General features: G+C 34.2%; 54 protein-coding genes and 1 tRNA gene. 17 read left to right on the forward strand and 38 right to left on the reverse strand.

The window, feature by feature from the left end:
• Positions 1-25 precede the first annotated feature (25 nt).
• From IJ258_RS08420 to IJ258_RS08435, 4 genes are all read right to left on the reverse strand, one after another.
• Positions 26-1,015, reverse strand: coding sequence for an ATP phosphoribosyltransferase (locus IJ258_RS08420; RefSeq protein ID WP_292805732.1), 990 nt, complete (start codon positions 1,013-1,015; stop codon positions 26-28).
• A gap of 96 nt (positions 1,016-1,111) precedes the next feature.
• The gene (locus IJ258_RS08425; protein ID WP_292805735.1) at positions 1,112-3,160 is read right to left on the reverse strand and encodes a cation-translocating P-type ATPase; all 2,049 of its coding nucleotides are present in this window, start codon (positions 3,158-3,160) and stop codon (positions 1,112-1,114) included.
• Between the two features lie 552 nt (positions 3,161-3,712).
• Positions 3,713-4,840, reverse strand: coding sequence for a TIGR04083 family peptide-modifying radical SAM enzyme (locus IJ258_RS08430; RefSeq protein ID WP_292805738.1), 1,128 nt, complete (start codon positions 4,838-4,840; stop codon positions 3,713-3,715).
• 1 nt (position 4,841) lies between these two features.
• Positions 4,842-5,051 (reverse strand): TIGR04165 family Cys-rich peptide, encoded by a 210-nt coding sequence (locus IJ258_RS08435; RefSeq protein WP_292805741.1) that lies wholly within the window; start codon positions 5,049-5,051, stop codon positions 4,842-4,844.
• Positions 5,052-5,220: 169 nt separating this feature from the next.
• Here IJ258_RS08435 and IJ258_RS08440 point away from each other — a divergent pair, with 169 nt between their 5' ends.
• On the forward strand, positions 5,221-5,403 hold the full coding sequence (locus IJ258_RS08440) for a hypothetical protein (RefSeq protein WP_292805744.1): 183 nt from the start codon (positions 5,221-5,223) through the stop codon (positions 5,401-5,403).
• Here IJ258_RS08440 and IJ258_RS08445 read toward each other — a convergent pair.
• The 7 genes from IJ258_RS08445 to IJ258_RS08475 form a co-directional block, all read right to left on the reverse strand.
• Positions 5,400-6,623: an aldo/keto reductase gene (locus IJ258_RS08445; protein ID WP_292805747.1), complete on the reverse strand. Its 1,224-nt coding sequence runs from the start codon at positions 6,621-6,623 to the stop codon at positions 5,400-5,402. The genes IJ258_RS08440 and IJ258_RS08445 overlap by 4 nt on opposite strands.
• A gap of 1 nt (position 6,624) precedes the next feature.
• Positions 6,625-7,305 (reverse strand): glycosyltransferase family 2 protein, encoded by a 681-nt coding sequence (locus IJ258_RS08450; protein ID WP_292805750.1) that lies wholly within the window; start codon positions 7,303-7,305, stop codon positions 6,625-6,627.
• Between the two features lie 2 nt (positions 7,306-7,307).
• Entirely contained in the window at positions 7,308-8,276 is a 969-nt protein-coding gene (locus tag IJ258_RS08455) for an NAD(P)-dependent oxidoreductase (RefSeq protein WP_292805753.1), read from the reverse strand.
• Position 8,277: 1 nt separating this feature from the next.
• A complete protein-coding gene (galU, locus tag IJ258_RS08460; RefSeq protein ID WP_292805756.1) occupies positions 8,278-9,129 on the reverse strand; it encodes a UTP--glucose-1-phosphate uridylyltransferase GalU in 852 nt (283 codons plus the stop codon).
• Positions 9,130-9,537: 408 nt separating this feature from the next.
• Positions 9,538-10,815 carry a hypothetical protein gene (locus IJ258_RS08465; protein WP_292805759.1) on the reverse strand — a complete coding sequence of 426 codons (1,278 nt, stop codon included), beginning with the start codon at positions 10,813-10,815 and terminating at the stop codon, positions 9,538-9,540.
• 60 nt (positions 10,816-10,875) lie between these two features.
• Positions 10,876-10,962: transfer RNA gene (locus IJ258_RS08470), tRNA-Leu, on the reverse strand.
• Positions 10,963-11,021: 59 nt separating this feature from the next.
• Positions 11,022-11,435, reverse strand: a complete 414-nt coding sequence (locus IJ258_RS08475; RefSeq protein WP_292805762.1) for a DUF371 domain-containing protein — start codon at positions 11,433-11,435, stop codon at positions 11,022-11,024.
• Between the two features lie 49 nt (positions 11,436-11,484).
• On the opposite strand from IJ258_RS08475, the gene IJ258_RS08480 reads away from it, so the two are divergent.
• Positions 11,485-11,913 carry a DUF123 domain-containing protein gene (locus IJ258_RS08480; protein ID WP_292805880.1) on the forward strand — a complete coding sequence of 143 codons (429 nt, stop codon included), beginning with the start codon at positions 11,485-11,487 and terminating at the stop codon, positions 11,911-11,913.
• Here the strand turns inward: IJ258_RS08480 and IJ258_RS08485 are convergent.
• From IJ258_RS08485 to IJ258_RS08550, 14 genes are all read right to left on the reverse strand, one after another.
• A complete protein-coding gene (locus tag IJ258_RS08485; RefSeq protein WP_292805765.1) occupies positions 11,903-12,394 on the reverse strand; it encodes a hypothetical protein in 492 nt (163 codons plus the stop codon). The two genes, IJ258_RS08480 and IJ258_RS08485, sit on opposite strands and share 11 nt — an antisense overlap.
• Positions 12,395-12,407: 13 nt before the next feature.
• Positions 12,408-14,006 (reverse strand): helicase HerA-like domain-containing protein, encoded by a 1,599-nt coding sequence (locus tag IJ258_RS08490; protein WP_292805768.1) that lies wholly within the window; start codon positions 14,004-14,006, stop codon positions 12,408-12,410.
• 7 nt (positions 14,007-14,013) lie between these two features.
• Positions 14,014-16,602, reverse strand: a complete 2,589-nt coding sequence (locus IJ258_RS08495) for a DEAD/DEAH box helicase (protein ID WP_292805771.1) — start codon at positions 16,600-16,602, stop codon at positions 14,014-14,016.
• Between the two features lie 48 nt (positions 16,603-16,650).
• On the reverse strand, positions 16,651-17,469 hold the full coding sequence (locus IJ258_RS08500) for a DUF368 domain-containing protein (protein ID WP_292805883.1): 819 nt from the start codon (positions 17,467-17,469) through the stop codon (positions 16,651-16,653).
• 143 nt (positions 17,470-17,612) lie between these two features.
• Positions 17,613-18,380: an MIP/aquaporin family protein gene (locus tag IJ258_RS08505; protein ID WP_292805773.1), complete on the reverse strand. Its 768-nt coding sequence runs from the start codon at positions 18,378-18,380 to the stop codon at positions 17,613-17,615.
• A gap of 9 nt (positions 18,381-18,389) precedes the next feature.
• A complete protein-coding gene (locus IJ258_RS08510; RefSeq protein ID WP_292805776.1) occupies positions 18,390-19,889 on the reverse strand; it encodes a DUF2193 domain-containing protein in 1,500 nt (499 codons plus the stop codon).
• Positions 19,890-20,086: 197 nt separating this feature from the next.
• Positions 20,087-22,972: an excinuclease ABC subunit UvrA gene (gene uvrA / locus IJ258_RS08515; protein ID WP_292805779.1), complete on the reverse strand. Its 2,886-nt coding sequence runs from the start codon at positions 22,970-22,972 to the stop codon at positions 20,087-20,089.
• Positions 22,973-23,057: 85 nt separating this feature from the next.
• Positions 23,058-23,441 (reverse strand): type II toxin-antitoxin system VapC family toxin, encoded by a 384-nt coding sequence (locus IJ258_RS08520; protein WP_292805782.1) that lies wholly within the window; start codon positions 23,439-23,441, stop codon positions 23,058-23,060.
• Entirely contained in the window at positions 23,441-23,683 is a 243-nt protein-coding gene (locus IJ258_RS08525) for an AbrB/MazE/SpoVT family DNA-binding domain-containing protein (protein WP_292805785.1), read from the reverse strand. Before IJ258_RS08525 ends, IJ258_RS08520 begins: the two co-directional genes overlap by 1 nt.
• Before the next feature lie 322 nt (positions 23,684-24,005).
• Positions 24,006-24,344: a P-II family nitrogen regulator gene (locus tag IJ258_RS08530; RefSeq protein WP_292805788.1), complete on the reverse strand. Its 339-nt coding sequence runs from the start codon at positions 24,342-24,344 to the stop codon at positions 24,006-24,008.
• A 14-nt stretch (positions 24,345-24,358) separates the two neighbouring features.
• Positions 24,359-25,567 carry an ammonium transporter gene (locus tag IJ258_RS08535; RefSeq protein ID WP_394355657.1) on the reverse strand — a complete coding sequence of 403 codons (1,209 nt, stop codon included), beginning with the start codon at positions 25,565-25,567 and terminating at the stop codon, positions 24,359-24,361.
• 100 nt (positions 25,568-25,667) lie between these two features.
• The gene (gene uvrB / locus IJ258_RS08540; RefSeq protein ID WP_292805791.1) at positions 25,668-27,635 is read right to left on the reverse strand and encodes an excinuclease ABC subunit UvrB; all 1,968 of its coding nucleotides are present in this window, start codon (positions 27,633-27,635) and stop codon (positions 25,668-25,670) included.
• A 5-nt stretch (positions 27,636-27,640) separates the two neighbouring features.
• A complete protein-coding gene (locus IJ258_RS08545; RefSeq protein ID WP_292805794.1) occupies positions 27,641-27,931 on the reverse strand; it encodes a hypothetical protein in 291 nt (96 codons plus the stop codon).
• 1 nt (position 27,932) lies between these two features.
• On the reverse strand, positions 27,933-28,847 hold the full coding sequence (locus IJ258_RS08550) for a ribose-phosphate diphosphokinase (protein ID WP_292805797.1): 915 nt from the start codon (positions 28,845-28,847) through the stop codon (positions 27,933-27,935).
• Positions 28,848-28,936: 89 nt separating this feature from the next.
• On the opposite strand from IJ258_RS08550, the gene IJ258_RS08555 reads away from it, so the two are divergent.
• Positions 28,937-29,449 carry a hypothetical protein gene (locus IJ258_RS08555; protein WP_292805800.1) on the forward strand — a complete coding sequence of 171 codons (513 nt, stop codon included), beginning with the start codon at positions 28,937-28,939 and terminating at the stop codon, positions 29,447-29,449.
• Here IJ258_RS08555 and IJ258_RS08560 read toward each other — a convergent pair.
• From IJ258_RS08560 to IJ258_RS08575, 4 genes are all read right to left on the reverse strand, one after another.
• Positions 29,446-29,814 carry a zinc ribbon domain-containing protein gene (locus tag IJ258_RS08560; protein WP_292805803.1) on the reverse strand — a complete coding sequence of 123 codons (369 nt, stop codon included), beginning with the start codon at positions 29,812-29,814 and terminating at the stop codon, positions 29,446-29,448. The genes IJ258_RS08555 and IJ258_RS08560 overlap by 4 nt on opposite strands.
• Before the next feature lie 31 nt (positions 29,815-29,845).
• Positions 29,846-30,355 carry a GNAT family N-acetyltransferase gene (locus tag IJ258_RS08565; RefSeq protein ID WP_292805806.1) on the reverse strand — a complete coding sequence of 170 codons (510 nt, stop codon included), beginning with the start codon at positions 30,353-30,355 and terminating at the stop codon, positions 29,846-29,848.
• A 101-nt stretch (positions 30,356-30,456) separates the two neighbouring features.
• The gene (locus tag IJ258_RS08570) at positions 30,457-30,849 is read right to left on the reverse strand and encodes a hypothetical protein (protein WP_292805809.1); all 393 of its coding nucleotides are present in this window, start codon (positions 30,847-30,849) and stop codon (positions 30,457-30,459) included.
• The gene (locus tag IJ258_RS08575) at positions 30,821-31,324 is read right to left on the reverse strand and encodes a Panacea domain-containing protein (protein WP_292805812.1); all 504 of its coding nucleotides are present in this window, start codon (positions 31,322-31,324) and stop codon (positions 30,821-30,823) included. Before IJ258_RS08575 ends, IJ258_RS08570 begins: the two co-directional genes overlap by 29 nt.
• A gap of 138 nt (positions 31,325-31,462) precedes the next feature.
• On the opposite strand from IJ258_RS08575, the gene IJ258_RS08580 reads away from it, so the two are divergent.
• Both IJ258_RS08580 and IJ258_RS08585 read left to right on the forward strand, forming a co-directional pair.
• Positions 31,463-32,368 (forward strand): ADP-ribosylglycohydrolase family protein, encoded by a 906-nt coding sequence (locus IJ258_RS08580; RefSeq protein ID WP_292805815.1) that lies wholly within the window; start codon positions 31,463-31,465, stop codon positions 32,366-32,368.
• Positions 32,358-32,840 (forward strand): hypothetical protein, encoded by a 483-nt coding sequence (locus IJ258_RS08585; protein ID WP_292805818.1) that lies wholly within the window; start codon positions 32,358-32,360, stop codon positions 32,838-32,840. The genes IJ258_RS08580 and IJ258_RS08585 overlap by 11 nt, the downstream gene beginning before the upstream one ends.
• A 6-nt stretch (positions 32,841-32,846) precedes the next feature.
• Here IJ258_RS08585 and lonB read toward each other — a convergent pair whose 3' ends face one another.
• Complete coding sequence (lonB, locus tag IJ258_RS08590; RefSeq protein WP_292805889.1) at positions 32,847-34,727, reverse strand: ATP-dependent protease LonB; 1,881 nt, start codon at positions 34,725-34,727, stop codon at positions 32,847-32,849.
• A 472-nt stretch (positions 34,728-35,199) separates the two neighbouring features.
• Between lonB and IJ258_RS08595 the strand changes: the two genes are divergently transcribed.
• The 5 genes from IJ258_RS08595 (at position 35,200) to cobQ (ending at position 39,144) form a co-directional block, all read left to right on the forward strand.
• Complete coding sequence (locus tag IJ258_RS08595; protein WP_292805820.1) at positions 35,200-35,541, forward strand: helix-turn-helix transcriptional regulator; 342 nt, start codon at positions 35,200-35,202, stop codon at positions 35,539-35,541.
• 11 nt (positions 35,542-35,552) lie between these two features.
• Entirely contained in the window at positions 35,553-35,930 is a 378-nt protein-coding gene (locus IJ258_RS08600) for a putative zinc-binding protein (protein WP_292805823.1), read from the forward strand.
• Between the two features lie 4 nt (positions 35,931-35,934).
• Positions 35,935-36,330, forward strand: coding sequence for a hypothetical protein (locus IJ258_RS08605; RefSeq protein WP_292805826.1), 396 nt, complete (start codon positions 35,935-35,937; stop codon positions 36,328-36,330).
• Entirely contained in the window at positions 36,331-37,149 is an 819-nt protein-coding gene (locus tag IJ258_RS08610; RefSeq protein WP_292805829.1) for a 4Fe-4S binding protein, read from the forward strand.
• Positions 37,150-37,608: 459 nt separating this feature from the next.
• Positions 37,609-39,144, forward strand: coding sequence for a cobyric acid synthase CobQ (gene cobQ / locus IJ258_RS08615; RefSeq protein WP_292805832.1), 1,536 nt, complete (start codon positions 37,609-37,611; stop codon positions 39,142-39,144).
• Positions 39,145-39,630: 486 nt separating this feature from the next.
• Here cobQ and IJ258_RS08620 read toward each other — a convergent pair whose 3' ends face one another.
• Entirely contained in the window at positions 39,631-40,671 is a 1,041-nt protein-coding gene (locus tag IJ258_RS08620; protein ID WP_292805835.1) for an aldo/keto reductase, read from the reverse strand.
• Complete coding sequence (locus IJ258_RS08625) at positions 40,668-41,408, reverse strand: class I SAM-dependent methyltransferase (RefSeq protein WP_292805839.1); 741 nt, start codon at positions 41,406-41,408, stop codon at positions 40,668-40,670. Before IJ258_RS08625 ends, IJ258_RS08620 begins: the two co-directional genes overlap by 4 nt.
• 75 nt (positions 41,409-41,483) lie before the next feature.
• On the opposite strand from IJ258_RS08625, the gene IJ258_RS08630 reads away from it, so the two are divergent.
• Positions 41,484-41,726 (forward strand): hypothetical protein, encoded by a 243-nt coding sequence (locus IJ258_RS08630; protein ID WP_292805842.1) that lies wholly within the window; start codon positions 41,484-41,486, stop codon positions 41,724-41,726.
• A gap of 244 nt (positions 41,727-41,970) precedes the next feature.
• Here the strand turns inward: IJ258_RS08630 and IJ258_RS08635 are convergent, their stop codons facing one another.
• The 3 genes from IJ258_RS08635 to IJ258_RS08645 are packed head-to-tail and all read right to left on the reverse strand — an operon-like array spanning position 41,971 to position 44,382.
• The gene (locus IJ258_RS08635; RefSeq protein WP_292805845.1) at positions 41,971-42,483 is read right to left on the reverse strand and encodes a nitroreductase family protein; all 513 of its coding nucleotides are present in this window, start codon (positions 42,481-42,483) and stop codon (positions 41,971-41,973) included.
• A gap of 16 nt (positions 42,484-42,499) precedes the next feature.
• Positions 42,500-43,234: a zinc-ribbon domain-containing protein gene (locus IJ258_RS08640; RefSeq protein WP_292805848.1), complete on the reverse strand. Its 735-nt coding sequence runs from the start codon at positions 43,232-43,234 to the stop codon at positions 42,500-42,502.
• Between the two features lie 53 nt (positions 43,235-43,287).
• Positions 43,288-44,382, reverse strand: coding sequence for a hypothetical protein (locus tag IJ258_RS08645; protein ID WP_292805851.1), 1,095 nt, complete (start codon positions 44,380-44,382; stop codon positions 43,288-43,290).
• 460 nt (positions 44,383-44,842) lie between these two features.
• On the opposite strand from IJ258_RS08645, the gene IJ258_RS08650 reads away from it, so the two are divergent.
• From IJ258_RS08650 to IJ258_RS08665, 4 genes are read left to right on the forward strand one after another with little or no spacing between them, the layout of a single operon-like run.
• Positions 44,843-45,310: a DUF2115 family protein gene (locus IJ258_RS08650; RefSeq protein ID WP_292805854.1), complete on the forward strand. Its 468-nt coding sequence runs from the start codon at positions 44,843-44,845 to the stop codon at positions 45,308-45,310.
• 10 nt (positions 45,311-45,320) lie between these two features.
• Positions 45,321-45,872: a DUF2115 family protein gene (locus tag IJ258_RS08655; protein ID WP_292805857.1), complete on the forward strand. Its 552-nt coding sequence runs from the start codon at positions 45,321-45,323 to the stop codon at positions 45,870-45,872.
• A 53-nt stretch (positions 45,873-45,925) separates the two neighbouring features.
• A complete protein-coding gene (locus IJ258_RS08660; protein ID WP_292805860.1) occupies positions 45,926-46,717 on the forward strand; it encodes a nitroreductase family protein in 792 nt (263 codons plus the stop codon).
• A 2-nt stretch (positions 46,718-46,719) separates the two neighbouring features.
• Entirely contained in the window at positions 46,720-47,352 is a 633-nt protein-coding gene (locus IJ258_RS08665; protein WP_292805863.1) for a flavodoxin family protein, read from the forward strand.
• Positions 47,353-47,399: 47 nt separating this feature from the next.
• Here the strand turns inward: IJ258_RS08665 and IJ258_RS08670 are convergent, their stop codons facing one another.
• The 3 genes from IJ258_RS08670 to IJ258_RS08680 all read right to left on the reverse strand — a co-directional run bounded on the left by IJ258_RS08670 (position 47,400) and on the right by IJ258_RS08680 (position 49,326).
• Complete coding sequence (locus tag IJ258_RS08670) at positions 47,400-47,879, reverse strand: bacterioferritin (RefSeq protein WP_292805866.1); 480 nt, start codon at positions 47,877-47,879, stop codon at positions 47,400-47,402.
• A gap of 80 nt (positions 47,880-47,959) precedes the next feature.
• Positions 47,960-48,409 carry a MarR family winged helix-turn-helix transcriptional regulator gene (locus tag IJ258_RS08675; protein WP_292805869.1) on the reverse strand — a complete coding sequence of 150 codons (450 nt, stop codon included), beginning with the start codon at positions 48,407-48,409 and terminating at the stop codon, positions 47,960-47,962.
• 95 nt (positions 48,410-48,504) lie between these two features.
• Positions 48,505-49,326 carry an alpha/beta fold hydrolase gene (locus IJ258_RS08680; RefSeq protein WP_292805872.1) on the reverse strand — a complete coding sequence of 274 codons (822 nt, stop codon included), beginning with the start codon at positions 49,324-49,326 and terminating at the stop codon, positions 48,505-48,507.
• A gap of 1,141 nt (positions 49,327-50,467) precedes the next feature.
• Between IJ258_RS08680 and IJ258_RS08685 the strand changes: the two genes are divergently transcribed.
• Together IJ258_RS08685 and IJ258_RS08690 are read left to right on the forward strand one after the other, a co-directional pair.
• The gene (locus IJ258_RS08685) at positions 50,468-50,845 is read left to right on the forward strand and encodes a helix-turn-helix domain-containing protein (RefSeq protein WP_292805875.1); all 378 of its coding nucleotides are present in this window, start codon (positions 50,468-50,470) and stop codon (positions 50,843-50,845) included.
• Positions 50,846-51,844 carry an NADP-dependent oxidoreductase gene (locus IJ258_RS08690; protein WP_292805878.1) on the forward strand — a complete coding sequence of 333 codons (999 nt, stop codon included), beginning with the start codon at positions 50,846-50,848 and terminating at the stop codon, positions 51,842-51,844. It begins immediately after the preceding gene.
• Positions 51,845-52,176: the final 332 nt, after the last annotated feature.

Below are 52,176 nucleotides of genomic sequence, written 5' to 3' on the forward strand. Positions count from 1 at the left end.
AAAAAAAAGAAAATGAAAGAAATGATTATTCAATTAACTGTTTTAAATCATTTCTAATTATTGAAGTAGCATCAAATCCTTTAATGGCATCAACCATTTCAGGGAATTTTGCCTTAGGAATCAAAACGTTGATTTGTGAGAAATCAGAACCCGGAGTAATTGTAGGCTCATCAGCACATAGCTTATTATCGATTAAGTAATTAGAAACATCATCAATTTTATCGTTAGCGATGTTGAACTTAACGTCGAAGTATTTTTTAGCTGTTATTGCACCAAACAACTGTTCATAAATCATTTTAGCCTTATCCAGTTTCTCACCAGTACAGCTTACACCTGCATAAAGGCCTGCTGAAGAATGTAGAATTGTTTCGATTTCTTTTAATCCTGCTTTTCTTAAGCTACTGCCGGTTTGAGTATTGTCAACAATCAAATCAGCCCCTTTAGCAATATACACTTCTGTAGCACCATCAGAGTTGATAACCTGCACCATTTCATTGTCACCGTCAGTCAGACCTCTGACCTGAACGAAGGGTACGGAATCACCGTAAAGTTCCTGATATACTTCATTTTCCATGATAAACTTTCTAGTTAAATTAGGATATTCAGTGAAACATAAAATTGGAGTTTTTCTATCTTTATTGGCTCTGAATAAATCAGATAAACTGTTATATGGTGAATCATTAGGAACAGCAACAATCAAACGTGTTTGACCATAGTCCAAATCGCCTATTTTGACTGTATTGGTTTCCCTTAAAACTGATTCTTCCTTAATCCAATCTTCTCCAACAATTGCAATATCCACCATTCCACGGTTTAACTCAACTGGTGTGGATTGCGGACGGGTCAAGAATGCAACGATGTCATCATCATTTAAAATATTAATTTCATAAGATTCGTTACCCGGTTCGTAACCTCTTACTTCATAACCTGCATCAACAAACAATTGATGAGTATTTCCTCTATTTACATTATTCAAACTTCCCTTTGGAAGCCCTAAAATTATTTTTCCATTCATACTAATACCTACATTAACATTATTCAAATTAATATTTAATTATTGTGAAAAATTTAAAAAAAATAGTAATAAAAATTTAACAAAAAATAAAAAAAGTTAATTGTGATATGGTTCACAACTTTGTCTTGACAATGCATGTTTGTGGGCATGCATATGTTTTACGCCGTTTTCGGTTTCAATCTCATCAAGGATTTCGACACCTTCGTGAGAATGAGTGTGTTCTCCGTCGTTGTGGAAGTGGTAATGTGAATGTTCCACATTTTCAGTGTCGACCTTTTTGATTGAATCGTCAAAGTGTCTGTCATATAATAAAGCTGCATTTAAAACAACAAGACATGATCCTGCATTGTGAACGATTGCTCCTGTTACAGGATTAAGCAGTCCCAGTACAGAACAGACAATAGCTACAGCATTGATTGTCATTGAAATAGCAATGTTTGCCTTGATTGTGAATAATGTTGAGTTTGACAGTTTTTTGAGGTATGGTATCTTACCGATGTCATCACCTAAAAGTGCAATGTCTGCTGCCTCGATTGCAACATCACTTCCAACAGATCCCATTGCCACACTAACGTCAGCAGTTTTAAGTGCAGGTGCATCATTTACACCATCACCAATCATACAGACCTTCTTGCCTTCGTTTTTGAGTTTTTCAATCCAGTCAAGCTTTTCCTGTGGCAATAGATTACCGTAGACTTTACCTATTCCAACTTGTGATGCAAAGTAATTAGCAGTTTCTGTGTTATCTCCTGTGAGCAGTATAGTTTCAGTATCCAAATCATGTAAACTTTGAATCATGCTTTTGGAATCTTCACGAATCACATCAGATAAACCAATCAAACCGATGACTTCATCATTTAATGCAACGATTATTGAAGCTTTTCCTTCATGTTTCAGTTTGTCCAAGTAACTGTCAACATTTACATCAATATCATTTTCATATAAGAATTTGGAGTTTCCTGCATATACCTGACCATAAGAATTTTTACATGCAACACCTTTTCCAGGATACATCTTAAAGTCTTGTGGTTCTTCAATATCAATTTCAGCTTCAATTGCATTATTGACAATAGCCTTAGCCAATGGATGCTCACTTAATTTTTCACAGGATGCAGTGAGTTTAACCAAATCAAGCTCACTGATATCATCTTTAACGGAGATAACATCAGAAACTTCTAAATTACCGTAAGTTAAAGTTCCGGTCTTATCAAATACCAAAGTATTTAAACCGCCCAAAGTTTCAAGTGCCTCACCGGATTTAATCAATACTCCGTATTTTGTTGCCTGACCTATAGCAGCCATGATTGCAGTTGGAGTAGCCAATATCAATGCACATGGACAGAAAACAACCAAAACAGTAACTCCTCTTTCAATATTTCCTGTAACAAGCCATGCCACAATTGCAATTATCAGTGCAACCGGAACCAGCCAAGTAGCCCATTTATCAGCAATTCTTTGTGTCGGCGCCTGTTTTTCATCAGCTGCCTTTACAAGATCGATTAATTTTTGAAGTGAAGAGTTTTCACCCAAACTGGTTGCCTTAATATCAATTGCACCATACATATTCATGGTTCCACAAAATACTTCATCTCCAACTTCCTTATCAATTGGTAAAGATTCTCCAGTCATGATTGATTGGTCAAGGGAACTTGTACCATTTATTATTTCACCATCCACAGGTACACTTTCACCAGGAAGTATCCTTAATGTATCACCTATTTTTATTGCATCAACAGGTACAATTTCCTCAACACCATTTAAAATTCTTCTTCCTGTTTGAGGAGTTAAATTAATTAGATTTCTTAAACCTTTTTTAGCTCTTTCAACTGTCCAATCCTCAAGAAGTGCTCCCAATGCCATAATCCAAGCAACTTCTCCGGCTGCGAATATTTCGCCAATTAAAAGTGATGCCACCATAGCAATTGCAATGAGCAATGCAGAAGAAATCCATTTTTCACGAATCAGTCTTGTTAAAGCTAAAAGCAACATTGGAATACCACTTATTATCACTGTTCCCCATGCTGGATCCAGATAGGTAGGTACTTTTATTCCAAAAATCATGAAAATAATTGCAATCAACAGAAATATACCTGAAATAATTGTCATTTTTAATCCAAATAAGAAATCTGTTATTTCATCTATCACTTTATACACCTTCTAAGTATTACTTTTTTTCAATTCATTTAAATACCAAGTATTACTTAAAAATTTTTTAAAAGTCTCCCCCAAAAATAGAAACTTTTAAAAAAACTAATGATTCAGTAATTACTCACAGCCAAAAAGTATTACTTTTTTTCAATTCATTTAAATACTAAGTATTACTATTAATTAATTTATACTAAGAAATATATAAAGTTATTACTTTTTTTAAATTCATTTATATAGTAAGTATTACTCAAAAAAATAATTAGATTTTTTCATCAAAAATAGCTAAAACCTTACGGGCATATGCACGGTCTTTCTCCTTTTATTGTTCAGATAACTGAGAATAATCAACCCATAATTCGTTCCACTGATTTAATTTATCTTTTATATTAGAAACAGTCAATAAATCGTGTTCAGATAAATCATCATTAAATTTATCTAAAATATCAAGCAATAAAGATATTTCTTTTGAAACTGATTGGGATCATTTACACCATTGAACATGCTCCAAATCAGACAACATTTCCAAAATATCTTCATCCATATTAATCACTAATGTTTCATGGCCAAATCCATTATACTGAATGGATCACCTTCTTTTTTAGGTGCAGGAGCACCCAATCCAAATGCTGATTTTGCAAATTCCTTATTCATTCTTTTTGAAACTTCATCAAAAATCATTTTATAAGCTGTACATTGAGGATCAACAGCTTTTGGAGTTTGATATGCAACAATCGCATTGTAAGGACATCCTCCTTCACAGTATTTCACATGTCGGCATTTCTTACAATTTTCATCAACATACTGCCTAAATTCCATGAGCTTTGCCCATGCATCAGAAGATTTCAAATCATCAAAACTTGGATTTTGAGAAACATTACCCAAAACATACTCATCCATACCAACAAATCTGTAACATGGATAAATAGAACCATCAAAACCGACAGCCAAAGTTGTTCCTATACAGTCGGCAAATGTGCAAAGAGTTCCTCTTCTTCTCAATGAGCTTTTGCAGATATGGTCCAAATCCATTACTGTGAATTTATCCAAGTCATAAAGATATTTGTCCAACCATTCAACAAGCAATTTGCCATGTTCTTCCTGATCAAGCGCCCAAGGATCTGCATTGTCTCCCCTTAAAGAAGGAAGAGCTGCATGAATCTTCAGATTCATCTTTTCATTTTTAAAGAAATCATACAGTTCATCTGAGAAATCTTTGGAGTAATCAGTTACAGTCAAAACAAAATTGATTATAAGACCCTTATCCTTAGCCAATCGGAATTTGGACATTGTCTTGTCAAAGTAGCCCTCACCTCTCTGGAAATCATTGATTTTTTTAGGTCCGTCAATACTTGTACTTACAACAACATTATATTTTAAAAATAAGTCAATCAGTTCATCTGTTAAAAGCCAAATATTACTTTGAAGTGAGAATCCTTCAAGATTAGGTAATTTTGACAGTTTTTCAAGAGCCTCTTTATAAAAATCATAACCTGCAAGTAACGGTTCCCCACCATGGAAAGTGAAATGAACTTTATCATCTCTAAAATCACTTAACCAGTAAATTAACTGGTCAATTATTTCCAAATCCATCATTTCTTTTTTATTTTCAGAACCCCAACAATATTTGCAATTTGACGGACAGTTTAAAGTAGGGATAATCATTACATGAAATGTCATTTTAACCGTGTATCTTATTTAATTCGTTTAATAATTGTTTTTTCTCATCCGGATCCATATTTTCATTTACAAAGAATATGTAACCGCATTCTTCACATTTTACAGTATCCATTTCAGCATGCGCCCTATGATTGTCTAACATTTTTCTGTGAGCGATTTTATCTTTTGAACCACATTTAGGACATGGAGCAATCAATTCTTCAAATTTCATTTTTTCACCTTAGTTAATATTTCTGTTTTTGAAGTATATAACTGTATAGTTAATAGAAAAGTTTAAATAAGATGTTTCAATGACTGCAATTTTTCAAAGTGACTTCAACAAGCTTTAAATATCATATAAACCATATAATATTAATAAAAAATTATTTAAAGTGATTGAGATGCCATATGACTACTATGAGTACTTTACCAAGCAGAGAAATAACAAAATATTTACAGAAATCTCTGAAAAAATCAGACATAACCTATGGAATGATAGTTTTGATGTTAGATTATCACAAAAATGGTTGAAAATAGAAGACAAAATAAGAATCAAATTGTATCTTAACTTAAGATACAATTAACGATTTAGAATTTTAACAATTTGTTTATAGATTGGAATACCAATATTTTTAGCAATAGGTAATACATACCTCATTGCAGGTATTTCAAACTCTTTTTTTACTTTTTTAAGCTCTGAAACAATATCCAATTTTTGAGGGCATTTTCTTAGGCATTTTCCACAGCCATTGCACAAACCGGCATTGCCCGCTTTTCCCATAATTCCGCCAACATACTGATAATAATCAAAAAAAGAAGGATTCATAAATCCTTTATGATTAAACAGATATTTTTCATTGTATATTTTTAGACATTCAGGAATATTTACTCCCCTAGGACAAGGCATACAATATCCACAGGTTGAACAGTTAATCCTTAAGGCATTTCTCATTACCCTTTTAACCAGTTCTACGGTTTCCAACTCTTCAAAAGTCATTGACATTGGAGATGTTTTATCTGCGATTTCAATATTGTCCTTTATCTGCTCGATCGAATTCATTCCAGAAAATACACAACTCACATTTCGATTGTTTAAAACCCATTGAAGAGCCCATTGTGCAGTAGTTTTATTAGAATCAGCCTTTTTAAATATTTCTTCAGCATCACTAGGCATTTTTCCTGCAAGAATTCCTCCCTTTAAAGGCTCCATTACAAAAACGCCCATGCCCTTTGAAGCTGCATATTCAATTCCATCGGTACGGGCCTGAACGTTTTCATCAAAGTAGTTATACTGAACCATCACAACGTCCCAGTCATAACCATCAATCAAGAGGTCAAACTCCTCTTTAACACCATGATATGAAAAGCCCACATGTTTAATTTTGCCTTCACTTTTAGCCTTATTTAAAAACTCAATCAGTCCTTTTTTGAGTAATCTGTTAACAGTTTTCAAATCCACTGAATGAATAAGATAATAATCAATCGAATCCCTTTGAAGCCTTTTTAACTGTTCATTCAGATAATATTCCATATCTTCATACTTTCTGACATTGATTGAAGGCAGTTTTGTGCAGATTTTAACTTTGTCCTTATACTCCCCCTTTAGGATTTCTCCTAAAAACTTCTCACTATCACCATATAAATAAGCAGTGTCAATAAAGTTAACTCCATTATCAATAGCATAATAGATTTGTTCGGTTGCTTTCTGTCTGTCGATTTTACCGTTCTTTAAAGGCAACCTCATTGCTCCAAAACCCAATGGAGAAACTTCGTCGCCTGTTTTTTTGATTAATCTGTTTTGCATATTATCGTCTTAGTGTTCTGATAATCTTATCTATTACAATTTTCATTAAAACTCCAACACCATGAGTTATAGGTCCTTTAGTTGAGGAATTTTCAACATCATAACGAACTGTGATTGGAACTTCCATTATCTTTAAATCATGTTCAGCCGCATCAGCAAGCATTTCACTTTCTATACCAAAACCAGTATCCCTAAATCTGTAATATTTAATGGTGTTTCCATTGAATGCCCTAAATCCACTTTGAGAATCAGTAACATGAGTGCCGGAAGTGATATTTGTTGCAATATCCAATACTCTTTGACCGACACGCCTGTATGCAGGTGTTTCCTCATCAAAGCCATCCAAATATCTGCTGCCATTCACTAAATCTGCCTGACTTTCTTTGATAGGATTTATCAGTTCAGGTATTTCATCAGGATTGTGCTGACCGTCACCGTCAATTGTTACAACAATATCATATCCTGAAACTTCACTGAAGGCATCCTTAAGTGAAACTCCCTTCCCCAAGTTGGTCGGATGTTTAATTACCCTTGCACCAGATTTTTCGGCAATTATAGAAGTGTTGTCACTGCTTCCATCGTCAATGACAAGAACATCATCAACATATTTTAATGATTTTTCAACAATTTGCCCAATGGCCGCTTCCTCATTTAGTGCAGGAACAATAACAATAGATTTCATATCTATTCTATTCTATAATAATCTTTCATCCATTCAACAGTTCTTTTAATACCTTCTTCAGGTGGAACTTGAGGATCATGTTTTAAATCACGAATAGCTTTTGAAAAGTCAATAGTCTTTACTTTTGTAGTGAATTCTTCAGCAGGAGTGTAGGTAACCAGTGAATCATCAACTCCCACAGCATCCAGAACCATATCGGAATACTGCTTAATGTCCCTTTCCCATTCCTGTTTACTGCCTACATTGTAAACTTCTCCGGGGATGAAATTATCAACAATATTGGCAAAAGTCCTTACGGTATCCTCAACATAATCGATAATCCTTTTGTGACCCATATGAACAGAGTAAGGAAGTCCATGTAAAGCTTTATAAATGAAGATTGGAATGAAACCTTTATATGGTGAGTATGCCTCATGAGGACCGTAACAGTTAACCGGTCTTACACGTACTGTTTCTGTTCCAAACATTGTAGCTGAATTCATGCACATGAGCTCACCTGCCCATTTAGAAATAGCATAGTCATTCATTTGATAAGTTTGAGAAATAGGAATATTTTCCATTACGTCTTCACTCATTATTCCCTCATAGTCGCCATATACTTCTGCAGATGAAAATGAAATCATTCTGAAGTCCAGTTTTTCTTGCAGTCTAATCATGTTTTTAAGACCGATTACATTGGTTTGCCAGAGTTTTTCATAGTATCCTTCACCGTTCCATCTTCCATATTCCGCTGCAAGATGGTAAACATAATCAAATTTATCATTATCATCAAAAATTCTTTCCATTTGACGATAGCTTCTAACATCTCCCCTAACATAATCAGAATAGGAATCTGAATATAAATCGGCTTCCCCCTCATGGTGCAATAAATCCACTGCTAAAACTTCATGGCCTCTGCTTCTAAGCTCATTGCAAAGGTTGGTTCCGATAAATCCGCTTCCGCCAGTGACTAAAATTCTTTGAGTTTCCATATTATGCCTCTTTAATCATTTCTTCCATATACTCGACCAAATCATCTTTATATTCAGGATCTTCCAATGCAAATTCGATAGATGTTTTCAGCCATTCGAATCTGTTTCCTATATCATAGGTTTTTCCCTCAAAGGTCACCCCATAAATTGCATCCAATTTTTGAAGTGCGTCTGTTAGCTGAATTTCACCACCAACACCAGGCTCTGTTTCATCGATTTTATCAAAGATATCAGGTGTCAATACATATCTTCCCATAATGGCTAGATTGGATGGTGCTTGATGAGCCAATGGTTTTTCAACAAGTTTTTCAATATTATAAACATTGCTTTCAACTTCAGTTCCTTTAATAATACCATATCTTTCAACTTTTTCTTTAGGAACCGCTTCAAGGGAAATTGCTGATGAATCATATTTTTCATAAACATCAATCAACTGTTTTGTGCATGGAGTTGGTCCTTTAGTGATTGAATCCCCTAAAAGTACGGCAAACGGTTCTCCTCCGACATGCTTTTTAGCACAGTAAATTGCATCTCCGAGACCTTTCTGTTCTTTTTGTCTCACATAGCAAATGTCGGCCAAATCTGTGATTGCACGAACCTGTTTGAGGCTTTTATATTTGCCGGCATTATGTAGGGTATGTTCAAGTTCAAAGGACTTGTCAAAATGATCTTCAATGGATCTCTTATTTCTACCGGTTACAATCAAAATATCATCTATCCCGGAAGCTACAGCTTCTTCGATAACATATTGAATTGTTGGCTTGTCATAAACTGGCAACATTTCTTTAGGTTGCGCTTTAGTAGCAGGTAAAAATCTTGTTCCAAAACCTGCTGCTGGAATTACGGCTTTCATATCTATCACCTTTAAATTTATGTTATATATAATTATTAGTTTAACTACTTATAAATAGGTTATTAATAAAAAAGAAGTGAATTATAGTTATTTTTTAACTATAATTTTGTTGGAATTTGTTAAACCATTATAAGTTGTTTTGATTATGTATTTTCCAATTTTTAGATTTTTTGGAATTTTAAATGTGGCAATTCCAAGTTTATTTGTTTTAATTTTATATGTTTTTCCTTTAAATTTTACTTTGACTGTTTGTTTTTTGAAGGCTTTTCCATTGGAATTTAAAACTTTAACTTTGAATATTACAGATTTTTTAACTTTTTTAACTAGATTTTTAGTTATTAAAGTTGATTTTATTGTAATTTTATTTTTAACAATAATATTTTGATATTGTGAGAAAATAGTGTATTTTCATGGTTTTTCCTTAATTTTTAAGAAAGCACAACCATTAACATCAGTTATTGCATGATATTCATGATTATTGATGTTAAATGTAACCTCCTGATACTGGGCAATTCTTCCGGAATTATCAAAGACCTGAACTTTAAACCGATTATTTGACTTATAATAAATCTTTAAGTTTTTAGAAATGATTTTCGGACTAATTTCAGGAATAAGCTTTACAAGTACAAATGAGTTGTCCAATGCCAATTCTTCAAATGGAATATCTTTTTTAGTGCTAACATACCAGTAATTAACATTATCAGGTTTTAGATATTGATTTGGATTTGAAATATCATCACCCCAATAGTTAAAATCAGCACATAACTCATTGGAATATCTGCTAATTACCCCTCGGTTATCAGAAGAAATCAAAATTGAATTTTTAACTGTCCCATTATTTCCAGACCATATTATCCCATTGTCGGTTAAGCCTGAATTTTTGAATTTGGATGATGATATCATTCCATTGTCTCCTCTCCATTCCACAGCAGAGCCGACCCATGCACCATTGTCTAAAAATATTGAGTTTAATATTTTACCGTTTAATCCTCTCCAACAAATTGCCCCTCCGCCATCAGGATATCCGACATGATTATTTATAAAAATACATTCAGTTACTGTACCGTTTTCTCCTCTCCATGAAATAGCACCGCCTTCATTTATACGGGCCCCCATAGGCCTTGGGCGAATGACATGAATGATAAGACCATCCTGCGATTCAATAGTTTCTTCATTTTCAAACGGATCGTCTTCAATGTCGCTTCCAGTGTTGTTAGTGAAGTTGCAATTTTTAACCAGGCCATTTGAACCGCTCCAATATATTGCTCCACCACCCACATCGCTTGAATAGTATTTTCCAAATGCATTTCCATTTACAAAATTGATATTTTTCAATACAACATTATCTGCAGTTATATTGAAAATTCTTGATGAATGGTTTGCATCGATAGTATGACCTGCTCCATCGATTGTTATAGATTTTGAAATCACTATCCCATGAATATCCTCATTAACATATTTATAATCATTTTTTAATGTCAATGTTTGATTTTCAGGTGTTTCGTTAATTTGTATAGATAAATCTTTAAAAGAGCATTCCTGTTGAATAGAATCATTATTAAGAATATTTTCGCCATATTCTGTTAAAAAAGTGTCATTCAGTTGTGAGGCACTAACTGAAGATATTAAAATAAAACTTGAAAATAAAATCACAAATAAGATTAAATGATTTCTATGTATAAACATGTTAAAAAGATATGTGAAATATAGTAATATAAACTTAACTTAAAAATAATTTTATATAAATGGTGCGGGGGACGGGACTTGAACCCGCGAAGGGACTGACCCACTAGGCCCTCAACCTAGCGCCTTTGACCGCTCGACCACCCCCGCATAAAAACAAAAGTAGTTATTAAAAAGTATGTTTATTAACTTATATATACTTAACGATTTTAAGATAATTTTATAGTAACTTCCATGATTTTTTCATTTTTTAAATCTTCAATCAAGTTACTGTCAAGATCTTTTGCTGCCTTATCCGCCTTAATCATCAGTGTACGTGAACAGGTATAATCGCTTTTTCTGCAGACAATATCAGTCGGATGAGTCAAGGTCAAATCCTCATGTCCAAAACCTGTGATTTCATCATGGCCATTTTCTGTATTCAAAATTACAGTTACTTTAGTATTTGAATCAGCCAATTTTGATTTAAATTCATCGGAAAAGTCAAGCATGGAATTATCTGCACCAGTTCCTATAATACAATCTGCTGCAGGTCCAATTTCAGCATCCTTGGTAACTTCAAATGTGGATTTGTGAAGTGAAGAGACATTTTCATGACCCTTACATTTAAGTTTGAAAATCATAAATATATTTAGACTGAAAAAATTAATAAAATTTTTGCAAAGTGCTAAAATGAAAGGATGCTACTGTTTAATCATTCATGTTGAAAGGAAAACAAAAATAAAAATAGGCAAGAAACTGGGTGAAATTGAGTTCAAGAAGGGTAATTATGTTTATGTTGGATCAGCCATGAATTCGCTAGAATCTCGGCTGAAACGACATTTAAGCAATGAAAAAAAGATGCACTGGCATGTAGATTACCTTTTGAAAAATGATAATGCAAGAATCGTTAAGATAATATATAATGTTTCTGCCAAAAAAGTAGAATGTAATCTGTCAAAATATCTGGAAGCTCAAGCATCTTATATTAGTGATTTTGGTTGCAGCGACTGTAACTGCAATAGCCATTTATACTACTTTAAAAATAGAAAAAAAGCTATTGAATCCATTAAAAACGCTTATGATTCAATAGCTATGGATTATGAATTCTTTAAAATATAAATCCCTGTTTTTTCTTATGATTATAAGTTATTTCAAAAGAATCTAAAGCCAATCTTTTTAAAAGCTCATTATCTTCTTTGCTGATACCAACTTCATCAGCCCAATCATGTTCAAGATAGCATATTTCAGTCAATACTTCCTGACCACGACCTGTTAAACTGCAATCATAAGGAAGACCGTTTTCAGGTTCCAAATCGATTTTAATTAAACCTTTTGATTCCAATTTTTGATATTTTTTCAAATACAATTCCAAATGTAAATTGAACAGATCTGTCTTTTCAGCCTTTTCGAATTGATTTACACGAATTTTAGCGTGATGTGGTTTGGTATGTTTTTTTACATTTCTTAACAGTTTTATTTCACTGTCATGTAAATGCATACTTAAGTTTTTGCGTATATATGTATTTTTTGATTCTTCTATTATCCCGATTAATGCGGGAGCGTCTTTTTTTGCTATAGCGTCTTTATGTGGATGTGCCATTTAACCACCTTTTTTATTTCATTTGTCCAAAGATACCTCTCATGATTCCTTTGGTGACTTCACGGGCAGCAGTATTCATTGCCTGTGAAGCTGCTTTTTCAACAGCTTTCTGTTGAGCAGATTTTTTTGTCTTCTTACCGCTTGCAGGTTGTTGACCTCCTAAAACAGTGCCTAAAATACCTCCAATAACATCAGCAGCTACATTCTGCTGAGGCTGCGCAGGCTCTTGAGAGACCGGCTCTGTTTTTTGAACTTCAACTTTTGCTTCTTCAATAATTTCCTTATCAACCTGAGGAACTTCACTTTCAACATTAGGATTTGAATCAATCTTTTCAAGCAGCATCTCATATGCTGAAAGACCATCGACTGCATCCCAGTATTTAGGCTTTAATTCTGAAAGATTAATAAGTTCAGTTCTCATTGAATCATCAATAGCTCCAATGTAACTTTGAGGAGGTACAATATCTACCTTTTGAACAACACCTGGCACTCCACCTTCTTCAAGAACTGATACCAGAGCCTGACCTATTCCCAATTCTGATATGACACTTGCAGTATCAAATTCAGGGTTTGGTCTGAAGGTTTCAGCAGCGACTTTAACCGCCTTTTGGTCTTTAGGTGTGTATGCATGAAGTGCATGTTGTACACGATTTCCCAATTGCGCCAATATTTCATCAGGAATATCTGCAGGAGATTGAGATATAAAGTATAGACCTACTCCTTTTGAACGGATTAACCTTACGATTTGTTCTATTTTCTTGCCGAATTCCGGTGACATGTCATCAAACAGTAAGTGTGCTTCATCAAAGAAGAACACAAATTTAGGTTTGTCCATGTCTCCCACTTCAGGCAAGTTCTGATAAAGATTTGATAACATCCAAAGTAAGAATGAAGAGTAAATTTCAGGGGACAGGGATAATTTTTGAGCATCCAATACATTGATGATTCCTTTTCCATTATCATCCACTTTCATGAAATCATCCAAAGACAATGCCGGTTCGCCGAAGAAATCATTTCCCCCCTGATCTTCTAGAGTAATTAAACTTCTTAAAATTGTATTTGCTGATTTTTCAGCAATTGCACCATATTGACTTTCATACTGTGCCTTATTTTCAACCACATGATTAATCATTGACTTTAAGTCTTTCATATCAATTATCAGTAATGATTCCTCATCTGCAACCTTAAATACAATGTTTAAAACACCTTGCTGTGCTTCTGACAGATTCAGGATTTTAGATAGCAATGTCGGACCCATTTCTGATAATGTTATCCTTACAGGAAGTCCTTTCTCACCATATAAATCCCAAAATTCTACAGGATATGCCTGATACTTGAATCCTTTTGAGGCCAAATCATATTTTTCAACATTTGTTTTTATTTTTTCTGTTTCAGAACCAATTTTTGCAAGCCCTGAAATATCACCTTTCATATCAGCTAAAAATACCGGCACGCCCATATCTGAAAATGATTCAGCTAAGATTTTTAATGTAATTGTTTTTCCAGTTCCTGTTGCACCTGCTATTAAACCATGACGGTTAGCCAGTTTAGGCAATAATGACACTTCAGTGCTTTCATTACAACCGATTAGTATTTTGTCTTCAGCAAACATTTTTGACTCATCCATTTTCTATTTTCTTAATTAAGTAATTAGTCTTTTTAACTATATTATTTTTATTATAAGCATGGGCAATTCTTTTAATTGCATCAAGGTTTTTGACAAAGTTATCCAGCCATGAGAAAATGTCTCCCGGATAGACCTGTATTTGATATTTACGGAATAATTTTGTGGAAATGTCCTGAGGATCCTTTCCCTTCAGTCTCTCATGAACTATCACTTCCGAGATTCCCCTCTGCATGCACTGACAGAACGGTCTTTCCTGACACCTGCACTGCATGAAATCACTTTGAAGTGCAATCAATGCATCCTGGAATTTCTTATCCAGCTTGTCAATGGCTTCTCCCGAGGAAATAATATCCAATGTGGATTCTGCAAAAAGCCTTGTTGAAAACTTGATTTTCAGTGCATTGGCAATTTGATTATGAATAACGCTTGAAAGATATGCATTTTCAAACATTTCCAAGTCCAGTGCCATTGCAAGAATTAAAACCTTAAGCTTGTCATACTTGTCCTTTTTCTTATACATCGGAGAATGTCCGACATAATGTTTGAGATAATTTCTGTCATTTAAGGTATTTTTAATGAATTCCGCTTCATCAATTGACAGAAATGACACAGAAGTAGCTCTTCCATATCTGGTAACTTCCAGTTTATTTGCCACCCTGTTAATCAATCCCAAATCTTCCATTTCATCAGCAGCTATTTTAATGCTTATCGGAACATCAATGTTTTTATAAAATTTATTCAATTCATTATTGGACTGAATAGAAGTTGAAGAAATATCCGCCAATATCTGCTCATATGCAGATTCTTCATCATATTCAATATAGACATCTTCGCTGTTGCTTTCTAAAAGTTCCAATGCCATTGCCTCTTCGGATTCTCCGGCAAAATCATTTCCAACTTCAGGTAAAAGATAAACAATACCTCTGTCATGATAAGAAGGTCTTCCTGCACGACCAAGCATCTGTGAAAACTCATTTGGATTAATCCACTTGTTTCCCATAACCAGTGAGTCAAATATTACCTGTGAAGCCGGAAAATCAACACCTGCAGCAAGAGCGGCTGTGGTTACAACACATGAAATCTTACCCTTATCAAAATCCTTTTCAATCTTTTCCTTTTTATAATATGACAATCCTGCATGATATGCCGCAGCTTTAACTCGTTTATTAGTTAAATAATTTGCAATCTGATGAGTTTTACGACGAGAATTAGTAAAGATAATAGTCTGTCCACGATACCCCTTCTTGGATTTTGTATTATATTCCTTTTGAACCAGTTTAAGCATCAAGAATCGTTTTTGGGATTCGTTTCTTACATAAACCAGGTGCCTTTCAAGCGGAACAGGACGCTCATCATATTTGACCAGCTTCATGTTGAACTCAGATGCCAGAAATTCAGGATTTTTAACTGTAGCTGAAAGTCCAATGATTTGAGTTTTAGGATATAAATGCTTAATACGTTTTATCAAACCGTTCAGGCGTGTTCCTCTGTCCTCATCATCAATCATGTGAATTTCATCAATCAATACAACACCCAAATTAGATAATGAAGAGGAATTTCCGTTTCTTAAAAGATAATCGATTCCCTCATAAGTTGCAACAACAATATCTGCATTGGAAACATCACTGTCAGGAAGGTTTAATTCACCTTTTGCTTTTACACGGTTTCTTCCAACCTTAATGGATACCTTCAGTCCCAATTGCGAATATTTCCTTTTGAAATCCCTATACTTTTGATTAGCAAGAGCAACCAAAGGAGTCAGGAAGATAAATTTCTTGCCCTTCAGGGCTTCAGTTATACCTGCAAGTTCTCCAACCAACGTTTTACCTGAACCTGTTGCACTTACAACCAAAAGGTCTTCACCCTTAAGCAAACCCTCCTTGATTGCCAAATATTGAACCGGCAATAATTTGGTGTTTCCTGAGTTTAAAAGAATATTCTTGAATCTCTTTGGAATCTTAAGCCTTTTCATATCAACAGGAGGAATGATATGTCTTGGCTTTCGAGTTCTGTCAAATAATGTCAATTTTTTATTTTTTAAGGCATCAAAATGAGGATCAAGTACTGACAATGTCTTTTCCAGACTTCCAGTTTTTTCTAATGTTCTTTTAAGATTTCTGAAAATCTTTTTGTCAAATCCCTGAAGCTTGATTTCATTTTTTATTGTATCATGAGCACAATCCTTACAGATTAGCTGATTGTTATATTTATAAGAATAATCAGAGTTTACGATGGTGATGTTTCCATCATATGCACAGTAGTCACAGACCTGAGTTCTTCTAACCTTAATATTAAGAGATGTTAAAAATTTTTCCACTTTTTCATCCGGAGTTGCAAGAAAAACAGCCTGTGAGCGCAGAAGCTTAACAACCTCTCCTGGAGGCAACAGCTTTTCATTTAATGTGGAGTTATCCTTGAAATTATAATCAGCTACAAACCTTGAAATTGATAATGAGTCTCCTTCATGTGTAAATTTAATGTTTCCAACAAATTCAGGTTCTCTTTTATGATTTAAGGCACCTTTTGGTGAACCGATTGGATATAGTTTCCACTGTTTTTTAATCTTTTTTAAAACTAGCATTATGTTAATATTATATTTAATTGTTAATAAATATTAAAAAAAATTTGATTACTCTATGTAATCAAATCTGGTTTCAAGAACAATAATCAGTACAAAACCTATTATTGCAACAATTATGCACGGAAGCAAACCTGCGAAATTAAGGCTTACTGAATTGACAATTTCTACAGCAGGAACCTTTAAAGACCCCAGCATCACACCGATGAGAAATGCCATTGTCACTTCCTCATGGTTTTTAAGAAGGTAATTCAATATCTTTGAAAATCCTAAAATACCAATTACCGCACCGACAACGAATACTATAATTTCTGAGAAATGCAATTCATGCAAAGCAGTTAACATGTATTCATATTGTCCTAAAAGCAACAGTAAAAATGATCCTGAGATTCCAGGCAAAATCATTGCACATATTGCTATCATTCCTGAGAGGAACAGTACTATCAAGGAATGGTTTCCTGAAATCGGATTTAAGCTTACAAAGATATAAGTTAATATCAATCCTATTACTGCAAATATAATATGTTTTATGCTGATTTTTTCTATTTTTTTAAAGAGAATCACAGCTGAAGCAAGAATCAATCCCAAGAAAAATGAGAATGTCAATGCAGTGTGAACATCCATACAATAGGTAACTACTTTAGCCAATGTCAGAAATGCCACTCCAATACCTAATATCAATGGTATAAAGAATTTAAAATCGATTTCATCAAGCAATACATTCCAGAACCCCCTTATATCACCATGAATTAATGGCTTTAGGAATCCGAATTTGATATTACTAATCGCTTCGATTAAATGACCATAGATTCCGGTTATTAATGCTATTGTTCCACCAGATACTCCTGGAACAATATCAGCAGACCCCATGAAAAGTCCGCGAATAAATATTAAAAAAGCTTCCTTAATGTTAAAATTCAATTTATCACCTATTCAATAATTGTTATAATATTTGTCTAAATCTATTAAATAAGTTACTAAAAAAAAGAAAAGTGTGAATAATTCAAATTGAATTATTCATCGTTGAATGGTTGTGGGAGTTCGCAAACTCCACTGTCTTTTGCAAGATATGCATATGCAAATGCTGCACAAATTGCACCTAAAATCGGTCCGACTAGGTATATTGGGAAGTATGCCCAGAGGTTTGCTCCTCCAAGTAACATATCCATCAAGTATGGTCCAAATGTACGTGCAGGGTTGATTGAAGCTCCGGTGAATGCACCTAATACTACAATTACTGCTGCTACGGTCATACCAATTGATATTCCTGCAAAACCAGGTTCTGCTTTTTTATCAACTGCTACACCCATTACAACCATCATGAGGAAGAATGTTCCTAAAAATTCTGCAAACATTGCCTGCAGGTAGCTTACACCTAATCCAGGAGCTGTTGCACCTAAACCACCAATTGTTACAGCAGGTGCACCCAGACATAGGAAAAGACATAAACTTCCTAAACATGCACCAATCACTTGTGCCACAATATAATATATACTGTCAACCAAAGCGATGTTTTTGGTTACAAGTAGTCCAATGGTTACAGCAGGATTCAAGTGTGCACCAGATATCTTACCGAATACATAAATACATATCATTACAGTTAGACCGAATGCCAAAGCTATAGCAATCCAGTCACCAAGTCCTCCCAAAGGTCCAATTCCAGTAGCTCCCGCCGCATCAGTAATCAATAATGTTACAACAGCTGCACCTGTACCGAAAAAAACCAGGAAAAATGTTCCCAATAGTTCTGCAAAGAATTTTTTTCTAATATTACAAGTCATGCTTTACTCCTATACTGATTCTCTCCATTGGCAGTATTCGTGTTTGTTGTCCACAAGTGATGCTGCAGCACAGTTTTTACATCCTCTTACAGGTGAACCAGGTGCCTCCTTGTTAAGTGCAATGATATTGGTCATCATTGTTGCAGTAATTGGTTCTGAGGTTAAAAGACATGGATAATCTGCAAGTCTCATGAGTGATGAGAATCTTACTGTAATTGCACATGCAGGATAAGTGTATCTTTGTGGATTCATAACGGTTTCATTTGCAAGAATTGGACTTAAATCAACAGTCATACCATTGATTTTTGGTGCCAGTTCTCCGCCAGTACCTGCTCTGAATTTACGGGCTCCGCTGATAGCGTTGAATCCTCTGTAAATCATGTCCATGAAGTCACAGTTGTGAAGTTCTGCAGCTGCTCCTCTTGTTGGATATTGTTGTACGAAGTTGTGGAACCTTTTGGAGAATAGGTCAACTACCATCGGTGCGTTAAATCCATCTAATTCCAAGATGAATTCTGTTGCACATGCAGATGAACCTGTTGCCAATTTAAGTACATCAAATTCTGATTTGTAATTGTCCAGGTTGGATTCTAATGTTGCTCCGATTACTTCAGCAGTTGCCTGAACGATTGCAAGAGTCATGTCGTCTTTACACATGTTATAGGTTGACTGACCGATGTGGTGTCCGATATCTCCTACACAGTATGCCGGAACAGTTACAATGTTACCGTAGTGTACCCCATCATCCATTGCTGCTTTAACAGTTGCAGTCATTGCTTTTTTGTATTTGTTCATGTAATCTCTTACATCAAATGAAGAGTGATCTGCATCATCCATCAATTCCCCTTGTGCTTCAATAGGGTTTTTATAGATGTTTTGAAGTGTTGCAATTTCTTTTTCAGTTGCTTCTGCTGCGGTTGCACCAGCTTCCAAAGCATTAGCAAATGCATCACCTATACCGTATGAAGTGTTCATACCACATGATTTAGCTGAAAGAATAGCTTGTTTGTGAGCAACCGGAATGTCTGTTTTTTGCAATATCTGATTTACAACATTACTTGTACTTCCAGGCATTAATGCAAAGTCCACTACACAGGTTGGTCCGTAAAATCCACCATATCTTCTGATAGATTCCTTAGCAACGATTGCTTCATTGTCAGCAATTGCTTGGATGAATTTATCTACACTGTCTGCGAATTCACCATCTTCTTCACATAAAATTTCTAAAACTGGAGGAGTTTGGAAATGTTCAATGAACGGATCGTCTTCACACTTTAAAGTGTCAGTGATTGAAGATAAAATCTCAAAGTGGTTTTTTACAGAGTCCTTGTGTAGGTTTATTACAGATTCTGCCTGGTTGTCTAATGCAGTCATATTTGCTACAGCATCAGCATATGGTTTTGCATCAGTTATTTTAAAGTCATTGTACCTGTTTTCTGATATAACTGCAACATCTGCCTTTTGAGCAGCCATTGATTCGTTAATCATTTTTTCATATAACTCTCTCATTGTTATCACCTTAAATGATAATTGTACTATTAATAGGCTTTTCAATAGTATTTAAACTTAACTATCAATAGCGTTAATTAAAAGTTTATTCAGTGAGTTATATAAATCTATTTAAATTATTCTAGAAAAATGAGTTTTAGCAAATGATTTTTAGAAAAATAGTTAATTATGTAAAAAAAGTTAAAAAATAGAAGATATCATTTACCAATATCTTCCACTAATTCTTTAGCATATGGAGTGATGTTTTCATCAAGCATTTTTTCCAAAAATTGACCAGTATAAGTTCCAGCCTCAGCAATCTCTTCAGGAGTACCAGTAGCGATAACTTCACCACCTCCGTCACCTCCTTCAGGACCTAAATCAATAATATGATCAGCGGTTTTAATAACATCCAAGTTATGCTCGATAACAACTACAGAATTTCCCGCATCAGTCAATCTTGCAAGAACTTCAAGTAATCTTTTAATATCAGCGAAATGAAGACCTGTAGTAGGTTCATCAAGAATATATAATGTTTTTCCAGTACTTGTTCTGGATAATTCCTTAGCAAGCTTGATTCTTTGAGCTTCCCCACCAGACAATGTTGTTGCAGGCTGACCTATCTTCATATAACCTAATCCGACATCATATAGTGTCTGGAGTTTCTTGGTGATTTTTGGAATGTTTTCAAAGAATTCCAATGCTTCCTCAACAGTCATTTCCAAGACCTCATAGATGTTTTTACCCTTGTATCTGATATCCAATGTCTCTTCATTATAACGTTTACCTCCACAGACTTCACATGGAACGTAAACATCCGCCAGGAAGTGCATTTCGATTTGAACAATACCATCACCAGAACATGCTTCACATCTTCCCCCTTTCACGTTGAATGAGAATCTTCCCGGTTTGTATCCTCTTGCCTTTGATTCAGGAGTATTGGCGAATAAATCACGAATATCAGTGAACACTCCAGTATATGTTGCAGGGTTTGATCTTGGTGTTCTTCCAATCGGTTTCTGGTCGATTGCAATGACCTTATCAATGTTTTCAAGACCTTCAATTTCCTTGTATTTTCCTGCAAACATGAACTTTCTGGATAATTTACCATGAGCACCTTTATATAGGATTTCATTGATTAGACTACTTTTACCGGAACCGCTTACACCTGTTACACAGGTAAATTTGCCCAAGGGTATTTCAACATCAATGTTTTTAAGATTATTCTGCTCAGCACCGATAATTTTTATGAAATTACCGTTTCCAGGACGTCTTTCTTTTGGAATATCAATCTTTTTGACTCTTGAAATGTATTGGCCAGTGATTGAATCAGGATTGTTCATTATGTCAATTGGTGTTCCCTGAGCCACAACCTTTCCACCATGTTCACCGGCACCAGGACCAATGTCAACAACATGGTCTGCTGACAATATGGTTTCCTCGTCGTGTTCAACAACAACCAATGTATTTCCCAAGTCTTTAAGTCTTTTTAATGCTTCAATAAGTTTAATGTTATCTCTTTGATGCAAACCTATACTTGGCTCGTCCAAAATGTACAGTACTCCAACAAGACCTGAACCTATTTGAGTTGCTAAACGAATACGTTGAGCCTCACCACCAGATAATGTACCTGAAGATCTTGACATTGACAAGTAATCGAGTCCAACTTCAACCAAAAAGCTTAAACGTTCCTTGATTTCTTTTAATACTTCTTTTGCAATGAAATTTTCACGTTCAGTCAATTCCAAATCCTGGAAGAACTGATAGGAATCCTTGATTGCAAGGTCACACACGTCGATGATTGATTTACCACCAACAGTAACTGCCAATACCTCTGGCCTTAAACGTTTACCGTCACAGACATAACATTTCCTGTCAGACATGAATTTTGAAAGGTATTTTCTTGAATAGCTTGATTTGGTTTCAAAGTAAAGTCTTTGCATTCTTGGAACTACCCCTTCAAACTTACGGTTAACCATATAGGATTTATTTCTTCTTTTAAAGTTGAACGGGATTTTTTCATCACAGCCAAAAAGAAGAATGTCTTGATATTCTTTAGGAAGTTCCTCGAATGGAGTGTCCATTGAGAAATTGAAATGTTTTGATACTGCATCGAGCATCTGGAAGTAGTAGTTTTCCCTTTTGGCTGAACTAGCCCATGGAACGATTGCTCCCTCATTCAATGTCAATGATTTGTCGGGAACGACCAAATCCGGATCGATTTCCATCTTGGATCCAATACCATTACATTCAGGACATGCACCCTGCGGTGCATTGAATGAAAACATCCTTGGAGTCAGCTCCTCAAAGTTTATTCCACAGTCAACACAAGCAAAGTGCTCTGAGTATTTTTTCTCATACTCTTCACCATTGTCAAACAGAACTGTGATTAAACCATCAGTGAATTCTGCTGCAGTTTCAAGTGAATCGACCAATCTTCTTTTAAAGTCAACATCCTTACGGATTTTTAATCTGTCAACCACTACATCGATATTGTGCCTGTAGGTTTTTGCAAGACTGATGTCTTCATCCAAGTCACGGATTTCACCATCAACACGAACCCTTACGAATCCCTTGTTTCTCAAATCCTCTAAAACATCTTTGAATTGGCCTTTCTTATCACGAACAATAGGAGACAAAATCTGAATTTTCACTCCTTCACCTTCTTCGATGATTGATTCAGCGATTTGGCCGATTGTCTGTTGTGATATTTCTTTTCCACAGTTTGGACAATGAGGAATACCTATTCTTGCAAATAATAACCTCAGATAATCATAAATTTCAGTGATTGTACCTACTGTTGATCTTGGGTTTTCACGGGTTGTTTTCTGGTCGATTGAAATAGCTGGAGACAATCCTTCGATGGATTCCATTTCCGGCTTTTTCATCTGTCCCAAAAATTGTCTTGCATAAGCAGATAATGATTCGACATATCTACGCTGTCCTTCAGCATAAATTGTATCAAAAGCTAAGGAAGACTTTCCTGACCCACTAAGACCAGTAATTACTATGAATTCATCACGAGGAACACTGACATCAATATCCTGTAGATTATGTTCACGTGCACCTTTTATGACAATTTGTTTTTTATCATCGTTAGCCATAATAATCTCCATAATTTTATTATATAATATTAGAACAAACTACCTTATAAATTATTAGAGAGAGCATTTGGAAAGTAATTTCAAATTAATTTTTAACTGATATTCCATCAATTTTTTCAAAATCAGAATCAAAACTTAATATTTGATTAATATTATTCTGAAACATTGTAGACAATATTGTGCAGTCTGAATAATTTATTGAGGAATCAAAATGCAAATATAAATCAATTGCATCTTCATAATCAGCAGAATTTAAATAATGTATGTCAAACATTTCAATAATAGCATCATATAACTCTTTTCCAACTTTTCCACCTTTACCTGTAAATACATTTAATGTTTCATTCAATACTGTATTATTAATCACTTTACGTTCATTGATTGTTTGAGAAATACCCACTGCGTTTTCATGAAAATTGTCTGATGAGATTAGCAATGCTATTAAAAAACTGGTATCGACAAAAATCACTAAAATTCACCCCTACCAGATTTTTTCTTTAAATCTACAGCATCAGTTTCTTCATCAAGAGAAATTGCAAATTTTGCTAAATCAGACAAAGGCCTTTGTTTTTTAACTTCCACAATAATCACTTCCTTTTCAATTCTCCAATTAAGAGTATCTTCAAGTGTGATTCCCATTTCATTTCTGATTTGACTTGGAATTACAGTCTGAAATCCTTTATATATTTTTGAACTAACTACCTCATCCATATATACCACATCACTAATATTATATATTACCTAATATTTAAAATTTTAGAAATTAAATATTCCTAAAAAATTAAAATACTAAACATGCCTATTTTTTTGTTAATAATACTCTTAATTTCTTAAATTAATTATATGAATCAATTAGTTAATATAATTTTCTAAATAAGTCTAAATCAATATTATAATCCTTAAATAATAATTTAAAGTAAAATCAAAATTGTAATTAATATGAAAAATAAGTTACCTAAAAATTCAAAAAACTTTGTTAATTGCAAAAAAATAATAAAAAGTGGGATCGACCCACAAAAAAATAAGCAGTTAATTATACTGCATCAGAACCTCTCTCACCTGTTCTGATACGAATTACCTCTTCAACATCGGAAACGAATATTTTTCCATCTCCAACGTCCCCAGTTCTGGCACTTTCAAGAATGATATTGATTACATCATCCAAATCCTCTTCATTGACAATCAATTCCACCCTTGTTTTTGGAATTAAATCAATACAATAGCTTGAGCCACGGTAGGATTCCTTAACTCCAAGTTGTCTTCCTCTTCCTTTTACTGTTGAAACATTCATTCCTTCGCATCCTGCTGAAAGAAGAGCTGTTTTAACATTGTCAAACATTTCCTCACGTATAACTGCAATAATCCTTTTCATAATATCTCCCTCAGTTAAATCCTGTATCCGGATTCCTCATGCAATGCTGAATCAAGTCCGGAAATTTCTTCTCTGTCTTCCACTCTTAATCCTATTGTTATATCTAGCACTTTTGCTATTAATAAGCTTACGATAAATGTGTAAGCTGCAGTTGCCACAACAGCTATTACTTGAATCAACAACTGTTCAGGATTTCCATAGAACAGTCCTGCAACTCCATTGATTGCAGGTGCTGCAAATAATCCTGTTGCTATCAGTCCCCATACACCGGATAAACCGTGGACTCCAAATACATCCAAAGCATCATCGTAACCGAATTTTGCCTTAAGGTTATATACCGCATAGTAAGAAATCAGTGATGCTCCAAGACCGATTATCAATGATCCTGCAAATGAAACGAAACCTGCTGCCGGAGTGATTGCCACCAGTCCTGCAACTGCACCTGTTATTGCACCCAATACTGTTGGTTTTCCAACTTTTAGGAAATCTAGAATTACCCAAGTAATCATCGCTACTGCTGCAGCTGTGTTTGAAACAAGGATTGCAGAACCTGCAAGTCCGTTAGCGGCAAGAGCTGATCCTCCGTTGAATCCCATCCATCCAAACCATAAAAATCCTGCTCCTAAAATTGAGTATCCCAAGTTATGCGGAAGCAGGGAGGTGTCTTTTCTTTTTCCTAAAATGAGTGCCAATGCAAGAGCTGAAAAACCTGAATTTACTTCAACTGCAACTCCTCCTGCAAAATCAACTGCACCAAGGTTCATTAACCATCCGCCACCCCAAATCCAATGGCAAACCGGAACATAAACCAATGTAACCCACACAATTGTGAATATAACCCATGCTTTTGTTTTCATTCTTCCAACGATTGAACCTGATACGATTGCAGCTGTTAATGCCGCAAATGTAAGTTCGAATGCAATAAATACAAATGTCGGTATTGAACCGGTTAGTGAATCAACCCCTAATCCTTCCAGGAATAGGTTTTGTGGAACTCCAATGAATCCGAATATGCTTGATGTTGCAAAGGACAGTTGGTATCCATACATTAACCAGATTAAGCTTGCTATTGCAAACGCTATTAAAGATAAAAACATTGTATTTAAAACGTTTTTCCTTTTAGATAATCCCCCATAAAAAAATGCTATGCCCGGAACACTCATTAACAGAACCATAATGGTTGCAACAAGCATCCAAGCAGTATTTCCTGTACTTAAAACCATAATATCACTATATAAATTTAACGGAAAAATAAAGTCGGAATATATTTTCCGATTATATTTTATTCAAAATAGTATATAAATTTTAAGAAAAATTAAAAAATTATTTGTCAAAACCCTTTAAGGCATAAAGCTTGTTTCTAAGCTCAGCAGCACGTTCAAAGTCAAGTCTGCCGGCGGCCTCCTTCATGTCCTTTTCAAGGTCCTTAATCAATAAGCGAAGTTCATCTTTAGGCATCTTGTCAACTTCAGCACCGGTAAGACCCTTGTATTTTTCTTCCTCATCAGCAAGTTTTTCTTTAAGAGTCCTTTGAGTTGATTTAGGAGTAATTCCATGAACTTCATTATATCTCATCTGCAGCTTGCGTCTCTTGAGTGTGGTATCATATGCCTTTTGAACAGAATCTGTCATGTCATCAACATACATTATTACACGACCGTTGACGTTTCTTGCAGCACGTCCAATAGTCTGTATCAAGGAGGTTTCGTTTCTTAAAAATCCTTCCTTATCCGCATCAAGAATTGCAACCAGTGACACTTCCGGAAGGTCCAGACCCTCCCTTAAAAGGTTTACACCAACCAGTACATCGAATTTTCCTCGTCTTAAATCATCGACAATATCAATTCTCTCCAATGTGTCAATTTCAGAGTGCATATACCTTACTTTAACACCGATTCTAGCATAGTAATCAGTTAAATCTTCCGCCATTCTTTTAGTCAAAGTGGTAACCAAAACCCTTTCATCCTTTTCGGCAGTCAATCTGACTTCTTTTAATAAATCTTCAACCTGACCTGTTACCGGCCTGATTAAAACTTCAGGATCCACAAGTCCAGTAGGCCTAATAATTTGCTCAACCACATTGCGGGATTTGGCAAGCTCATACTGACCAGGTGTTGCTGAAACATATATCACCTGATTTACAGATGATTCAAACTCATCAAATCTTAACGGTCGGTTTTCCTTTGCTGAAGGCAATCTGAAACCATGCTCAACCAAAGTTTCCTTACGTGCCCTGTCACCATTGTACATACCCCTAATTTGCGGAACGGTAACGTGAGACTCATCAATTATTGTCAAAAAATCATCAGGGAAATACTTTAAAAGAGAATATGGCTTTTCGCCCCATTGTCTACCTGACAAGTGCATGGAATAGTTTTCGACACCCGGACAGTATCCCATTTCCTGAAGCATTTCAATATCAAAACGGGTTCTTTGCTCAAGCCTTTGAGCTTCAAGAAGTTTTCCCATTGAATTCAGCTCAGATAATCTTTCATCCAATTCATTTTTAATCTTTGAAAGTGCCACATCCATCTTATCCTGGCCAACAACAAAGTGTTTTGCGGGGAAAATCATGTATCTTTGAAGAGATTCCTGTTTTTTTCCTGTAACCTTATCAATTAAACTGATGGCATCAATTTCATCACCAAACAGTTCAATTCTAATTGGTGGTGTTCCATGAACCGGGTTGATTTCTATAACATCTCCGCGAACCCTGAACTGACCACGGTCAAACTCAATGTCATTTCTTTCATATTGCATGAAAACCAAACGTGAGAGTATTTCAGACCTGTCGTAAATATCTCCAACAGATATTCCAAAAGCAAATTCCCCATAGTCTTCCGGCGAACCGATACCGTAAATACAGCTCACACTGCTTACAACAATTACATCATCCCTTGACAATAACGATTGTGTTGCAGAGTGCCTCATTATATCAATATCATCATTGATTGAAGCCTCCTTATCAATGAATGTGTCTGTTCTTGGCACATAAGCCTCCGGCTGATAATAATCATAATAGCTCACAAAGTATTCAACAGCATTATCCGGGAAAAATTCCTTGAATTCCTCATACAATTGTGCAGCCAAAGTCTTGTTGTGTGAAATGACAAGGGTAGGCTTTTGGACTTTTTCAATGACATTGGCCATTGTAAAAGTCTTACCTGAACCAGTTACTCCTAAAAGAGTCTGTTCCTTAACACCATTGTTTATGCCTTCGGCTAATGAGTTAATGGCTTTTGGTTGATCACCCAATGGTTTATAGGGTGAATTGAGTTTGAATTCTTTCATAATACCTAATTTGTAATAGTTACATTGAAACTGATGTGTGTGTAGCTTGGAGAACAGCAGGGAGTGACTTTCTGATCTCTAACAACAAGCTGACCATATCCCTTTAAGTCCCTTTCCAAATCCCTGATGATGTTTGGAATCACTTCAGTGTTGAAGACCTTAAGAGAACCTAAAAAAACTGTTTTTGCAGCCATGTTCATTACAGAGACTGATTCAACAACATCAGGTTCTGAGTATTTTTCCAAAATGTTATTTGATTTAACAACTAGTTCCTGTTTTATTGCTTCCTTATCCATTTTACTGCCTCAATGCATCTGCGATTGCTTTTGCAATAGATACACGTGAAGTGTCGGAAGACAAACTGTTTGTTCCGATAATCTTATTTGCTCCGGCAGCATAGATTCTGGTTGCACCATTATTGGTCAATATTGGGTGTACACAACATACATCAACTGATGATGCACCATATTGCTTCAAGATTTTGATTGCATTAACAATTGTTCCACCGGTAGCTATAATGTCATCGACAATTATTGCATGCATTCCCTTAACGGAATCCACATTAACAGTATTTTCACTTTCACTATCGCATCTAACATCCACTATTTTTGTCTCAACTTTATCAGGCCCTAAACGCACTTTTGTCAGGTATGTGCAGTCACAGCCTATAATTTCAGAAATTTCCTGTGCAAAACCATATGCTCCCTTATCAGGTGCAATAATCAATGGCTTTTCTCCGCCTTTTTTAAAGAATTTTTTATCGAGGTATTCTGCAATAGAAGGCATAGCTGAGATGTTTCTTGCAGGAATATCAAAAAAATTAAGTACACATTCCTCATGGATGTTGAATGTGATGAACTCATCTGCTCCAGCTGCCTGAATCAGATTGCAAACAATTTTAGCGGAAATGGTTTCACCAGGGTTGAAACGTTTTTCCTGCCTAGCATAACCCATATAAGGCACTACTGCACGAACTTTTTTAGCACCCAAATCCTTAAGGTTGGATATGATGAACAAAAGCTCCATCAGGTTTTCATCCTGAGGATACCCGGTTGACTGAATAACGGTAACTTCGTCTTCAATTTCACCAGCAATTCTTAAATACCTTTCTCCATCCGGAAATTTCTTAGTTTCAACATAACATAATTCTTCATCGAGTTCACGAGCCACATGAGCGGCTAAATCTTGAGAAGATGAACCACCTATAATCACAATATCACCAAAAATTTTATGAGATTATATATGTTTTTGATGATTAAAAAAGTTAAGTATTAATATTTAAAGATATTTAAAAAATAATCATGAATAAAATACATTTAATTCTTATAGCAATCGTTGCAATAATAGTGATATTTTTGGCTTCAACAATCGTAAGCCCAGTTTTGATTGTAGCTGAAGATACTACTGAAGATGCAAGTATTGATATGGCTGCTAGATTCTCACTCAGCGGATTTGATTGGGTATATCCAGGAAGTTCAATCAATGCGGAAGGCCAAACATTGCACAATGTTCACATAAACCATCCGGAAGACCCTTACGGAGCTGCACGTGACATCATGACATATTCCTACGGTTTAACTCCACATATCATCGTCAGCGTAAACAATGATGCAGCTGAGGCAATATTTGGAGGAAGCATTGTAGATGATATACGTGCAAATGACGGTTACTACGGCTATGCAGGAAACGATAAGGTTTCAGGATCCATGTCAAGAGGAGATGCAATGGATACTGCAATGACCCAAAACGGAATGAACATATTTGAAGTTCCGATTCAAATATTGCTTGGAAACATCAGATTCATATTTGTCTAATGCAAAAGAACATAAAAAGAGAGTGCAACACCTACAAAAGAAATCATCATCATTATCAAACCATGTTTTCTTAAAACTGGATGTCTTGATTGCACCAGATAAAACGGCATGAAAAATCCGAAGAAAGTGAAAACAGCCAAATGATTATTTTTTGCAATCAGACCTATGACAAAACCACTCCATGACAGGAATATGGTTACAATATATGCTGCAATTAAAGCCTTTTTATTTATTTGAAGCTGTTCAGGCTTATAAACATAAATCTGTTTAGGTTGTAATCCTTCAACTAAAGGATTGCCGCATTTTGCACAAAAATCATAATCATCCTGATTAACAAATCCGCATTTTTCACATTGTCTAGTCATTAGTTAAAATTAATATCTTTTAGTATATAAATTATTTTTCCAATTTCACGGCAATCTCAACAAATTGACGATTTTGATAATCAATATTGTTCAGCTGGGAGAAATATTTGAAACCCAATTTTTCCAGAACCCTTTTTGAAGCAAAATTTTCTTTTTTATAGGTTGCAAATATTCTTTCAATGTTTAAATCATTAAAAGCCCTTTTAATTAATATTTTACAGGCTTCTGTTGCATAGCCCTGTCCCTGATATTCCTCGCCAATCCAATAGCCAAGCTCGGCTGAACCTTCACCCCACCAATGATTTCCGTTTGGATGGATTAAAAGTTCAATTGAACCGATTATTTGATTGTTTTTTGTGATTGCATAACATTCAGGTCTTACAAAAACCGTTTTGATAATATTTAAACTATCGTCAACGCTGGTGTGTGGTGGCCATCCGGCAATCGGCCCTATGTTTGGGTTTTTAGCAAGTCTGTAAAGGACTTTATCATCAGAATCCCTCCAATGTCTTAGGCAGAGATTATCAGTTTTTAAAATCATTAGTTTAAAATTTTGTATTATATTACTAATAAATTTAGTTAAAAATAGAAAAAATCACACATATGTGTGATAAAAATAATATAATCTTAAGGAAAAATTACTCATTTGAATAACTTATTAATTCTATTCTTATTTTCAACTTCATCATTTCCTTTGAAATAGAATTGAACAAAGTAAATTATTTTTTTTAGAGGATCATAAATAAATGTAATCCTAAAACCTGAATTACGGCCCCTATTCATTTTTTCACAGTAGAAAGATTTTACAACAAATGCAGGTAATGTGACGCATTCTTGCAAACCTTCTATTCGACAGATTTTCTTATTGTCTACAGGAACTTTGAAATTATTATCAATAATTTTAATTTTTAAAGCAATTTCAAATCTTTTGAAATCATTTTCAATTGAAGTGCATTTCCTTTTGAACTTTCTTTTTTCCTTAAGAAACTTTTTATCATATCTAACTTCAATTTGATTCATAGCTTCTTTTTTCATAAGGAGAATCTCTGTAAAAAACAAATCCATAATCAATAATTTGTTTATCTTCAGCTGCTTTCCAAGGCATATCCCCATGTGAATATTCACTTATTTGATTTGCAGACATATCACTTAACTCATCAATTACATCATCAATTACAGACAATTCTTGCTCATCCAAATCCAAAATAGGTTCTTGAAGAGAATTGTAATTGTACATTATAGTATTTAATGAAATAACTTTTGATTTAACAGATATTTTCTCTTCAGTTATTAATTCTGAAATTGCCAAATCAAAATGTACAGGTGCTGGACCACGTGGTAACTTTCTGTAGGACTCATTAGTTAATGGTTTTTCATACAATTCAAAATAATTAAAGTCTGAAAAATACAATAATTTAAATAAAACTGTTTTTCCAACATTATTCTTATTGCCACACTTGTAGATAATATAATGTAAAACCATTTTGAATTTATTTTTATCAAAATCCACTTTAACAACCTCCCTGTGGTTTTTTAAGTTCATATTATATTTTTTATTTTATATTATTTTAATCTATTCAAACTGCGACTTTGTGATTTTGTGAAAAATCATCACAATTTAATAACTTTAAGAAACCTATATAAAATCATGAAAGTTAAAGACGGAATAATCGGTTTAATAATTGGAGATGCATTAGGTGTTCCTGTTGAATTTTCATCAAGACAAGAACTTGAAGAAATCCCAGTGACCAGAATGGAAGGGTACGGAACATATAATCAGCCTCCGGGAACTTGGTCTGATGATTCGGCAATGGCACTGGCTACAATGCACAGCATTGTCAAAAAACAGACAATAGACTATGATGATATGATGGACAAATTCGTTGAATGGCTTGAGAATGCAAAATATATGCAAGGGGATAAAACTTTTGATAGCGGAATTACAACATCAAATGCAATAATAAATTACAAACAGGGCACTCCTGCATTGAAATCAGGACTGCGTGGTGAAAGGGACAACGGTAACGGTTCACTTATGAGAATCCTTCCATTGGCATTCATAAAAGACATTGATTATGAAAGCATTGAAAATGTTTCAGCTCTGACTCATGGTCATGAAAGATCAAAGATTGCCTGCGTTTTATATGTCGAAATGGCAAAATCCATGATTGAAAATGAAAACTTAAGCATGAAAGAGCATATTGAAAATGCAAACAGCAAAATCAAAAATCATTACAAGGATTCACCGGAGCTTGAACACTTTAGAAAAATATTTAATTATGATTTGGATGATTTGAGCGGTAAGGGGTATGTTATTTACACTTTTGAAGTTGTTGTTCACTGTCTTTTAACTACAGACAATTACAGGGATGCCGTCCTTAAGGCAGTAAATATCGGTGGAGATACCGATACCAATGCTGCAATCTGTGGAGGCCTTGCAGGAATTTATTATGGATATGATTCAATTCCTATAGATTGGATTAATCAGATTGACAAGATTGATAAAGTACTTTCATTATGTGAAAAGTTCGAGGCGTTTTGTGATGAATCTTAGTGAAACTATCAAAAATATTAGGACTACATGCAAGAATTATGTAGATCCTGACCTGCTTGCATTCATCATCGATGATGAAAACCATATGATAACAAACAACATCTCCGAAATTACCAAATATGGAATTACTGATGAAGACACTTACGAAGAAAAGCTTTTAAAAATCCATGAAAGCGAAAATATCTATTTACCTCTGGGAATGATGACATTCATGCCTGTTTTAAACGAATGTGACATATTCAGTGAAAAAGACTATAATCTGCAGTTAACTTCTGAAGAATTTAGCCAATACGCAGATGAAAAGGAAAGATTATTCGGAATTTTAATAAAAAGAGGCTCTGATGAATATATCATCGGCAAGTCAGACACCTGCAGCTGCAGTGTTGATTCATGCTTTGAAAAACTGGAAAAATCCGACTGCGAATTCTACAATACAATAGAAAAAATAGTAAAAGAAAAAATAATAGATTAATCCAACTTAATTAGTAGTTGGATTATTAATTTTTGTTTGTGGAACTTTTTCTGCAACTCTGGAACCGATGTTTTTCATTTTTTCAATTAGTTTATCCTTATTGGATCCGCTGATTAAAATATTTTCTAAAACATCACTCAAGGTTTCAGTTGGAATAATTTCAATCATTTCTTCGTATTTCTTCTCAATCATAACATCTTTCAAGTTGGATTTTGGAATCAATACTTTTTTCATTCCTGCTTCTGCGGCCGCTTCGATTTTAGCGGTTGCTCCACCGATAGGCATTACATCTCCACGCACATTTAGTGAACCGGTCAATGCAACAGTCTGGTCTATTGGAATTTCTTCAATTGCAGATATTACAGCAGTTGCTATACTTACACTAGCTGAGTCACCTTCCACACCATCATATGTTTGGATGAACTGAACGTGAATGTCGTAGTTGGAAATGTCCTTGTTGGTGTATTTCTTAATCAATGCACTAACGTTTTGAACAGATTCCTGTGCAATTTCACCTAATTTACCGGTAGCGATTATCTGACCACCGCTTTTTGATTGTGTCGGTGCAGCTTCTGCTGCGATTGGTGATACAATTCCACTTCTGTCACCTATTACTGCAAGACCGTTTACAAGACCAACTCTTCCCCCTTCAGATGATACCATACTGTAATCTTTTCTTTGCAATATGGATCTGTCAGCGATTTGCTGTTCAAGAGTTCTTGCGAATCTTTTTGCTTCATATACATGTTCTGCAGTTACAAGTTCTGCTCCTTTTTCTATTGCAACATCTCCTGCAGACCTGACTAATCCGCCTAAATCACGTAATCTTAAGGTTAATGCATTTTGTTTTCCAGATCTTCTTTTTGCTTCCATGATTATTTCATCCAATGCATCTGGAGCAAAGTGAGGAATTCTTCCATCGTTTTTGACTTCCTGTGCTACGAACTGAACAAGTTTTTCTCTGTTTTCAGTTGTGTCTTCCATGTAGTCTTTCATAAATACTTCGTAACCGTATCCTCTGATTCTGGACCTCATTGCAATGTGCATTCCTTCCAATACTTGAAGGTTTCCTGATGCTACAAGCACAAAGTCACATGGTACTGCCTGGGACCTTACCATAGCACCACTTGAGTTTTCACTTTGACCAGTAATTGCATATTTTTTCTCCTGCATTGCAGATAATAATTCCTGTTGGGTTTTCATACTCATTGTACCGATTTCGTCAATGTATAAAACTCCACGGTTAGCTTTGTGAATCATTCCTGCTTCTACACGTTCGTGTGCAGGTGTACCTAATCCTCCGGATTGATATGGGTCGTGACGTACGTCCCCTAATAATGCTCCTGCATGAGCTCCTGTTGCATCCATGAATGGTGCAAATCTGGATTCCTGATTATTCACCAATAATTTTGGAGACATGTTATTGGTTTTTGGTTTAATTTGTATTGATATGAGTAAGATTAATGCTGCTGCAATGATTGATTCGAGTAATCTTCCATACATGAATCCTATTACAAGGATTCCTCCAATTGCAAACATTGTTATTATGGTCTTTCTTTCTTCGTGACCTTTTGCTGAGCCTTTTGTTGCACTTACTATTTTTTTACCTTCTCCAGCAGGCACTGATCTTATTAATGGGTGGTTGTTGTCTTCCATATTAGGGTATACTAAAATATCTTGAAGGGTTTCATGAGGTAATATCTGAGCCATACCTTTTGCAAGCATTGATTTTCCAACACCTGGATCACCAATAAGCAAAACGTTTCTTCTTTGTTTTGCTGCTTTTTTAATTGTCTCGATGGACTCTTCGTGTCCGATTACCTGATCAATTAATAAAGGCGGAACTTCAATATCCTGTGAGCTTTTAATATTATTATAATCTAACATAGGTTTGGTTTCTTCACCAGCATTATTTTCTGTGACTTCTGGTTCAACTACTACATCGTTAGAAGAATCTTCAATTGATTCGTTTTCTTCAAATTTCATTAACAAACCTCACTTCTTTTAAAATTCATCATTAAACAATTAAGTTACAAATACTATATAAATATTATTAAGTTCAATATATATAAAAAGTTTTCGATTTTAGTAATAAAAAGTAACTAAAAGATTTGTATTTTTGAATAGTTGTAACTTTTTTGACCAGTTTATAACATTAATATATATCCATAATCATAATTCTTAGTAAGTATTCTAATACAGTTAAAAGAGACCCTCAAACTTCATAAAATCCTATTTTAGCTTTATTTTTCATATTTTTATTATAAAATTTAAATTAAACTTCATCAAAAAGATTTTTGAAAGAATACGAATATAACATATCGATATATTTAAATATATCAATATGATATTAATAGATATGGCAATTGAAAATAATGATGAAAGCTGTGAGGTATGCTGTTCAGTTGAAGACCTAATCATGACATTGCCTTCGGATGAAACCATTGAAAACAATGCTGCTGTACTTAAGTCCTTAGCTGACCCGACAAGACTTAAAATAATATATCTCTTGAAAAATGGTGAACTGTGTGTCTGCCAGATACTGGAAGCTATAGACAAGTCCCAGTCAACAATATCCCATCATCTAAACATGATGAAAAAGGAAGGAGTTCTCTCAGCACGAAAACAGGGAAAATGGATTTACTACAAACTTGCCAATGAAAACATCATTGACAGCCTTGAAGAGATATTTGAAAACTAATGGTGATGACAATGGATGAAAAAATAGCTTTGGCTTCATGCAACAGAATGAGTGCCAATGGACTGGTGTCACGCGTTGCAGTAGGAGACTGCAAAAAGGAAAACACAAATGTAATATCAATATGCATGGGATCAACCGCAGCAGACACCGAAGGGCAAAACGACAGCATGCTCAGGAAATTTCCGATTATTGCAATCAACGGATGCAACAACGCATGTGCCAACAGGATTTTAAATAGCAGAGAAATTGAAATTCACAAAACAATCGGCGTTGGAGATGTTCTCAAGGAACACAAAGCCTTTGCAACAGATCCATTCCGTTTGGACAGTAATGGGGAAAAATGCGTGGAAATCATTAAAAACAAAATCAATGAAGAAATGGAGGAATGATATAATGGATTATTTTGATAATGAAATTTGGCAAAAATGGGCAAACAACAATTATGACGAATTCAAGTCACTTAAAAACGGTGCAAAAATGGCAATGCTTCTGCCAGATACAGACAACCTAATAGTCTTAACCAAAGGCGATGAAATCACAGTCAGAATCGATGACCGTAACAATTTCAATTTTCCATTTGCCCAAATTGCTTTCAAGTTCCAAGAAAATACCGTTGATAAAGTACTGGGCGATTCAACATTCAAGACATTCAAAAATCTCACAACTGATGATCAGATAGGTATCCTCTCATTTGTCGATGAAATCACCCTTAACAGATTCGATTACAGACACTTCCTGAAAAAATTCGGCTTTGAGATAGGTTCAGGCTGCAGCTGCGGGTGTTGCTGAATGGCAGACAACTGGAACTTCGATGGACTGGTCCAAGACGTGCTGATCAAATCAAACAGCAATTCCTGCTGTGCAGATGTTTCATTTCCAGACACATCAAGAATAGAAAACCCTATAAGTCCAATCGATTATATTACAAAAGAATTTCTCGATGATTTTGAAATCTATCTTAAGCAGTTAGGTGTTGTTGAAATAGCTTATGTTGATGACATAAAAGAGTATTTCATGCACGGCCTTGATTTTGATTTCACATCCGCTATCGTATTTTCATATGAAATCAGCCAACGCATACATGAAGTGGGTGCAGGAGCCAAAGCACAGGAATACAACAATGACCTTTATAGGGACTTTGGAAACCTTGCATATAAGATTTCAGACTATCTGAGGCTTAGAGGATTTGAAACATTGGTTGCACATCCTCGTGAAGAGACAATTGACTTTTCACATCTCGCTCTAAAAGCAGGAATGGGCGCAATAGGAAAAAGCGGATTGCTTATAAGTCCTGAAATCGGACCAAACCAGAAGATAGCTGCAATACTGGTCAACATAATTAACCTTCCAGTTTCTGAAAATAATTCCTATGAGTGGATTCCTGATTATTGCAACTACTGTAACTTATGTGTTCGAGCATGTCCAAATGATGCTTTAATACTGGATAGGAAGACAAAAACTGTTAGATTTAAAGAAAAACTATGTATAGGATGCAGCGAAGGTTGTACAGAATGCATTCAGGCATGCCCTTTCTACAAGAAAGGATATGATACTGTTTTTGAAAAATACGAAAAGATAAAAAGAAAATCCAAAAAAGTTATTGAATAATCAACAGAGAATTGAACAGATTAAATAGTGGATGTGGATTATAGCATCCAACATGATTAATCCAGACTGATTTCAAACAGTATGAGTAAAACAATTTTAATAGCAGATTGTAACAATTTCGAATAAAAATAATATTCATATCAATATAAATATTATTAAAATTTAACCACCTTTTTTATATAAAATAATATTAAAAAACTTTAAATAAATAAATTAATAATATTGACTAAAAACAGTCAATAATATATACTATAATTATTATAATTAATTATTACAAGATAAATTTTCAATAATTTATTCTTGTTAATCGAGTTTGCAGGCATGGTTTTACATCAGTCTTTATATATAGTATTAGAGTATTATTTAAACCCCAGATTTATTGTAAACTTCATGCCTCAAATGAGATTAATTTTAACTCATTTTTAAATTATTTATAATATTAATGCAATATCATTATACATGACAAACTGTATCATGGTTCAAGGAACATCATCAAATGCCGGAAAAAGTATGCTCGTAGCAGCACTCTGCAGAATATATAAAAACAGAGGATATAAAGTCGCCCCTTTTAAATCCCAAAACATGTCACTGAACTCCTACACCACAAAGGAAAACGGTGAAATAGGAATAGCACAGATGCTGCAGGCAGAAGCGGCAATGATTGAACCAAGCATACACATGAATCCTGTTCTTCTAAAGCCAAAAGGAGACTTTACATCAAACGTGATTATACAGGGAAAATCCATCGGAAACATGAACTTCTATGATTACCAGCACAAATACCATGATACAGCATTTGATGCCATAAAGGACAGCTTTAAAAAACTATCCGATGAATATGATGTCATAATCATTGAAGGTGCAGGATCACCTGCTGAAATCAACATGCGTGACCAGGATATTGCAAATATGGAAATAGCACACCTTGCAGATGCAAATGTCATATTAATTGCAGACATTGAAATGGGAGGAGTATTTGCAGCAATAGCAGGAACTTATGTCTTATTGGACGATTATGACAGGTCACGTCTTAAGGCGACTGTAATCAACAAGTTTCGAGGAAACCTTGATATTTTAAAGCCCGGCCTTGACAGGATTGAGGAAATTACTGGAGAGCCTGTTTTGGGAGTTCTTCCATATGATGAAACATTGAAATTGCCCGAAGAAGATTCCGCTTCCCTAACAACACATGTATTTGCAGAGGACAGAGACATTACCATTGGAGTTATCAGACTGCCAAAAATAGCCAATTTCACAGACATTGATCCCTTCGAGTATGAAGATGATGTGGCCCTTAAAATGATTGGAGTTAATGATAATATCGGTGACGTTGATGCGATAATCATTCCTGGAACACGTAACTCCACAGAAGATATGTATGCACTGCGTGAAAGCGGCCTTGCAGATAAAATCATTGAAAAATCCTCAGAAATCCCAATTGTTGGAATCTGTGGAGGACTGCAGATATTAGGTAATGTGATTCATGATGATGAAAAACGTGAATCCAAACATGGTACTCTTGAGGGATTAGGTCTTTTAGACATTGAATCAAAGTTTTCAAGAGTAGAAAAGATAGTTACACAATCAGAAGCTACAATACCTGAAGAGATTGAAGGAATCGCAGGCGAAATATTTAAAAACATTTCCGGTGAAACAGTTACAGGCTATGAGATTCATGAAGGAACAAGCAAACTTGAAAGTGCAAGTCCACTTTTCAATATCACTAAAGGTCAGGGAAACAATGAGGATGGTCTAATCGATGGAGCAGCAAATGGAAATGCATTTGCAACTTACTTCCACGGAATATTCCACAACTACAATTTCAGAAGAGAATTCCTGAACTATATCCGTGTTAAAAAAGGCCTTGAAGCAAAATATGGTGAAGACCCTTACGAAACCCAAAAAGACTATTCACTAAACAGATTGGCTGAAATCGTGGAAGAGCATCTTGATATGGATGTTATTGATAACTTAATTTTTGGCAAAAAAGAGTAATTTTAATTAAATAGTTAAAATCTAAAAGATTTTAACTAAGTAAAACGTTAATAGAGATTTAATCTCAAAAAGAATACAAAATTTTTAGAGACTAATTCTCAAAAAAATATATTTATTTCATAATATTTAATATTTTCCCAAATGTAGGAAGGGTCCCACTAAAGAAAAAATACAAAACTTATTCCTTTGCATTCAACAGTCATATACGGCTTACATCAAATCATTTTAGAAACATTAGAATGATTCTAACTAATTCAATAGCCATTTTAATTAAAAATTTAGTATCTTTTTTCAATTTTTTCTCACATTAACGTTTTACATATTTTAATTTAAGTGGTCAAAACCTACAATACATATCTTAAATTAATTTATATATAAATTAACTAGTTTTTAAAATATAAATATTGATTTTACCATGAAAAATAGTTTTAAATTAAAAAAATTGCATCAATAAATAATTTAAAAAAAAATTGAAAAAAATGATAGTTAAATCTTATCTTTAGTATGTTTCTGCCATACTTTTTCATTGTCACTAGCTGAAACCTTATTGTCCGCCATCACTCCAACCAGGTCATGTGCAACATATGGCTCTTCCAGATAATTGATGTCATCATCTGTTAATTTCAATTCAACGGAATTTACAGCCCCTGAGACATGATGAAGCTTAGTGGCCCCTACAATTGGAGAGGTGACTTTTGTTAAAAGCCATGCAAGAGAGACTTCAGTCATTGAGACATCATAGTTGTCTGCAATCTCATTTACCCTTTTGATGATTTCAAAATCCTGAGTTTCTGTTGATTTGTATTTCAAATCAGCGTAAAAATCTTCTTTCAGTCTTTTTGATTCCTCACCAGGCATTCTTGAAAGTCTTCCTGAAGCCAGTGCACTGTATGGTGTTGTTGCAATGTTGTCTGTTTGGCATAACGGAATCATTTCACGTTCCTCTTCCCTGAAAATCAGATTGTAATGGCCTTGTATTGATACGAATTTTGCAAAGTCATTTGCTTCGGCAAGGGCATTTGCCTTTGCAAGCTGCCACGCAAAGCAATTGGATATGCCAATGTATTTGACCTTTCCCTCTTCAATCACTTCATTCAATCCTTCAAGGATATCATATAATGGAGTGTTGTAGTCCCACATGTGGTAGATATAAAGGTCAATGTAGTCCAGACCCAGATTGGACAGGCTTTTTTCAACCATATTGTGAATGTGGGCTTGTCCTGTGACATTGTTTTTAATGTCTTCTTCTGAACGTGGCAGGAATTTGGTTGCAACAACCACATCATCACGGTTCGCATTCTCACGAATGGCCTTTCCGACATACTGCTCGGAAGTTCCGTTCTGATATCCTATAGCTGTATCATAGAAGTTTATTCCATTATCCAGTCCGTTTGTTATTATTTCAATGGATTCGGCTTCAGGCAATGTCCATGTGTGCATTCCGTTTTCGGGATCACCAAATCCCATGCATCCCATGCAGACTCGACTGACCTTTAAATTTGAATTTCCCAATTTCACATATTTCATTTTTCCACCATCTTCATAAGATAAAATACATAGCTATAATCATCACTGTTTTGCCTGTAGGTTTGAATTTCCTTTCTTAGCTGAGAGATGAAATCCTTTGCTGATTTATCGGAATTTAACTTGTTTAGATTTTTCTCCAGTTTATTGTAGTAGTCATTCCAATCCTTTTTTGGAACAATAACATAATTAATGAATTCAAATCCCTCGTTTTTGATTTGCTGTACCTTATTTTTTATCGTGTCGATTTCTGAGTATGTGTTTTTCCAGAATTTTCTGCTTTCGGATGATGGATTTTCAAGCCATGAAACATCAGAAACTACCATATATCCATCCGGTTTAAGGAGTCTTTTCCATTCTTTCAAGCCTCTTTTAAATCCGATTATCTCGATTGAAGCTTCGCAAAATACTATATCGAATTCTTCATTTGCAAAGTCCGGGTCTTTCATGTCCATCTGGTAGCTGAAAACCCTATCAGACAAATTGTTTTCTTTGATTTTTTCATCAAGACTTTCCTTGTAATGCTTGAACAGGTCAAATCCTTCAATGGTTGAATTTTTAAAGTAGTTTGCAAGAAGTATTGTGGATGTACCAACACCACATGCAATGTCAAGTATATTGAATTCATCATCAGGATTTAAATCCAATTTATCCAATGTCTTAAGTGTTGTATCCTCACTGCCCGGAGATAATCTGTCCAGATTCCTGTAAGCCATGTAAAAATATAATGGTATTTCCATACTATTAGATTTAAACCGCATAATTTAAAAACTTTGACAAACAAATTTAGGTATACCAAAACTTGAGGTGAAAATATGATAGTTAATGTAAAAGCAACTAACAAAAATAGTGGAGAAGTGATTTCATACCAACTTGAAGGCGATTCCGATGCAGGGTTCACCTATGAAGGAATCCATATGCAGGAAGTAGCTGACAATAAAATAAGAGAAGTCAACAACAGTTTAATATTACATGGTTCTCCTTTATACACTATCAAGTCAGGTCAAAGCGAATCAATCGAAGCAATGACATTTGACATTGAAATTTCAGCAGAATAGATTTTTTAGCTATTTTTTAATTAAGAAAAAGAAATTATTTCATTTCTTTTTCAATATTTTATCACACCATATATTCAAAAAAAAAGATTACGAAGATGCAGGTAATATTTAGCTGTTCAATTTGATTTTATTTTTAACTGTTCCAGGAACATTATTGTCCCCAAGAGTTATTATTTCACCAGTTGGAAACTTAATCCTCAAAAACATTCATTTGAGTGTTAAAAGATCCAATAAACCTAAATTATCACAAATATGTTACCATGTCATTAATATCAATATTTCTGGAGTGCAATGGACTAGGCTTTGAGTTTTCTGCCGGATAGCCTATTGGAAGCAGTGCAACTGAAACCAGATTTTCCGGCAAGTCAAATATTTTATCCAGTTCACGTTTGTCATATCCTCTTACCCAAACGGAACCGATTCCCAAATCATATGCCTCAAGCATCATGTGGGCTGTTGCGATTGTTGCATCATCCGCTCCATAGTCATGTCCATCAGCCGCATTTCCTGAAACATTTTCATCATAGCAAATCATCAATACTATTGGAGCATTGAAGCAGTATGGTGTAAATGATCTGATTTTTTTAAGAGCATCATCGCTTTTGATTACAAAAATCCTTTGAGGTTGGGAATTGTTTGCTGTTGGAGAGACCTGAGCAGCCTTTAAAATCTTATCCAATTTCTCATCTTCAATTTCTTTATCTGAATATTTCCTGACGGAGTATCTCTCACATGCTAGTTCTAAAAAATTCTGCATAATTTTACCTCCTTAATTAAAATAATTTATCTTCAAGTAATTCTCCCCTATTGAGGGCTTTTGAAGTGGTGAATGCGTCATACATCCCATAAATCCATATTAAAAATGCCAATATTGCTCCAATAATTATTAAAGATAAAATCCAAGAAAGAATGTAAACTAAAATAAGAGTAATACATTTACGAGTTTGTTTATTATATAATTGACCCAATCCTGGGAAAATAAATGACAATACTAATGCTACAAATGGACTTTTATGAATTACTCCTGCACCGCAGTTTGCACATACTTTGGCCTGCGCATCCATTTTACTTCCACAATTAGCACATGTTTTAACATTCGGATTGATCTTGTATCCGCAAACAGTACAATAATCTTCATTTACTGTTTTTTGTCTGCAGTTCGGACAGATTTTTATGCCTGTAGGTTTTCCACAATCCGGACAGAACGCTTCATTATTTAACTCTGCACCACAATATTCACATATCATCACATTCTCATCTTTATTTTCACTGGAAAGTGAAGCACCACAGTTTCTACAGAATTTTGCAAAGAGCTCCTGTTTTTCTCCACATTCAGGACAGACTTTTACATCATTAGAGTTATTTTTTGTTTTATCTTCAAATTCATATTCCTCATTAGTTGGTATAAACTGATTTTTTTCAGTAGAAAGTAGAGCACCACAATTTTTACAGTACTTAAATGTTTCATCCTGTTCGGTTCCACAATCTGAACATATTTTATTTGCCAATTTTATCAAATCCTACTGATTAATTTTTAATAATAATTTTTTCTTTTGTGTTACTATTTATAGTCTTTACAATAGCTTCCATAGTTTAGAGAATGTCCTAAACTACAATAATATTCTGTATATCCCTCACTATCCATATCACCGACTACTGCTCCTCTACTATCAAAAAATTCTTCATGACAATATCTGCAACTATAACCACAAAATCCACCACCATATTGTCTTATATATTCTTCCTGCCTTTTTTTACATTCTTTACGTTCTTCTTCCCATTTTTTAAATTTTTCAGCTTGTCTTCTACGTCTCTCTTCCTCTTTTTTACGATCGATTTCACGTTGAATTGCATTAATTATACTTTTTTTAAGATTACTATTTTCTGCAAATTCCCATTTAAGTCTTTCACGATATTCAAATTGAGATTCACCCATAGCTGGAGCTAAAGAATCCAAATAATTTTCACTGAATTTGGAATTCCACTTTAATTCCACTATATCGAATACAGGTTTTTTATATTTTTTATTTTTAATCTGATTAACTCTTTCTTCAGCATATGGAAGAAAGGTTCCACATTTTTTGCACCTGTATTTACCTACATTCATTATGCTAAGACAATTTATACAATAATGTGGGGAGACAATTTTCCATCTTGCAAATATTTCACTTAAATGATCCCCCACTCTTGATTTATTTGATTGAAGTTGTTGCTCATCACTACCAATCTTACTAAAATCATCTGGGAAATTTATTCCTAATCTCTTTTTGTAACGTAAGTATAAAATAGTATCACGCATTTCCTGTGGAAATCTATCTTTAATAATCCTTGATTCTACTTTACCATAATTTATTTCACATACATCAGATGTCCAAAGTTTTTCCCCACAATCTGTGCAGAATCGGTTTGTATATGAATTTTTTGCATTGCATTTTGGACAGTCTATAATACGAAATTCACATCCACATTCACATGTTGCTTGGCCTTTCTTAACAGGTCTTCCACAGTTAAGACAATATGGCTCAGGATTATCAAGAATCAGTTCGATTTCCTCATCGTCAAGCAGTTTATGACCGCAGTAAATGCAGAACTTATGCACTTCATTCATTTTATGACAGGAAGGACATTTTATTTTATCGACTATTTTATCACCCAAGATAAGCTAAATTACTCTCCAATGCAGTTACTCATCCAAATAACACTTAACTTTAGAAATGTTACTATTTTATAACACACATTTTAAATATGTCATTTACACAATACAACTTATACGGTTAATTTTATCTTAAAAAACATTTAAAATTTTTGGACAGTGAAAAATCAACTTTGTTCTAAAAAAAAGAATATTCATTATTGAATACATAATATTTATTATTCAATAAATTAAATTATTTTCATAAAGGAGATTAAAATTTTGAAGATGATGCTAACTCCCAGATTCGGAGAAATCGACGGAAGAAATGATTCCTGATGACATCAGATTAAAGCTGGAAAAGCTTTATTTAAATGAAGAGAATATTGGAAAGAAATAATCGTTACTTGCGAACAAGAATGAAATCTTGAAAAAAGTTAATAACATATACTTACGATTTATAGTCTATAAAATGGTGATTTTAATGAAAGCTACGGAATTACTTGAAGAAATAAGAGAAAACCTAAAGGATTATCCAATCGAATATTTAAGAAACAAGGTAACAGATGACCGCTACAAAGATCCTATAACCAAAAGCCTTGCCAAATACAACTCTGAAGCATGGGATGAAATATTTGCCCTAAACATCACAGATGATTTTGAAATAAAAGAAGGAGTTGTTGAAAATCTTAAAAATGACATTAACTTTTACTTTGACACCTATGCAGGAGGAGATGAAGAGACAAGGGAATTTACAAAATACATTTCACTTTATCTGGCACTGATTGCAAAAAGACCACTGCATCCTGTTGGAGACAATCCGACAAAGGATCAAGTATTTATGCAAAATGGTGAATACAAGTGCAAAACAAGAATCATGAGCATTAAAGATGAAAATTCACTGTGCAGATATTGCATTTGCAAAAATGCAGGTTTTTCATTTGGATTTTAGGAGAATAAAAATGGCAGATGAGTATCTGGAAATGTATGATGAGCTTTCAAATCTTATAACAGATAACAATCCAATTACTGGCAATTGCGTTTTGGAAATCCTTAAAAAGTATTCATCAACCATATCCGTTTTTGACATGATGGAATTCACATCCCATGTAATGGAAGAAAACAAGTATGTTCAGGAAAGCTACAGAGAGGAAGGGCAAAAATCCTATATAGAATCATTCCTATTGCGCATCAAAGACATTATGAATGACAATAATGATTATGGGGAAAAAATCGACCAAGACCCCTTTGGTGATGCGGTTGAAACTTTAAAAAACCACTATCAAACCGGAATTCACAACAGCAAGCCAAAACCCCTATTGATTTTTGAGATTGCATCCATTTATTCCACATTCATTTTAAAAGAACCAATACATAAAGTGGGAACAGTATTTCCCGGATCTCTGAAAGTTGAAAAGGAAAATGATAAATTTCTATGCCCTGTAAAAGATGCTAATATCGACACTCCAAATGCTGTGTGCAACATCTGCCTTGCAGAACAGCTTGACTTCTGAATTAAAATATTCAGTTCCAATATCTGAAATTCAATATTAAAGGAGAATCACGTATGGACAATATGAAAATTATCAAAACACGAAAAAGCGTCAGAACATTCAACGGAGAAAAAATCACTCCCGAAGATAAGGAAAAACTTCTAAATTACACAAAAACAATTGAAAACCCATATAATATTCCAGTGGAGTTTATTCTATTGGACCGTGAAAAGGATAATCTCTCTTCACCGGTTATTGAAGGGGAAGACACATACATTGCCGCTAAAGTGCCACAGGTAAAGCATTGCGAAGAGGCCTACGGCTATTCATTTGAAAAATTAATATTGTATGCATGGAATCTTGGAATCGGAACAACATGGATTGGAGGAACACTGAACAGACCTCTTTTTGAAAAGGCGGCTGATACAAAGGATGATGAGTACATAATGATTGTAACACCAATCGGATATCCTTCAAAAACACAATCAGAAGTGGATGTGAAATTGCGTGAAAGCGTGGGCGGCGATGAAAGATTGCCGTCATCTAATTTATTTTTCGAAAATGATTTTAACACACCCTTAGACTCCATTGAGGATTGTCTTGATGCAGTTCGCTGGGCACCATCAGCAGCAAACAGACAGCCATGGAGGATAGTAAAAGAAAACAATAATTATCATTTCTATTTAGAGCATACTCCAGGTTATTCCTCAAGTATCGGTTGGGATGTTCAAAAGATTGATTTGGGAATTGCAATTTGCCATTTCATGTTTATTAAAGATGGAAAGTTTATCATTGATAAACCAGATATTAAAACTAACGAATTTACTGAATATATTGCAACAATATCATGTGGGAGTATTGATTAAAAATGAGTAAAAAAATAATTGCAGTCAATGCGGGACCTAGGAGAGGATGGAATACAGACACTTTAATTGATGAGGCCATTGAAGGTGCCAAGTCAGCCGGAGCGGAAGTTGAAAAATTCAACCTGTACAGATTGGAAAAATACACCGGTTGCATCTCATGTTTTGGATGCAAAAAAATCAAATATAAAGGACATTGCATACGCCGTGACGGCCTTACAGAAGTATTAGACGCCATACGTGAAGCAGACGGTTTAATAATCGGTTCACCAAATTACCTCGGCGATTTGACCGCTTCATTTAGAGCGCTTTTAGAAAGACTTGTCTTTCAGAATCTTACATATAATGCAGAAGTGCCGTGCTGCAACGAAAATCCGATTCCAACACTTCTTATCATGACAAGCAACGGCCCTGATGATTACTATACTGAACTGCTTGATAAATATAAAACCATATTCGAAATGTTTGTAGGGCCTGCCGAGTATTTCGTATCCGGTGAAACCCAGCAGATTAAAGATTACAGCAAAACAGATTGGGAATGGTATTTCAATGCCGAAGAAAGATATGAAAGGCATGAAAAAATATTTCCAAAAGAAAGAAAACAAGCTTTTGAGAAAGGAAAAGAATTAGTTTTATAAAAAAAGAAAGAATAAGTTAGGTAGTGTGACTACCTCTATTAAAATTTCTATTCTCCAGCAGGGCCGTTGATTAACAATTGGGTCAAGTAGTTTTCTTTTCCAATCATTTTGCATAAGTCTATTTGCTGTTCGCTCCAGTACATGTCTTCCTCTTCATCTTTGAGGTATACTTTCATTAAGTCATAGGTGGTTGCATCAAAGATTCCTGAATCCATCATTTCGTTTAAAAATGCAATTCCTTCAACGGATACCTGATAGTCTGCTTCGATGAATTCTATGATGTCTGTGTATACTGGTTTTGCTTCCTGTGCTTCTTGTTTGATTTCACCGCCAAGGTCAAGTATACGGTCCATGAACTGTTCTACAAAGTCCATTTCTTCTTGAGCATGTCCTGCGTATTTGTCGCCTAAAGCCTGAAATCCTAATCCTGCAAATATTTTAGATTGGATTCTGTGTCCGAATGAGTTTGCAGATAATCCTGTTACAATAGCTTGTAATGCTTCTATGGTTTTTTCTTTATCAGCCATTATTTCACCTTTTTTGTAAAAATATTTTTACTTAAGAGTCTTAAGTACAATTGTAATTTATATTATTCAGAAATATAAGTTTAACGGTATTCAGCTGCACGTTCACAATAATCATATAACATTTTTTTAAGCTTCTCTTTATCTTCAGATGAATAATTTTCAAAAAACTGGGCTTCAAAATCAGCAATAAGATCCAGCAATGAAATAAGAACATCTCCACCTTTATCTGTCAGACTGAGAATTTTTTTACCTCTGTTATCCTTTACAACTTCACGCTTGACATATCCATTTTTTTCAAGCCTTTTGATAATTTGGGTGACATTCGATTCAGAAACGTATAATAAATCCGCCAGCTCCTTTTGGGAAATATTCTCATTGTAGTAAATATTGGAAAGATAAGTAAAATCTCTTCGAGTGATGTCCTTAAAGTTTTCCTTTAAAAAATTGTCATGAATAACATTAATGTAATTAATAAAATAAAAAACGGAAGTGGAGTCCAGCATATCCTCATCAAAATTCAAATCAACCATTATAAACACCTATCATCAATATAATAAAATATTGTATTTCAATTAATATAAATACTGCATTTGAAATTTAAAAAATTAAATATAATAACAACCATTCAATACTCTTTTAGAAATTTTTTTACACATTCCGCCACTTCATGAGGCTTTTCGTTGAGTATTGCATGTATAGTATCCGGAAAATTATCTTCAAGTATAAAATCTGATTTGACATGTTCTTTGATGTAGATAATAGCATCCATTGAGTATAGGGCAAAATCGGGTTTAATATATAAGAAAGGCACTGTTATATTATCTATTGCAGGGCGCTGGTCTGATTTGAAAAGTGAAAACCACAGGCTTGCCATTGTAAATGCATCTGATCCTTTTCTATACATTTCAATCATTTCATTTTCGTTTGATACATCAGCCAGTGATGGATTCATCAGATTTTTTGTGATATGCCAGTTTGCATTACCCACATCATCAAATATTCTGTCAAAATCATCCATAAAGTCATCATCACTCCACAAGCCCTGTCCGATGCCACCTTTCCAGTCATTATTTCTCATATAAGGAGACATGTCTGAAACTATGATTCTTTTAAGTTTCCCACAACCGAACTGATTGACATGACTGTAAATTGAAGCTCCACCCATTGAATGGCCAAACAGATTAATATCTGTCAAATCCAGAAAATCGATTAGTTCATTTAAGTCCTGACCCAACGCTTTAACGTTCATGTGCATGGCTGACCTGTCCGAATATCCATGTCCTCTTTGGTCATAGCAAATGATTCGATAGTCATCTTCAAATTCCTTGATGATTCTTTTAAAGTTTAAATGAGAACCGTTCAAGCCATGAGAGAAAAGTATTGCTTCACCTTCACCATAATCTTTATAATAAATTTTTGTTCCATCACTTACTGTTAAATAAGACATTGCAATCCCACAATAGATTATTTGATTTTAAAAATATATATCCTATGCTAAAAATTATATTATTTTTTGTTAATGCCATTATTAATATGAAATACAATTCATTAAAATTGCAAATTTAAAATTTACTTTTAATTTAATTAACGTTAATGTTAATGATTATACATGAAATGCTCTGCACCATGTTATTGAAAACATATATAAAATTAAAATACCAACCGAAAAAATAAATCTTATAAAAAAAGCTAAAATTAAATAGTAATCGAATTTTAAAATTCAATATTAATAATTTCAATGCCTATAACATGTTTGCACATGCTTAGGTAGATAGACATTGATTTAAACCACTAATTTGTTAGAATTTAAGTAACCCAGAAAGGTGGATTTTAAACTCTATGATATAATTTGAAATAATAAATATATAAATTTTATTATTTTTAAGTTATAAATTGCAGAAAGTGTTCATTATAAATAAACAAACCCGAATATGACTTTTTAAGGTCATTGAAAAACAATCATTATAATATTTAATGATTTCTGCAATTTAAAGGTGAAATCCTTATGCCTCATTTTAGTCAATATACAACCCAAATGAGATAGAATGCAACACACCACGAAATGATTGTGTACATAATCACTCCAATCCAAAATTTCTTCTGGATACTCATAAGGATTCCTCCTATCAAATTAGTGGTTTTGCCAAAGGGAGCATTCATTAAAACATCAGTTTCAAATCCTACCAATGGCAATATTATCCTACCTAAAATAATACCACCCCCTATGGTCAAGAGTTTGATTACTTATAACATTAGATTTTATAGATTAAATAGTTTTTATTTACTCTATACTCAAGTAAAAATTGCATTTAGTAGGTAATTAAAATAATTAATACATTTTTCAAGAAAATATTCATTTTATTTTTAAAAAATTAAAATCTAAACCTATAACTAATTAATAAACAGAAAAAAACATGTATTAAAATCATATAAATAAAATCACCTATATTATTGAATTATTAATTACAATTGGAAAATGTGTATCTAATGATTATACTTTTGAAACTAAACTGGAAACATGGTTAGTATATGCTAACTGGCCACTATAAATAAAAACAAAAATAAAATTATAAAACAGGTGTTTTTACATGATTAATGAATTGGAAATATGTCCCATTGAAAATACTGTGAAGTTACTTAACCGCAAATGGACAATATTACTAATAAGGGACATGTTTTCGGGAAAAAAACATTTTTTAGAGTTTAAAGAAAATAAACCTGACCTATCCAATAATGTATTATCAGATACTCTAAAATCAATGGAAAAAAATAAGCTCGTTTTAAAGAAAGTTTCAAATAATTCCACCGAATACCATTTGACTGAAAGAGGCTTGAAATTAAACAAAGTCCTGTATGAACTGGCAGTCTTCGGATTGGATGAAATGGAATGTGGCGATGAGAGAGATTTGGAAATAATCAACATGTTTAAAGACTATTATGCAAATTTACTGAATTTGAGTGATTGAATGAAAGCAGCTATATTAAATAAATATGACAAAAACGGAACTGAAATAGAAATTAAGGACATTTCAATGCCTGAAATTGGTGAAAATGATGTTTTGGTTAAAATTGCCTATGCCGGAGTTAATCCTTTGGACAATATGATTGTTCGTGGAGAAGTGAAACTCATTACTCCATACAAGTTGCCTCTGGTAATGGGCAATGAATTTTCAGGCACTGTTGTAGACATCGGAAGCAATGTGTCCGACTTTAAAAAGGATGACTTGGTATATGCAAGAATGCCTCTTGAAAAAATCGGTACTTTTTGTGAATACATTTCAATCGATAAGGACGCACTGGCCCATGTTCCAGAATGTTTAGATTTAAAAAATGCAGCATGCATTCCATTAACAGCACTTACTGCAATGCAGGCATTTGAATTATTAGATGTCAAGTCCAAAGAATCAATATTTATTTCCGGAGGAACAGGCAGTTTGGGAGCTATGGCAATTCCAATAGCAAAAAGCTTTGGTCTTAAAGTAATAACCAGCGGAAGCAGCAGAAACAAGGATAGAGTTATCAGCCTAGGTGTCGATGAATTCTTTGACTATAAAACCCAGGATTATTCTGAAATTTTATCAGATGTTGATTACGTATTGGACACAATAGGTGAAAAGGAACTTGAAAAAGAATTTAAAATCTTAAAGCATAACGGTTCATTGGTTTCACTTAAAGGACTTCCAAATAAGGAATTTGCTGAAAGAATGGGTTTTTCATTTGTTAAAAAAACATTATTCGGAATTGCCGGAAAGAAATTCGACAGCATGGCAAGCAAAAAGAACCAGAACTATTACTTCCTGTTTGTTGAATCCAATGGAGCTCAACTGGAGAAGGTTTCAGAGATATTTGACCAGAACAACATTGAAGTATCAGTTGACGAGGTTTTTGAATTAGATGAGGTTAATGAAGCCCTTAAAAAAGTCGATAAAGGCGGCTCTAAAGGAAAAACCTTGATAAAAATTTAAAACATCAATGGAAACTTGCTTTAAAAAAGTAGTTGATGTGCATTCGGTTTTGAAAAAAACATTGATTTTAGATAATTCTAATGTTAATGAAAGACATGCCTCATTAAAATTAGAATTATGAATTTATTTTTAATTTAATTGAACTAACGTTAAGGATTATTGTTGAAAATAATTTTCATCATATTGTGTTGTTGGAAACATACCATATAAAAACTAAATATTCATATTTGATAAAAACAATTTTTAACAGATTATTTATGATTTTAACAATTTTAAGCAAGAGAGTCCATTTGGAGTCCATTTTTTGAAAAAATAACCAAAACCATCGAATA

Source organism: Methanobrevibacter sp. (assembly GCF_017468685.1).
Classification (GTDB): Archaea; Methanobacteriota; Methanobacteria; order Methanobacteriales; family Methanobacteriaceae; genus Methanocatella.

Coding starts and splice junctions, on each gene's coding strand:
- IJ258_RS08420 (WP_292805732.1), bottom strand. CDS start 1,015: ATGAATGGAAAAATAATTTTAGGGCTTCCAAAGGGAAGTTTGAATAAT.
- IJ258_RS08430 (WP_292805738.1), bottom strand. CDS start 4,840: ATGACATTTCATGTAATGATTATCCCTACTTTAAACTGTCCGTCAAAT.
- IJ258_RS08435 (WP_292805741.1), bottom strand. CDS start 5,051: ATGAAATTTGAAGAATTGATTGCTCCATGTCCTAAATGTGGTTCAAAA.
- IJ258_RS08440 (WP_292805744.1), top strand. CDS start 5,221: ATGCCATATGACTACTATGAGTACTTTACCAAGCAGAGAAATAACAAA.
- IJ258_RS08445 (WP_292805747.1), bottom strand. CDS start 6,623: ATGCAAAACAGATTAATCAAAAAAACAGGCGACGAAGTTTCTCCATTG.
- IJ258_RS08450 (WP_292805750.1), bottom strand. CDS start 7,305: ATGAAATCTATTGTTATTGTTCCTGCACTAAATGAGGAAGCGGCCATT.
- IJ258_RS08455 (WP_292805753.1), bottom strand. CDS start 8,276: ATGGAAACTCAAAGAATTTTAGTCACTGGCGGAAGCGGATTTATCGGA.
- galU (WP_292805756.1), bottom strand. CDS start 9,129: ATGAAAGCCGTAATTCCAGCAGCAGGTTTTGGAACAAGATTTTTACCT.
- IJ258_RS08465 (WP_292805759.1), bottom strand. CDS start 10,815: ATGTTTATACATAGAAATCATTTAATCTTATTTGTGATTTTATTTTCA.
- IJ258_RS08475 (WP_292805762.1), bottom strand. CDS start 11,435: ATGATTTTCAAACTTAAATGTAAGGGTCATGAAAATGTCTCTTCACTT.
- IJ258_RS08480 (WP_292805880.1), top strand. CDS start 11,485: ATGAAAGGATGCTACTGTTTAATCATTCATGTTGAAAGGAAAACAAAA.
- IJ258_RS08485 (WP_292805765.1), bottom strand. CDS start 12,394: ATGGCACATCCACATAAAGACGCTATAGCAAAAAAAGACGCTCCCGCA.
- IJ258_RS08490 (WP_292805768.1), bottom strand. CDS start 14,006: ATGTTTGCTGAAGACAAAATACTAATCGGTTGTAATGAAAGCACTGAA.
- IJ258_RS08495 (WP_292805771.1), bottom strand. CDS start 16,602: ATGCTAGTTTTAAAAAAGATTAAAAAACAGTGGAAACTATATCCAATC.
- IJ258_RS08500 (WP_292805883.1), bottom strand. CDS start 17,469: ATGGGGTCTGCTGATATTGTTCCAGGAGTATCTGGTGGAACAATAGCA.
- IJ258_RS08505 (WP_292805773.1), bottom strand. CDS start 18,380: ATGACTTGTAATATTAGAAAAAAATTCTTTGCAGAACTATTGGGAACA.
- IJ258_RS08510 (WP_292805776.1), bottom strand. CDS start 19,889: ATGAGAGAGTTATATGAAAAAATGATTAACGAATCAATGGCTGCTCAA.
- uvrA (WP_292805779.1), bottom strand. CDS start 22,972: ATGGCTAACGATGATAAAAAACAAATTGTCATAAAAGGTGCACGTGAA.
- IJ258_RS08525 (WP_292805785.1), bottom strand. CDS start 23,683: ATGGATGAGGTAGTTAGTTCAAAAATATATAAAGGATTTCAGACTGTA.
- IJ258_RS08530 (WP_292805788.1), bottom strand. CDS start 24,344: ATGAAAAGGATTATTGCAGTTATACGTGAGGAAATGTTTGACAATGTT.
- IJ258_RS08535 (WP_394355657.1), bottom strand. CDS start 25,567: ATGGTTTTAAGTACAGGAAATACTGCTTGGATGCTTGTTGCAACCATT.
- uvrB (WP_292805791.1), bottom strand. CDS start 27,635: ATGAAAGAATTCAAACTCAATTCACCCTATAAACCATTGGGTGATCAA.
- IJ258_RS08545 (WP_292805794.1), bottom strand. CDS start 27,931: ATGGATAAGGAAGCAATAAAACAGGAACTAGTTGTTAAATCAAATAAC.
- IJ258_RS08555 (WP_292805800.1), top strand. CDS start 28,937: ATGAATAAAATACATTTAATTCTTATAGCAATCGTTGCAATAATAGTG.
- IJ258_RS08560 (WP_292805803.1), bottom strand. CDS start 29,814: ATGACTAGACAATGTGAAAAATGCGGATTTGTTAATCAGGATGATTAT.
- IJ258_RS08565 (WP_292805806.1), bottom strand. CDS start 30,355: ATGATTTTAAAAACTGATAATCTCTGCCTAAGACATTGGAGGGATTCT.
- IJ258_RS08570 (WP_292805809.1), bottom strand. CDS start 30,849: ATGAAAAAAGAAGCTATGAATCAAATTGAAGTTAGATATGATAAAAAG.
- IJ258_RS08580 (WP_292805815.1), top strand. CDS start 31,463: ATGAAAGTTAAAGACGGAATAATCGGTTTAATAATTGGAGATGCATTA.
- IJ258_RS08585 (WP_292805818.1), top strand. CDS start 32,358: ATGAATCTTAGTGAAACTATCAAAAATATTAGGACTACATGCAAGAAT.
- lonB (WP_292805889.1), bottom strand. CDS start 34,727: ATGTTAGATTATAATAATATTAAAAGCTCACAGGATATTGAAGTTCCG.
- IJ258_RS08595 (WP_292805820.1), top strand. CDS start 35,200: ATGGCAATTGAAAATAATGATGAAAGCTGTGAGGTATGCTGTTCAGTT.
- IJ258_RS08600 (WP_292805823.1), top strand. CDS start 35,553: ATGGATGAAAAAATAGCTTTGGCTTCATGCAACAGAATGAGTGCCAAT.
- IJ258_RS08605 (WP_292805826.1), top strand. CDS start 35,935: ATGGATTATTTTGATAATGAAATTTGGCAAAAATGGGCAAACAACAAT.
- IJ258_RS08610 (WP_292805829.1), top strand. CDS start 36,331: ATGGCAGACAACTGGAACTTCGATGGACTGGTCCAAGACGTGCTGATC.
- cobQ (WP_292805832.1), top strand. CDS start 37,609: ATGACAAACTGTATCATGGTTCAAGGAACATCATCAAATGCCGGAAAA.
- IJ258_RS08620 (WP_292805835.1), bottom strand. CDS start 40,671: ATGAAATATGTGAAATTGGGAAATTCAAATTTAAAGGTCAGTCGAGTC.
- IJ258_RS08625 (WP_292805839.1), bottom strand. CDS start 41,408: ATGGAAATACCATTATATTTTTACATGGCTTACAGGAATCTGGACAGA.
- IJ258_RS08630 (WP_292805842.1), top strand. CDS start 41,484: ATGATAGTTAATGTAAAAGCAACTAACAAAAATAGTGGAGAAGTGATT.
- IJ258_RS08635 (WP_292805845.1), bottom strand. CDS start 42,483: ATGCAGAATTTTTTAGAACTAGCATGTGAGAGATACTCCGTCAGGAAA.
- IJ258_RS08650 (WP_292805854.1), top strand. CDS start 44,843: ATGAAAGCTACGGAATTACTTGAAGAAATAAGAGAAAACCTAAAGGAT.
- IJ258_RS08655 (WP_292805857.1), top strand. CDS start 45,321: ATGGCAGATGAGTATCTGGAAATGTATGATGAGCTTTCAAATCTTATA.
- IJ258_RS08660 (WP_292805860.1), top strand. CDS start 45,926: ATGGACAATATGAAAATTATCAAAACACGAAAAAGCGTCAGAACATTC.
- IJ258_RS08665 (WP_292805863.1), top strand. CDS start 46,720: ATGAGTAAAAAAATAATTGCAGTCAATGCGGGACCTAGGAGAGGATGG.
- IJ258_RS08670 (WP_292805866.1), bottom strand. CDS start 47,879: ATGGCTGATAAAGAAAAAACCATAGAAGCATTACAAGCTATTGTAACA.
- IJ258_RS08675 (WP_292805869.1), bottom strand. CDS start 48,409: ATGGTTGATTTGAATTTTGATGAGGATATGCTGGACTCCACTTCCGTT.
- IJ258_RS08680 (WP_292805872.1), bottom strand. CDS start 49,326: ATGTCTTATTTAACAGTAAGTGATGGAACAAAAATTTATTATAAAGAT.
- IJ258_RS08685 (WP_292805875.1), top strand. CDS start 50,468: ATGATTAATGAATTGGAAATATGTCCCATTGAAAATACTGTGAAGTTA.
- IJ258_RS08690 (WP_292805878.1), top strand. CDS start 50,846: ATGAAAGCAGCTATATTAAATAAATATGACAAAAACGGAACTGAAATA.